This is a genomic window from Gluconacetobacter sacchari (assembly GCF_014174255.1).
Taxonomy (GTDB): domain Bacteria; phylum Pseudomonadota; class Alphaproteobacteria; order Acetobacterales; family Acetobacteraceae; genus Gluconacetobacter; species Gluconacetobacter sacchari.
On sequence record NZ_JABEQJ010000027.1, the window covers coordinates 1 to 57,671 of the forward strand.

The 57,671-nt window shown below is 67.4% G+C and carries 46 protein-coding genes, 1 tRNA gene and 4 pseudogenes (1 of these 51 running past the window's edge); 32 read left to right on the plus strand and 19 right to left on the minus strand.

Translation table 11 applies throughout. The features are described from left to right. The 5 genes and pseudogenes from HLH48_RS17230 to HLH48_RS17250 form a co-directional block, all read left to right on the plus strand. Positions 1-391, plus strand: a 391-nt coding sequence (locus HLH48_RS17230) for an integrase core domain-containing protein (protein ID WP_182998723.1), incomplete at its 5' end; no start/stop codon positions are given. A 37-nt stretch (positions 392-428) separates the two neighbouring features. Then, positions 429-707, plus strand: a pseudogene (locus tag HLH48_RS17235) (transposase); the annotation flags it as partial. Between the two features lie 256 nt (positions 708-963). Beyond that, a complete protein-coding gene (locus HLH48_RS17240) occupies positions 964-2,043 on the plus strand; it encodes an IS110 family RNA-guided transposase (protein ID WP_182998724.1) in 1,080 nt (359 codons plus the stop codon). A gap of 16 nt (positions 2,044-2,059) precedes the next feature. Continuing rightward, a pseudogene (locus HLH48_RS17245) lies at positions 2,060-2,403 on the plus strand (transposase); the annotation flags it as partial. Positions 2,404-2,561: 158 nt separating this feature from the next. After that, entirely contained in the window at positions 2,562-2,756 is a 195-nt protein-coding gene (locus HLH48_RS17250; protein ID WP_246387434.1) for a hypothetical protein, read from the plus strand. A gap of 138 nt (positions 2,757-2,894) precedes the next feature. Here HLH48_RS17250 and HLH48_RS17255 read toward each other — a convergent pair. Continuing rightward, a tRNA-Gly gene (locus HLH48_RS17255) sits at positions 2,895-2,969 on the minus strand. 193 nt (positions 2,970-3,162) lie between these two features. On the opposite strand from HLH48_RS17255, the gene HLH48_RS17260 reads away from it, so the two are divergent. The 3 genes from HLH48_RS17260 to HLH48_RS17270 all read left to right on the plus strand — a co-directional run bounded on the left by HLH48_RS17260 (position 3,163) and on the right by HLH48_RS17270 (position 5,127). Beyond that, positions 3,163-4,170, plus strand: a complete 1,008-nt coding sequence (locus tag HLH48_RS17260; protein ID WP_182998725.1) for a tetratricopeptide repeat protein — start codon at positions 3,163-3,165, stop codon at positions 4,168-4,170. Positions 4,171-4,240: 70 nt separating this feature from the next. Next, positions 4,241-4,900 carry an LON peptidase substrate-binding domain-containing protein gene (locus HLH48_RS17265; RefSeq protein ID WP_182998764.1) on the plus strand — a complete coding sequence of 220 codons (660 nt, stop codon included), beginning with the start codon at positions 4,241-4,243 and terminating at the stop codon, positions 4,898-4,900. A gap of 35 nt (positions 4,901-4,935) precedes the next feature. Continuing rightward, on the plus strand, positions 4,936-5,127 hold the full coding sequence (locus HLH48_RS17270; RefSeq protein ID WP_182998726.1) for a Trm112 family protein: 192 nt from the start codon (positions 4,936-4,938) through the stop codon (positions 5,125-5,127). A 42-nt stretch (positions 5,128-5,169) separates the two neighbouring features. Here the strand turns inward: HLH48_RS17270 and panC are convergent, their stop codons facing one another. Next, positions 5,170-6,069, minus strand: a complete 900-nt coding sequence (panC, locus tag HLH48_RS17275; RefSeq protein ID WP_246387435.1) for a pantoate--beta-alanine ligase — start codon at positions 6,067-6,069, stop codon at positions 5,170-5,172. A 170-nt stretch (positions 6,070-6,239) separates the two neighbouring features. On the opposite strand from panC, the gene HLH48_RS17280 reads away from it, so the two are divergent. Beyond that, positions 6,240-6,395 carry a hypothetical protein gene (locus HLH48_RS17280; RefSeq protein WP_220795181.1) on the plus strand — a complete coding sequence of 52 codons (156 nt, stop codon included), beginning with the start codon at positions 6,240-6,242 and terminating at the stop codon, positions 6,393-6,395. Between the two features lie 7 nt (positions 6,396-6,402). Here HLH48_RS17280 and HLH48_RS17285 read toward each other — a convergent pair whose 3' ends face one another. From HLH48_RS17285 to HLH48_RS17295, 3 genes are all read right to left on the minus strand, one after another. Beyond that, positions 6,403-7,314 (minus strand): transglutaminase family protein, encoded by a 912-nt coding sequence (locus tag HLH48_RS17285; RefSeq protein WP_182998727.1) that lies wholly within the window; start codon positions 7,312-7,314, stop codon positions 6,403-6,405. Next, positions 7,311-9,803 carry a circularly permuted type 2 ATP-grasp protein gene (locus HLH48_RS17290; protein WP_246387436.1) on the minus strand — a complete coding sequence of 831 codons (2,493 nt, stop codon included), beginning with the start codon at positions 9,801-9,803 and terminating at the stop codon, positions 7,311-7,313. Before HLH48_RS17290 ends, HLH48_RS17285 begins: the two co-directional genes overlap by 4 nt. Before the next feature lie 79 nt (positions 9,804-9,882). Beyond that, positions 9,883-10,953: a zinc-binding metallopeptidase family protein gene (locus HLH48_RS17295; RefSeq protein ID WP_182998729.1), complete on the minus strand. Its 1,071-nt coding sequence runs from the start codon at positions 10,951-10,953 to the stop codon at positions 9,883-9,885. Positions 10,954-11,167: 214 nt separating this feature from the next. Between HLH48_RS17295 and HLH48_RS17300 the strand changes: the two genes are divergently transcribed. From HLH48_RS17300 to HLH48_RS17335, 8 genes are all read left to right on the plus strand, one after another. Further along, positions 11,168-12,613, plus strand: coding sequence for a TolC family outer membrane protein (locus HLH48_RS17300; RefSeq protein WP_246387437.1), 1,446 nt, complete (start codon positions 11,168-11,170; stop codon positions 12,611-12,613). A gap of 603 nt (positions 12,614-13,216) precedes the next feature. Continuing rightward, complete coding sequence (locus tag HLH48_RS17305; protein WP_182998768.1) at positions 13,217-15,364, plus strand: peptidase domain-containing ABC transporter; 2,148 nt, start codon at positions 13,217-13,219, stop codon at positions 15,362-15,364. 3 nt (positions 15,365-15,367) lie between these two features. Then, positions 15,368-16,798, plus strand: a complete 1,431-nt coding sequence (locus HLH48_RS17310; protein WP_182998730.1) for an HlyD family type I secretion periplasmic adaptor subunit — start codon at positions 15,368-15,370, stop codon at positions 16,796-16,798. Beyond that, positions 16,795-18,147: a tetratricopeptide repeat protein gene (locus tag HLH48_RS17315; RefSeq protein WP_182998731.1), complete on the plus strand. Its 1,353-nt coding sequence runs from the start codon at positions 16,795-16,797 to the stop codon at positions 18,145-18,147. Before HLH48_RS17310 ends, HLH48_RS17315 begins: the two co-directional genes overlap by 4 nt. Further along, complete coding sequence (locus HLH48_RS17320) at positions 18,128-18,661, plus strand: hypothetical protein (protein WP_182998732.1); 534 nt, start codon at positions 18,128-18,130, stop codon at positions 18,659-18,661. Before HLH48_RS17315 ends, HLH48_RS17320 begins: the two co-directional genes overlap by 20 nt. A 340-nt stretch (positions 18,662-19,001) precedes the next feature. Continuing rightward, positions 19,002-22,856 carry a glycoside hydrolase family 15 protein gene (locus tag HLH48_RS17325; RefSeq protein ID WP_182998733.1) on the plus strand — a complete coding sequence of 1,285 codons (3,855 nt, stop codon included), beginning with the start codon at positions 19,002-19,004 and terminating at the stop codon, positions 22,854-22,856. A 406-nt stretch (positions 22,857-23,262) separates the two neighbouring features. Beyond that, on the plus strand, positions 23,263-23,463 hold the full coding sequence (locus HLH48_RS17330) for a type II toxin-antitoxin system CcdA family antitoxin (RefSeq protein ID WP_182998769.1): 201 nt from the start codon (positions 23,263-23,265) through the stop codon (positions 23,461-23,463). After that, entirely contained in the window at positions 23,464-23,769 is a 306-nt protein-coding gene (locus HLH48_RS17335) for a CcdB family protein (RefSeq protein WP_182998734.1), read from the plus strand. It abuts the gene before it with no gap. An 11-nt stretch (positions 23,770-23,780) separates the two neighbouring features. Here HLH48_RS17335 and HLH48_RS17340 read toward each other — a convergent pair. Further along, a pseudogene (locus HLH48_RS17340) lies at positions 23,781-23,978 on the minus strand (IS5/IS1182 family transposase); the annotation flags it as partial. 53 nt (positions 23,979-24,031) lie between these two features. Further along, the gene (locus HLH48_RS17345) at positions 24,032-24,619 is read right to left on the minus strand and encodes a glutathione S-transferase N-terminal domain-containing protein (protein ID WP_182998735.1); all 588 of its coding nucleotides are present in this window, start codon (positions 24,617-24,619) and stop codon (positions 24,032-24,034) included. Positions 24,620-24,753: 134 nt separating this feature from the next. Between HLH48_RS17345 and HLH48_RS17350 the strand changes: the two genes are divergently transcribed. After that, positions 24,754-25,116: a winged helix-turn-helix transcriptional regulator gene (locus HLH48_RS17350; RefSeq protein WP_182998736.1), complete on the plus strand. Its 363-nt coding sequence runs from the start codon at positions 24,754-24,756 to the stop codon at positions 25,114-25,116. A gap of 37 nt (positions 25,117-25,153) precedes the next feature. Here the strand turns inward: HLH48_RS17350 and HLH48_RS17355 are convergent, their stop codons facing one another. Beyond that, positions 25,154-28,591 (minus strand): transglutaminase family protein, encoded by a 3,438-nt coding sequence (locus HLH48_RS17355; RefSeq protein WP_182998737.1) that lies wholly within the window; start codon positions 28,589-28,591, stop codon positions 25,154-25,156. 253 nt (positions 28,592-28,844) lie between these two features. Between HLH48_RS17355 and HLH48_RS17360 the strand changes: the two genes are divergently transcribed. The 6 genes from HLH48_RS17360 to HLH48_RS17385 all read left to right on the plus strand — a co-directional run bounded on the left by HLH48_RS17360 (position 28,845) and on the right by HLH48_RS17385 (position 36,081). Next, positions 28,845-30,353 (plus strand): circularly permuted type 2 ATP-grasp protein, encoded by a 1,509-nt coding sequence (locus tag HLH48_RS17360; RefSeq protein WP_182998738.1) that lies wholly within the window; start codon positions 28,845-28,847, stop codon positions 30,351-30,353. After that, positions 30,335-31,402, plus strand: a complete 1,068-nt coding sequence (locus HLH48_RS17365) for an alpha-E domain-containing protein (RefSeq protein ID WP_182998739.1) — start codon at positions 30,335-30,337, stop codon at positions 31,400-31,402. The genes HLH48_RS17360 and HLH48_RS17365 overlap by 19 nt, the downstream gene beginning before the upstream one ends. After that, a complete protein-coding gene (locus HLH48_RS17370; RefSeq protein ID WP_182998740.1) occupies positions 31,399-32,871 on the plus strand; it encodes an aldehyde dehydrogenase family protein in 1,473 nt (490 codons plus the stop codon). The genes HLH48_RS17365 and HLH48_RS17370 overlap by 4 nt, the downstream gene beginning before the upstream one ends. Continuing rightward, entirely contained in the window at positions 32,868-34,175 is a 1,308-nt protein-coding gene (locus HLH48_RS17375) for an NAD(P)/FAD-dependent oxidoreductase (protein WP_343065441.1), read from the plus strand. Before HLH48_RS17370 ends, HLH48_RS17375 begins: the two co-directional genes overlap by 4 nt. 76 nt (positions 34,176-34,251) lie before the next feature. Beyond that, the gene (locus HLH48_RS17380; RefSeq protein ID WP_182998742.1) at positions 34,252-34,695 is read left to right on the plus strand and encodes a MarR family winged helix-turn-helix transcriptional regulator; all 444 of its coding nucleotides are present in this window, start codon (positions 34,252-34,254) and stop codon (positions 34,693-34,695) included. A gap of 147 nt (positions 34,696-34,842) precedes the next feature. After that, positions 34,843-36,081: an MFS transporter gene (locus HLH48_RS17385; protein ID WP_182998743.1), complete on the plus strand. Its 1,239-nt coding sequence runs from the start codon at positions 34,843-34,845 to the stop codon at positions 36,079-36,081. Positions 36,082-36,273: 192 nt separating this feature from the next. On the opposite strand, the gene HLH48_RS17390 is transcribed toward HLH48_RS17385, so the two are convergent. After that, on the minus strand, positions 36,274-36,468 hold the full coding sequence (locus tag HLH48_RS17390; RefSeq protein ID WP_182998744.1) for a hypothetical protein: 195 nt from the start codon (positions 36,466-36,468) through the stop codon (positions 36,274-36,276). A gap of 115 nt (positions 36,469-36,583) precedes the next feature. On the opposite strand from HLH48_RS17390, the gene HLH48_RS17395 reads away from it, so the two are divergent. Beyond that, a complete protein-coding gene (locus tag HLH48_RS17395; protein WP_182998745.1) occupies positions 36,584-38,047 on the plus strand; it encodes a L,D-transpeptidase scaffold domain-containing protein in 1,464 nt (487 codons plus the stop codon). Between the two features lie 30 nt (positions 38,048-38,077). Here the strand turns inward: HLH48_RS17395 and HLH48_RS17400 are convergent, their stop codons facing one another. The 6 genes from HLH48_RS17400 to HLH48_RS17425 all read right to left on the minus strand — a co-directional run bounded on the left by HLH48_RS17400 (position 38,078) and on the right by HLH48_RS17425 (position 46,125). After that, entirely contained in the window at positions 38,078-40,264 is a 2,187-nt protein-coding gene (locus HLH48_RS17400; protein WP_246387438.1) for a TonB-dependent receptor family protein, read from the minus strand. 142 nt (positions 40,265-40,406) lie between these two features. Then, the gene (locus HLH48_RS17405) at positions 40,407-41,195 is read right to left on the minus strand and encodes an ABC transporter ATP-binding protein (RefSeq protein ID WP_182998747.1); all 789 of its coding nucleotides are present in this window, start codon (positions 41,193-41,195) and stop codon (positions 40,407-40,409) included. Continuing rightward, positions 41,189-42,133, minus strand: a complete 945-nt coding sequence (locus HLH48_RS17410; RefSeq protein ID WP_182998748.1) for an ABC transporter permease — start codon at positions 42,131-42,133, stop codon at positions 41,189-41,191. The genes HLH48_RS17405 and HLH48_RS17410 overlap by 7 nt, the downstream gene beginning before the upstream one ends. Next, a complete protein-coding gene (locus tag HLH48_RS17415; protein ID WP_246387439.1) occupies positions 42,126-43,226 on the minus strand; it encodes an ABC transporter substrate-binding protein in 1,101 nt (366 codons plus the stop codon). The genes HLH48_RS17410 and HLH48_RS17415 overlap by 8 nt, the downstream gene beginning before the upstream one ends. Positions 43,227-43,315: 89 nt before the next feature. Next, positions 43,316-43,654, minus strand: coding sequence for an acyl-CoA dehydrogenase family protein (locus HLH48_RS17420; RefSeq protein WP_182998749.1), 339 nt, complete (start codon positions 43,652-43,654; stop codon positions 43,316-43,318). Between the two features lie 188 nt (positions 43,655-43,842). Continuing rightward, positions 43,843-46,125 carry a TonB-dependent receptor gene (locus HLH48_RS17425; protein ID WP_182998750.1) on the minus strand — a complete coding sequence of 761 codons (2,283 nt, stop codon included), beginning with the start codon at positions 46,123-46,125 and terminating at the stop codon, positions 43,843-43,845. Between the two features lie 298 nt (positions 46,126-46,423). On the opposite strand from HLH48_RS17425, the gene HLH48_RS17430 reads away from it, so the two are divergent. The 3 genes from HLH48_RS17430 to HLH48_RS17440 all read left to right on the plus strand — a co-directional run bounded on the left by HLH48_RS17430 (position 46,424) and on the right by HLH48_RS17440 (position 51,054). Next, a complete protein-coding gene (locus HLH48_RS17430; protein WP_182998751.1) occupies positions 46,424-47,140 on the plus strand; it encodes a Bax inhibitor-1/YccA family protein in 717 nt (238 codons plus the stop codon). 158 nt (positions 47,141-47,298) lie between these two features. Beyond that, positions 47,299-48,672 (plus strand): Nramp family divalent metal transporter, encoded by a 1,374-nt coding sequence (locus HLH48_RS17435; protein WP_182998752.1) that lies wholly within the window; start codon positions 47,299-47,301, stop codon positions 48,670-48,672. 234 nt (positions 48,673-48,906) lie between these two features. Further along, complete coding sequence (locus tag HLH48_RS17440) at positions 48,907-51,054, plus strand: TonB-dependent receptor (RefSeq protein WP_264812242.1); 2,148 nt, start codon at positions 48,907-48,909, stop codon at positions 51,052-51,054. 37 nt (positions 51,055-51,091) lie between these two features. Here the strand turns inward: HLH48_RS17440 and HLH48_RS17445 are convergent, their stop codons facing one another. Further along, the gene (locus tag HLH48_RS17445; protein ID WP_182998753.1) at positions 51,092-52,279 is read right to left on the minus strand and encodes an MFS transporter; all 1,188 of its coding nucleotides are present in this window, start codon (positions 52,277-52,279) and stop codon (positions 51,092-51,094) included. Between the two features lie 120 nt (positions 52,280-52,399). Between HLH48_RS17445 and HLH48_RS17450 the strand changes: the two genes are divergently transcribed. The 3 genes and pseudogenes from HLH48_RS17450 to HLH48_RS23325 all read left to right on the plus strand — a co-directional run. Beyond that, positions 52,400-52,849, plus strand: coding sequence for a winged helix-turn-helix transcriptional regulator (locus HLH48_RS17450; RefSeq protein ID WP_182998754.1), 450 nt, complete (start codon positions 52,400-52,402; stop codon positions 52,847-52,849). A gap of 295 nt (positions 52,850-53,144) precedes the next feature. Beyond that, positions 53,145-53,849: a 2OG-Fe(II) oxygenase gene (locus HLH48_RS17455; RefSeq protein WP_182998755.1), complete on the plus strand. Its 705-nt coding sequence runs from the start codon at positions 53,145-53,147 to the stop codon at positions 53,847-53,849. Positions 53,850-53,854: 5 nt separating this feature from the next. Continuing rightward, positions 53,855-53,941: pseudogene (locus tag HLH48_RS23325) on the plus strand (IS5/IS1182 family transposase); the annotation flags it as partial. A 55-nt stretch (positions 53,942-53,996) separates the two neighbouring features. Here HLH48_RS23325 and HLH48_RS17460 read toward each other — a convergent pair. The 3 genes from HLH48_RS17460 to HLH48_RS23335 all read right to left on the minus strand — a co-directional run bounded on the left by HLH48_RS17460 (position 53,997) and on the right by HLH48_RS23335 (position 57,066). Then, a complete protein-coding gene (locus HLH48_RS17460; protein WP_408871465.1) occupies positions 53,997-56,429 on the minus strand; it encodes a TonB-dependent receptor in 2,433 nt (810 codons plus the stop codon). 122 nt (positions 56,430-56,551) lie between these two features. Continuing rightward, positions 56,552-56,908, minus strand: coding sequence for a response regulator (locus HLH48_RS23330; RefSeq protein ID WP_264812498.1), 357 nt, complete (start codon positions 56,906-56,908; stop codon positions 56,552-56,554). Then, positions 56,905-57,066 carry a hypothetical protein gene (locus HLH48_RS23335; protein WP_246387443.1) on the minus strand — a complete coding sequence of 54 codons (162 nt, stop codon included), beginning with the start codon at positions 57,064-57,066 and terminating at the stop codon, positions 56,905-56,907. Before HLH48_RS23335 ends, HLH48_RS23330 begins: the two co-directional genes overlap by 4 nt. A gap of 248 nt (positions 57,067-57,314) precedes the next feature. On the opposite strand from HLH48_RS23335, the gene HLH48_RS17470 reads away from it, so the two are divergent. Beyond that, positions 57,315-57,671, plus strand: partial view of a chemotaxis protein CheB gene (locus HLH48_RS17470; protein WP_182998757.1) — the start only. Its footprint extends 3,282 nt past the window's final position; only the first 357 of its 3,639 coding nucleotides appear in the window; its start codon is at positions 57,315-57,317; its stop codon lies off the right edge, out of view.

Genomic DNA, 57,671 nt, shown 5'->3' on the forward strand with positions numbered 1-57,671 from the left:
CTTCGAGGCGCTGGAGCCGATACGACAGGGGGTGCGCCGCCACTTCGGCGCCTTCGCCGAGAAGGTCGCGACCGGCCTGTCCCTGCGCCACGATCACGGCAGCCAGTATATGTCCGATGTTTTCCAGGACGAGATCCGCTTCCTGGGCATCGAAAGCACGCCGGCGTTCGTCCGCGCTCCCGAGGGAAACCGATGCGCCGAACGCTTCATCCGCACCCTGAAGGAAAACCTGCTTTGGGTCCGGACTTTCGAGACCGTCGAGGAACTCCGACACGCCCTGCTGGAATTCCGAGACCTATACAATGAAACCTGGCTGCTCGAACGGCACGGCTTCATCTCCCCAAATGCCGTGCGTGCCAGGGCTCTTTCCAATGCAGATCTCGCCGCTTAGGCTTCAACCAGATGTCTCAAAAACCGAGGCCGGTACACATCCTGAGCATCGGAAATATCCATATCTGCTGCGGGATCTGGTCATCGACGGGCTCAACCAGGTCTGGTGTTCCGATATCACGTATATCCCCATGAAACGGGGATTTCTCTATCTCGTGGCAATCATGGACTGGTTTACGCGCAAGGTCCTGTCCTGGCGTCTGTCGAACACGATGGACGCGGAGTTCTGTATCGAGGCGCTACAGGATGCCCTCACGCGCTATGGTTCCCCGGAAATTTTCAATACTGACAGTCAGAAGATGGTTGCCAGCTCCCGGACGGTTTGTCTCAAACACTGATCGACCACGGTAGACTGGCGCTGCGAGGTGCCCGGTGCGGTCTGACCCGCACTCTGATCGACCGTTGTGTCTTTCCCTGGGCCTGTCGACCGCCCGGGAGCACCTCGCGGAGAGGCTTTGCCTCGGCCATTGCCTGTGACCCGAGAAGGGCCTGACCTGACTGGTCTCGTGACTGTCCTGTCCATGCAGCGGGCCGCGGCTGAGCCATTGACAGCGATCAGCCGGGAGCACGGTCATGGATGGAAACGAAAAAACGACGCGCGTGGTCGTTGGTGGCGTCGATACCCACAAGGATCTGCATGTTGCGGCCATCGTCGATGAGCAGGATCATGTGCTGGGCACACAGAGTTTTCCCGCGACACGACAGGGTTATCGACAGATGCTGGCATGGATGCGCGCGGCGGGCGATCTTCTGCGTGTCGGGGTTGAATCGACCGGCAGCTACGGCGCCGGGCTGCTGCGCTTTCTGCAAGCCGCCGGGGTCGAGGTACTGGAAGTTACGGCGCCTGATCGGCATGATCGCCGCCGGCGTGGCAAAAGTGACGACCTGGATGCCCAGAGCGCCGCTCACGCCGCTTTTGCAGGCCAGCGGACTGTTACCCCGCGCCGCAGAGACGGCATGGTGGAATCTCTCCGAGTCCTGCGGGCATGTCGGAAAACCGCTGTAAGTGCGCGAAAAATCGCGTTGCAGATGATCCAAAATACGATCGTCGCGGCGCCGGATGCGCTGCGGGAGCAGCTACGTTCCATGACCCGGATGCAGTTGATCCGCACGCTTGCGGCGTCCCGGCCTGACCTCACCGCTTACCGCAATCTCGAAGCCGCTTATCGGATCAGCCTCAAATCCCTCGCACGCCGCTACCTTGAACTGCACGACGAGATCGCCGAGTTGGACCTGATGATCAAGGCGATTGTCGAAGAACTGGCGCCGGAACTTGTCGCCCGCAATTCCATTGGTCACAACGGAGCCGCCCAGCTTCTCCTGACGGCTGGCGACAATCCCGACAGGTTGAAATCCGAAGCAAGCTTCGCTGCCCTTTGCGGTATCACCCCTGTACCCGCCTCGTCGGGGAAAACGATCCGCCATCGACTGAACCGAGGCGGTGACCGGGCAGCCAACAGCGCCCTGCATCTCATCGCCATCGCCCGCCTGCGAACGGACGAAAAGACACGTGCTTATGTCGCCAGGCGTGTCGCGGAAGGTCACTCCAAACTCGAAGTCATCCGCATCCTGAAACGCTACATCGCCCGCGAGGTCTATGGCGTCATCATACGCCGCCATCGCGAGGTCAATGCATCGCGTTTCGCCGCTTGACAAACAGAAGGGCGTCCAGGGGTCACAATTTACGACGCCCCGTTTTACCGGGATCCTGGAAGAACGTCAGATCCGCATCAGTAATGGACGGGGCATGGGCGCTGGCTGGACAACGTGTTCATCGAGCGTCTGTGGCGGTCGCTGAAATACGAATGCGTCTACCTGCACGCGTTCGAGACCGGATCAGAGCTGAGGCCCGGGCTTGGCAAATGGATCGCCCATTATAACGAAAGGCGTCCACATACGGCGCTGGCTGGACGTACGCCCGATGAGGCGTATCATGACGTGCCGACGCCCTCTGGTCCGGGGTTAACTCCGGACCAGAGGGCCAACAGCAGCGCCGTCAGAATGGCGGCATAACAACAACCGGGTATAGCTTGTTCAAACCCCAAAACTGTCCGAACTAACGGGTCCACCTTTTACTGGTTCTGGTCCCATGTCTCGTCACACCGGGGCTGTCAGGATATCGCGCGACAAGCGGGGCTCCGCGCGGTCTGGCACTCATGAAACTCCGCCCTATGCGGATCATCGGGCTCAACGGGATTTGCGTTCTCGTACCGTGTGCGCTGTTTCTGGCCGCCCGCGCGGCTGCATCACGATTCGGTTGGCTGTTCTACGGCATACAGGCGCTCGAACTTCTGGCCGGTTCTATCAATCTTACTCTTCTGGTCCTGAATCTCAGGGATGGTCTGCGCCTTGCTCGACGGCAATAAGCGCAGAGTACCGATGAGGCGGTTGCGCACACCGACAATAACGATTGATACGAACTTGCGGTGGACATCGTGCCTCAAAACGACGAAAGCCGCCTTGCGGCGGCTTCCTCGTATCCGACTGATTTTCCTAGGAAAATCTGGAGCGGGCGATGGGATTCGAACCCACGACCCCAACCTTGGCAAGGTTGTGCTCTACCCCTGAGCTACGCCCGCTCACCGTTTCGGTGAACGGGGGTGTAAGGGAAAGTGGATCGGCTGGCAAGGGGGGAAAATCACCTTCCGTGTTTTTTGTGTCGCCGATGCGTTGCCGCTTGTGAGACAGCAACATGATGACAATGTTAGGGTCAGCACGCGATCGGGCCGAACCCGGCGCTGAAGCACGATAAAACAGGCAGGATCGGTTTTCATGGAGTACATCATCGGGCAGTCCCGCGCAGGTCAGCGCCCGGCAGGCGGCTTGGTCGACGAGGCAGGGGCCCCGGCAACGGCGAGCGCCCCCGCGGCGGTCGGCGCCGGCACGGCGGGAATGATCGTCGACGGCACCCAGGACACGTTCATGCAGGACGTGCTGGAGGCCAGCCGCACCCTGCCGGTGCTGGTCGATTTCTGGGCCACCTGGTGCGGGCCATGCAAGCAGTTGACGCCGGTGCTGGAGAAAGTCGTCCGCTCGGCCGGCGGGCGGGTCAAGCTGGTCAAGATCGATGTCGATGCCAACCGGGCCCTGGCCCAGCAACTGACCCAGGTCGGGCTGCCGCTGCAATCGATTCCGCTGGTGGCCGCCTTCTGGCAGGGGCAGATTCTCGACCTGTTCCAGGGCGCGCAGCCGGAAAGCGAGATCAAGCGGTTCGTCGAAAGCCTGTTGCAGGCCGCCGGCGGCGGGACCATGCCGGCCGCGGACCTGATCGCCGCCGCCCGCGCCGCCCTGGATGCGGGCAGCGCCGAGGAAGCCGCGGGCCTCTATTCCCAGACCATCGAGATCGAGCCCGAGAACCCGGCCGCCTGGGGCGGGCTGGCGCGGGCGCTGATCGTGATGGGCGACGAAGAGGCCGCCGAGGCGGCCCTGGCCGACGTGCCGGCCAAGATCGCCGATCATGCCGAGATCACCGGCGCCCGCGCGGCCCTGGACCTGAAGCGCGAAGGCCGCAAGGCCGCCGAAGACGCCGAGGACCTGCGCGGGCGCCTGGCCGCCAACCCGGCCGATCACGCGGCGCGCTACGAACTGGCGGCGGCGCTGAACGCATCGGGTCACCGGCAGGAAGCCGCCGACGAATTGCTGAGCATCATGCGCCAGGATCGCGGCTGGAACGACGATGCCGCGCGCCTGCAGCTGATCCGGCTGTTCGAAGCCTGGGGCCATGACGATCCGGCGACCTTGCAGGCGCGGCGACGGATGTCCGCGCTGCTGTTTTCGTGAGGTGCCCTTCCATGGCGTGCCGGCATTGACCGGCGACGATGTCCCCCGTGCGGTCCCGCGCCTGCGGGATATGACATTGGCGGATATCCCGGCGGAACTGGGGCTGTTCCCGCTGCGCGAGGTCCTGCTGCTGCCACGGGGAAAACTGCCGCTGAACGTCTTCGAGCCACGCTATATCGCGCTGCTCGAAGATGCGCTGGCCGGCCAGCGGCTGATCGGCATGATCCAGCCGCGCGGCGACGCCATGGAAGATGAAGACGGCCGGGAACTGGCGTCGCCCCTGTATGATATCGGCGCCATCGGCCGCATCACCTCGATGACCGAACGCGCGGACGGAACCTATGCCCTGACCCTGACCGGGCTGGCGCGGTTCCGGCTGCTGCGGGAAACCGGGCTGCATCGCGGCTACCGCCGGGCCCGGATCGACGTGTCGTCCTTCGCCTACGACCTGACGGACAGCGCGGACCTGTTCTTCGATCGCGACAGGATGCTGGCGGCGCTGCGGCATTATTGCCGGTCACGGGGGTTCGGCACGCGCTGGAACGTGATCGACCAGATGGACGACGAGACGCTGCTGATCACCCTGCCGATGATCTGCCCATTCCCTGCCGCCGAAAAGCAGGCGCTGCTGGAATCCGCCTCGCTGAACGACCGGGCGCGGGCCTTGCAGGCCTTGCTGGAACTGGCTGGACACAAGCCCGATGACGAGGCATCTCACGGTCCGGCGTGACGCATCAATCGGCCGCCCGAACAGGAGACCAGACCATGACCGAAACCGCCCAGCCCCCCCTGGACCCGCGCCTGTTGTCGATTCTGGTCTGTCCCGTCACCAAGGGGCCGCTGATCTATGACCGCGAGGCCGGGGAACTGATCAGCCGCCAGGCCGGCCTGGCCTTCCCGATCCGCGACGGCATCCCGATCATGCTGCCCGACGAGGCCCGCGCGCTGGACACATGAAAAAAGGCCGGTTTTCCAAAGGACAATACCCTGTGGCGGGTGTCAGGGCAGCGCCCTGACATCCTCCCCGGCGGGCATGACCGGCACATTGTCGATCAGCCGCACCCCCGCCAGCCACGCCGCCGCCAGCAGCCGCGCCGGCTGGCCGTTCAGGGCCGCCAGCGGCGCCAGGTCGGCCGCGCGCCGCATTTCCAGATATTCGACATCACCGAATCCGGCCGCCAGCAGCCGCGCGCGCGCCGCCGCCAGCACCGGGCCGACCGGCTGCCCCCCGGCGATCGCGCGGGCCGCGTCGTCCAGCGTCGCGGGCAATACGCCGGCCCGCTCGCGGTCGCCCGGGCCCACCAGCCGGCGGTTGCGGGACGACATCGCCAGGCCGTCGGCCTCGCGCCGGGTCGGGCAGGCCTCCACCCGGGTCGGGATGTCCAGGTCGGCGGCCATCCGGCGGACGACATGGACCTGCTGGAAATCCTTCTCGCCGAAGAAGGCCGCGTCGGCCTGGCTTTGCAGGAACAGCTTGCACACCACGGTCGCCACCCCGTCGAAATGGCCGGGGCGGTGGGCGCCGCACAGGCCCTCCGACACGCCGCGCACCGATACGGTGGTGGCGAAGCCGGGCGGGTACATCTGGGCCACCGTCGGCGCGTACAGCACATGCGCCCCGGCATCGGCCAGCAGGCGCGCATCCGCCTCCATGACGCGCGGATAGGTTTCGAGGTCGGCCGGATTGTCGAATTGGGTCGGGTTGACGAAGATCGAGACGATCACGCGATCGGTCGCGCGCAGGGCCGCGCGCACCAGGCTGAGATGCCCGTCATGCAGCGCGCCCATCGTGGGCACCAGCCCCACCGTCAGCCCGCTCCGCCGCCAGCCGCGCACCGCATGGCGCAGGTCGGCGACGGCATGGAGCGTCCGCATGTCCGTGGTCACAGTTTCCAGCATCGCGCCCGCCGCCATCCCGTCGCAAGATATCGTTCCGACCGGTTATATCGGCCCGTTTCCCCGGCAAGGAAAGCCCGACGGCATCTCTTCCGCGTGAGCCGGAGTTCCTGCTATGAATAGCTCCGGTTTTATCCGGTATCCGCCGGGCGGATACGAGGCAGGAGGCCCCTTTGGTCCAGACGATGCGGTTTATTGGCCTGGCGGCCCTCGTTCTATCGGTCGCCGCCTGTGGCGGGGGCAAGCAGAAGCACGCTCCGAAGACCCAGAAGGAAGTCTGGCAGAGCGAGGGCTTCCAATCCGGGCTGAAGGCGTCCGCCAGCCACTGACGCCCGATCAGCGCGCGTCGGGGGCGGGTGGCCCGCCGTCCCATTCCTCGGCGGGCACCAGGTCCACGCCCACCTTCAGCTCGTCATTGCCGCCGCCCAGGATCAGCCCGTGTACCGGGCTGATGTCGGCATAATCGCGCCCCCAGCCCAGCACGACATGCTCGTCGCGCATCACGATTCCATTGGTCGGGTCCAGGCCGATCCAGCCATGAGCCGGGCCCAGCCACGCCGCGACCCAGGCATGGGACTGGTCGGACCCCAGCCGCCGCGCCTGCCCCGGCGGGGGACGGGTGCGGATATAGCCGGACATGTAGCGCGCGGGCACGCCGATCCAGCGCAGCGCGCTGATCATCAGATGCGTGAAATCCTGGCAGACACCCTCGCGCCGCGCCAGCACCTGCTCGATGGGGGTGGACAGGGTGGTCACGCCGGCGCGGAAGCGGAAATCGGTATAGATCCGCATGTTCAGGTCCAGCAGCGCGGCCAGCACCGGGCGACGGGGGGTGAAGGACAGGGCGGCATATTCGCCCGCCGCCGGATGCGCCGCGCACATCGGGCTGTCGAACAGGAACTCCGCGACCTGCCACGCTGCCGCGCCGCCATCGCGGGCGAGGGCGGCCAGATCCTCCCATGACGGGGTGGCATGTTCCGGCGGGGGCGGGGGAAACGCGACCTCGACCTCCGATTCCGCCAGGACCGAGAAGCTGCGATGCGGCGCCTCGTGATACAGCCAGGCGATCAGGTTGCCGAAATAATCGGTGCCGTCCACGCGCCGCACCGGGGGCGGCGTCACGTCCAGCCGCGTCCAGCGCACGGTCTGCCCCGGCAGGTCGCGCGGCGTCACATGCACGATATGGGCCGCCAGGTCGACCGGGCTGCCATAGCTGTAACGGGTCAGGTGGCGAACGTGATAGATCATGATTCGTCCGGTATGGCGTCGCGCTCGACCGTCCGCGACCCGCCGACCGCGCGCGGCGGCATCAGTACGACGAAGAAGCGCCGGGCGATCCGCTGCCCCAGGTCGCGCAACGCGGCATGAATGTCCAGCAGCCGGTCCGGCAGCGCCGCCGCCGCGACATCCTGCTGCGGCGCCGACAGCACGTCATCCACCACCCCGCGCAGGCGCTCCATGACGGTGGACGCCGCCTCGGCCAGGCCGGTGCCCCCGCTGGGGTCCAGGTCGGCCAGCGCGCGGGCGACCATCGCCATCTGGCTGGCCACCCCGCGCGGATTGCCGTCGTCCAGCAGCAGCAGGTCCAGCACCGGCGCCGGCTGGAACACCGCGAAATAGCGCGAGCGATAGGTAATGGCGCAGTCGCTGAGTTCCAGCATCAGCCGCAGCGCGCCCTCCATCCGGCCGCGCTGCGACACGTCCTTCTGGCGCAGGATCAGCGCGATCGCCGTCAGGATAGAACTGGCCCGCTCGATCCGGCGCCCCAGTTCCAGGAATTGCCGGCCGCCGCTGCGGACCATGTTTTCCGCCGTCAGGCCGGAGATCGTCGCGCCATAGCGCAGCAGGTCGTCGGTGACGCGGCCGACCCGCTCCAGCGTGCGCCCGGCATCGCCGGCCACCCGCGCCTCGCGCAACCGGCCGCGCAGGGCGTCGGTGCCCTGGACGATGGTCTCGAACGTCTCGATCGTCATCCGGTCGCGCAACCCCGCCGACACCCGGCCGATTTCGGACAGCAGGCGTTGCGGCAGCCCGGCCTCCAGCGTGATCTCGGCCAGCGCCCGCATCTGGGTGGCGAAGCCGGCGCCGGTCACGCTTTCGCCCTGCAACAGCCCGGCATGGACGGCCAGGCGCAGCACGGTTTCCAGTTCCGCCCGCTCGCGGGGCGAGCCGTCGACCCGGCCGATCCGGCGCGTCAGCACGCGCAGGATGCGCCCGGCATCCTCCAACTGCTCCAGATAGCGGCCCAGCCAGAAGAAATCGTCGGCGGCACGGCTGGGCAGGTCGCCCTGTCCGCGCCGGATGGCCAGCACCGGCATCGGTGGTGCGGCGATGCCGACCAGGTTCCGGCTGTCCTCGACCGTCACCCACACGTCCTTGGTCACGCCATGGGCTCCGCGCGCGCGGTCCATCGCGCTGCCGGGCAACTGGTCGGGGTCGGACAGCAGGCGCGCCAGGCCGCCCGGCATCACCTGCCAGCCGCCCCCGTCGAACAGGGCGAACAGGCGCAGGATGATCGCCCCGGGCTCGATTCCCGCCGGCTGGATCGACGGCATGACCGACGGCGCCAGCGCCTCGACCGCGACGAATCGGTCCGGGGTGCGGCGCAGGGTCGCCAGCATGCTCTCCTTCGCCCGGTCCAGGCGGCAGGCGGGGGCCCGGGCATTGGTGCTGTCGCGCAGCCACCAGCGCCCGCGATCGTCAGACAGCAGGGCATCGACCCCATCCCGCGCCGGCCAGCGCGTCGGGACATCGGGCAACAGCAGGTCCTCGCCGATCAGGCGGCGGCCCAGCGCGGGCATGAAGGCGGCCAGGCCCGGCACCTCGGCCAGGCCGGACGCCGGATGGTTCACCAGGCGCACCGCGCCGCCGCGCGCCGCGTCCAGCAGGCCGGCGATACCGGGCGTGCTGCCGCCCTCCAGTTCCAGCGGGTCCACCGTCCAGCCATCCTGGCGCAGCAACAGCACATCGACCCGGCGCAGGCCGCGCACCGTCTTCAGCCACAGCGCGCCGTCGCGCACCGCCAGGTCGCCGGCCTCGGCCAGCACGCAGCCCAGTTCCCGCGCCAGGATCACATGCTCGGCCCGCAGACTGCCGCGCGGTCCCGGCGTCAGCAGCGCGAGGCCGGGATTGCGGTCCCGCAGGCCGGCCAGGTGATGCAGGCTGTCCTGCCAGGCGTCGAAGAACGGCGACAGCGGCTGGACCTCGCGCCCCGCGAACAGTTCCGGCAGCGTCCGGGTCATCTGCCGCCGGTTTTCCAGCGCCTGGCCGATACCGTTGGCGCGCGCCACCCGGTCGGCGGCCACGCGCCAGGCCCCGTCCGGCCCGCGAATCAGGTCCACGGCATAGAAATTCAGGAACGCGCCCGCCACAGGGCCGCCCATGCGCAGAAAGCCCGGCGCCGGATAGATCAGCGAGGGCGGCAGCACCCCGTCCGCCAGCAGGTCGCGCTGCCCGTACAGGTCGCGCAGCGCCGCTTCCAGCACGCGGGCGCGCTGCACCATTCCTTCCGACAGGCGGGCGAATTCGTGCGCCGTCAGCAGCAGCGGGACCGGATCGCACCGCGCGGCGGCGCCTTCGGTCGGGCCGGTCTGGTCGTGCAGGGCGCGCGCCATCTGCCTGCCGCGTTCCAGCAGTTCACGATGGCCGAGATCGCTGATCGCGCCGAGCAGGCGGCGCCAGTGAGGCCGGACGCCGCCATGACCGTCAACCATCTCGTCAACAGGGATGGGCGCCATGTCCATAATGCATGGTTGTATGGGCGAAGCGGCGCCAACAGTAAACGGTCTTGCGCGGCTTCCGCCCCGGGCCGGCCGGTCAGCCGGCCGCCGCGCCGTGGATCAGGCCATGGACATAGGCCAGCTTTTCCAGCACCGGCGGCGCCAGGACGAACGGATAGAAATCGATCTGGCCCATCGAGCGGTTCAGGCTGTTGATGGCATAGGTCAGCGGCAGCCACGCCTCGGCGATCCGCTGGAACGGGCCGGGCGCATAGGGGTTGAACGTGACCTCGGCTTGCAGGGCCGGATCGTCGGAGACATGGACATCGACCGACAGTCCATAGGCCCGCGCGGTCTCCAGCGTCGAGACGATATGCAGGTAATGCGCCCAGGTCTCGGCGAAATCCTCCCACGGATGGGTGGTCGCATAGTCGCTGACGAAATTATCCTGCCAGTCCGGCGGCGCCCCGACCTCGTAATGGTGCCGCAACGCCGCCTGGTAGTCGGCGCGCTCGTCGCCGAACACGGCGCGGAACTCCTCCAGGCGCCCGCCGTCGCGCACCAGCACGTTCCAGTAGTAATGCCCGACCTCGTGCCGGAAATGGCCCAGCAGGGTACGGTACTGCTCGCCCATCCTCACCCGCATCGCCTCGCGCTGGGCATCGTCGGCCTCGCGCAGGGCGATGGTGATCAGCCCGTCCTGATGGCCGGTCAGCACCGTGCCGCCATCGGGCGGATCGCCCAGGAAATCGAAGGCCAGCCCCTCCGCGGAATCTTCCAGCCGGGTCACGATCGGCAGGCCCAGGCGCAGCAGGGTATAGACCAGCCGGTGCTTCGCCGTCTCCAGCTTGCGCCACTGGTCCAGGTGCCCATCCTCCGTCAGGTCCGGGATCGTCCGGTTCAGCCGGCAGGCCAGGCAGAAGGCATCGCCACCGGCCGGGACCAGCCAGTTGCAGACAGTCTGCCCGGCATTGGCGCAGAACCGATAGGACGATCCGCCCGCCGCCTGCGATAGCGGGCGCCACGTGCCGTCCTCGCCCGCCACCGGCTCCAGCGCGCCGAGGTCGTTTTCCTCGGGCAGGTAGCCCAGCACGTGGCCACATCGCGCGCAGGCCGTGTTCTCGAAGAACACGATCTGATTGCAGGCCTGGCAGGCAAACAGCTTCATGCTTGGGGGTCCCGAAACTTTCACGTGCCGGGACAACGCCGTAACCAGCCGGTTGTTCCGTTTTTTATCGTCGCGGCCTCGGCCGTGTGGACTCCGAACGGCAAACGCTTCAAACTCGCTCTCGATCTTACGTGACAGATGCCCAGGGAGTTCACGCCATCCGTCGTGCCCTCGGCCGGGTGCAACCCGCAATTGGCAGGATTTCGGTAAACTGATGCATGCCGCCACAGCTCGCATGACGCTTGCCGCGATCATGATCGCGCTTCCCCTCGGCCGCGCGGGTGCGCGCCCCCGTGTGGTCGACCGCGCCACCCCGGCCGGCGCGGTACCGCATACGCTGTCCGAGGCGCTGGCGGCCGCCTACCTGACGAATCCCGCGCTGCGGCAGGAACGTGCGATCCTGCGCGCGCAGGACGAGGGCGTGCCGACGGCGCTCGCGGGCTGGCGTCCGCAGATTTCGGGACAGGCCGGCGCGACTTATTACACCGGCCACAGCAATTATCGCGGTACGGGTGATTTCCTCGGCTATTCCCGCGTCTATTCGACACCGGGCTACATGGCGGGCGTCAACATCCAGCAGCCGATTTATTCGGGCGGAAAAACGACGGCATCCACCCACCAGGCCGTCAACAGGGTCATGGCCGAGCGCGCCAACCTGATCGCGGTCGAGCAGAAGGTCTTCCAGGACGTCGTCAATGCCTATATCGGCGTCGTCGAGGATACGCAGTTGCTCAAGATCAACCAGGGTAACGAGCATGTCCTGGCCGACCAGTTGCGGGCGACCGAAGCGCGCTTCCGCGATGGCGAGATCACCCGTACCGACGTGGACCAGGCGCAGGCGGCGCTGGCCGCCGCGACCTCGCAGCGCCAGCAGGCCGAAGGCACGCTGGACGCGGCCCGCGCGACCTATCTGCAACAGGTCGGCGCCCCCGCATCCGCCGACCTGCTGCCGCCGCAGCCGCTGGCCCTGCCCACGATGTCGGAAGCCGAGGTCGAGACGGCGGCTGCGCAGAACAATCCGGACGTTATCAATGCGCTCTTCACGCAATCGGCGCAGAAGGACGCGATCGATGTCGCGGTGTCCGCCCTGATGCCGAAACTGACGGCGGAAGCGGCCTATCAGCGCGGGGTCAACCAGGGGCTGGGCGGCCAGTTCACCGAGAACGCCTATGCCGAACTGACGATGCAGGTCCCGCTCTATCAAGGCGGGGCGGAATATGCCGCGATCCGCCAGGCCCGGCAGCAGGCGCAGGCCGACCGGCAGCGCGTCGATGTCCAGCGCCGGCAGGCGGTCCAGCAGGCATCCGCGGCATGGCGCCAGCTTCTGGCGGCGCGGGCGTCCCTCGCCAGCGACCGCCTGGCCATCACGGCCAGTACGGCGGCGCGCGACGGCGTGCGGCGCCAGGCGCTGGAAGGCGCGAGTACAACGCTGGAGGTTTTGCAACAGCAGCAGGCGCTGCTGCAATCCGAAGTCACCCTGGTTCAGGGTCTGGGCACCCTGGTGAACGCGTCCTATGGCGTGGCGGCGGCCATCGGGCGGCTGACCGCCGCCGACCTGGCCCTGAACGTCCCGCTCTACGACGAGAAAGCCTATTACCGGGCGGTCAAGGACCGCCTGTGGAGCATGAACGACTACGCCCGCGACCAGCCAGGACGCTGAAGCGGCCCCGGCGTGCGCGCACGCCTTATATCGCCCTAAACCTGCCGTCTCTGTTGCGGACAGGCATTGTCCGGGCAGACGCGGCGCGGATCTCCGCCGTCGGAATCCTTCAATTATACTCTGATAAAACGAGATAATTAATCGTTTATTCATTCTGTGATGAATAATGCGTGAAAGGAAATAACGTCGAGCCTTACACGCCGGATTCCGTTTCGGTTTCATGACGGCACGCAATATCGTGATAAAAAGCTTGCTTTCCATCACGGGTTCGTGAAAATGCGATACGCGGTTCGGTCGCGGGCATGAAAGGCTGGCGGCGCAGGCCCCGATCGATCGGGGCCTGCTGGAACGGGAGTCTCCCGTAACGATTGCGGGGCGCTCGCCTCCGTTACGTTGGTTTGTGATTGTCATATTATATTCATGTTTTTCGCAAGGTGTCGCGCGCACGGTGGCGGGTGCCGTACGTGCTCCGCCAAGCCCATGACGCATGATGCGTGACTGAATCATATCCGGCATCGGGCACGTCTGTGCAGGAAGGTTGTTGTGGAAAGCACACAGGACAGCGGGCATTCTGCCCCAGCCCTTGCCCGCGTCTTCGCCGCCATGAACGCGGCGCGATATCATGGCATCGATCTCGACTTGCGTGATTTCGCCAGCGAACCTGATGAAGACGCCCCCTCTCCGGCGACGCTGGCCCGCTGGCTGACCGAGCACGGCGCGGTCGCGCGCGGCATGCGGCTGGCCTGGCCGCAATTGGTCCGATTGCATGACACGCCGCCGATCGTGCTGATGTTTCATGACGGCGCCGCCGCGCTGATGGTGCGCGCCGATCCGGCGCGCGGCGTCGTCTGGCTGCGCGACCCGATGGCGGCGGAGTCCGGTCCGCCGGTTCCCGTCGACGAAACCCATCTGTCGCAACTGTGGACGGGCGATGTGCTGCTCGTCAAACGAGCGCGCGACGTGGCGGAGGCCGACGCGCCGGTCAACGCGGGCTGGATGGTCCGCATGGTCCTGCGCGAGCGGGGATTGCTGCGCGATATCCTGCTTGCTTCCGTTATTCTCAGTGTCCTGGCCATCTTTCCGGCACTCCTGGTGATGCAGGTGATCGACCGCGTGGTGAATTACGCGTCGATGGCGACGCTCTTCTCGATTTCCGCGATCATGGTAATCCTCTCGGCGTACGAAATGCTGCTCTCCTATGCCCGGCGCGAGCTGACGCTGGTGCTGACGACGCGCATCGATACGCGGATTTCCCTGCATGCCTTCAATCGCCTGCTGTCCCTGCCGCTCGATTTCTTCGAACGTGAGCAAGGTGGCCAGGTGATCGGCCGGGTCATGGCCATCTTCAAGGTGCGCGACTTTCTGACCGGCCGGCTTCTCGCCACGTTTCTCGACCTGTTCACGCTGCTGGTCATCCTGCCCGTCCTGTTCTGGCTGAGCGCCACGCTGGCCTGGATCACGCTGGCCGCGGCGACGCTGATCGGGCTGATCGTCCTGGTCTTCATGGCGCCGATGACGCGGCTGTACGGGCGCGTCATCGGCGCGGAGATGGCACGCAATTCGGTGATGCATGAATCGGTGGCGGGCATCCGCACGGTCAAGGCGCTGGCGCTGGAGCGGAGCCGGCGGGCGGAATGGGACGACCGCACGTCGCAGGTCGTACGCTGGCGCCTGGCGGCCGGGCGGCTGGCCAACTGGCCCGCGACGCTGTCCGCGCCGCTCGATCAGTTCCTGAATCGCGGTATCATGCTGGTCGGCGCATGGCTGATCCTGACGGGGCATTCCGGCCTGGCGGCCGGCGGGCTGATGGGTTTCATGATGCTGGGCGGCCGCGTGGCCGCCCCCCTGGCCGGCATGGCACGGTTGCTGGAAAGCCTGAACGAGGTCGCATCCTCGCTGTCCGAGGCCGCGCTGGTCCTGAACCAGCCGACCGAATCCCGGGCCCTGACCGCGGGCATACGACCGCGGATCAAGGGGGCGCTGTCCTTCCACGCGGTGGATTTCACCTATCCCGGCGCGACGGCCAGGGCTCTGGATGGCGTCAGCTTCGCCGTCGGCGCCGGCACGATGCTGGGCGTGGTCGGCCGCAGCGGGTCGGGCAAGTCGACGATCACCCGCCTGTTGCAACGCGTCAGCAGCGGCTATACGGGACAGGTGCGCCTGGACGGGGTGGACCTGCGCGAAATCAATCTCACCCACCTGCGCCGTTCGTGCGGCGTGGTTCTACAGGACAATTTCCTGTTCCGGGGCACGGTGCGGGACAATATCACCGCCGGCCGTCCGGGCCTGACGATGGACGATGTGATGCGCGCCGCCCGCCTGGCCGGCGCGGACGAATTCATCGACCGCATGCCCGGCGGGTACGAGACCTGGATCGAGGAAGGCTCGACCAATCTTTCGGGCGGCCAGCGCCAGCGCCTGGCCATCGCCCGCGCGCTGGTCGCGGACCCGAAGCTGATGATCCTGGACGAGGCCACCTCGGCGCTCGATCCGGAAAGCGAAGCCCTGGTCACCGCGAATCTGCGACGCATCGCACAGGGCCGCACCATGGTCATCGTTTCGCACCGCCTGTCGTCTCTGGTCCATTGCGACCAGATCCTGGTGCTGGATCGCGGCGCGGTGGTCGATATCGGGCCGCACGCGGCGCTGCTGGAACGCTGCACGCTCTATCGCACGCTCTGGCTGCAACAGCATCCCCAGCCCCCCGCCGTCTCCCGCGCCGCGCCGGCCGCGCGGGTGGGGGGGCGCTGAACCATGGAGACGTCCGACACCACCGCCGAAGGCGCCGCGCCGCCATCCCTGCGCGCCGCCGACCATCCGTTTTCGCCCGCCGGCCTGCCGGCGGCGTTGCTGGAATTTCATTCCCCCAGCTCGGCCCTCATCGCATTGCCGCCCGCCATCGGCGCCCGCCATACGACCTGGGTGGTCGCGGCGATGGCGGTCGCCAGCGTCGTCGTCATGGGGGTCTTCCCGCTGGACCGGGTGGTCAGCACCAGCGGCCGGCTGGTGGCGACCGACCCGACGCTGGTCGTGCAGCCGTTCGAAACCTCGATCGTGCGGTCGATCGACGTCCATGAAGGCGACGTCGTCCGCAAGGGTCAGGTTCTGGCGCGGCTGGACCCGACGATCAGCACGGCCGATCTGGAAAACCGCAGCGCGCAGGTCGCCAGTTACGCGGCGGAGGTCTCGCGGCTGACGGCCGAAGCCGAAGGCCGCGACTACATCGCCGATCCGCGCAATCCCGCCTCGGTGCAGGAGGCGGCGGCCTTCCTGCGCCGCCGCCAGGAAATCGCGGCCAGGATCCAGGATTACGACCACCAGATCGCCGGGCAGCAGAGCGCGTTGCAGGGCGCGCTGGCCAATGCGGCCATGTATGCGGCCCGCGCGCGCGTCTCTTCCAGCGTGCTGTCGATGCGTCGCGCCCTCCAGCGCGACCAGGTCGGCAGCCGCCTGTCCACCCTGGGGGCCCAGAACGACCTCATGGAGATCGAGCGCGCCCAGGTCGCCGCCCAGCAGGATGCCGCCGGCGCGCGGAACAAGATCAGCGCCCTGATCGCCCAGCGCGCGGCCGCGATCGATGACTGGAAAGCGACGACGTTCCAGCAGCTTGCCGCGGCCGAGCACCATCTTTTCGATGCGCGCAGCGACCTTGCGAAGGCGCGCCTGCGGGGTAGCCTGGTGGCCCTGCGGGCCGACCGCGACGCGGTGGTCCTGACCATCGCCCGCATGTCGGTGGGCTCGGTCGTGAGCACGGCGGACCGCATGATGACGCTGGTCCCCGCCGGCAGCGGGCTGGAGATGGAGGCCACGTTGCGCGGGGCCGATGCCGGCTTCGTCCGTCCGGGCGACAAGGCGCTGCTCAAATTCGCGACCTTTCCCTATGACCAGTACGGCGGTGCCGATGCGACCGTGCGCACGATCAGCGCCGATTCCTTCTCCCCCGGCAACGACGGCGCGGATGCGCCGGGACCCGGCGCCGCCCCCCGGGCCGATGACGGCCAGCACATGTTCTATCGCGTGCGCCTGCGCATCGACCGCGTGACCCTGCGGGGCGTGCCCGCGTTCTTCACCCCGCGTCCGGGCCTGCCGGCGACGGCGGACATCAAGGTCGGCAAGCGGACGATCCTGCAATATCTGTTCAACCGTATCGCCCCCCTCGCCACCCAGGGCATGCGCGAGCCATGAGCCTGGCCGCCCGCCTCGCCGTCCTCACGCGGCATCTCGCGGCGCGCCTGTCACGCCAGGCGCCCTTCGACCGCGCCGCGGGCCTGCTCGCGGCCGGCCGGCCGGTCGAGGCCATGGCGCGCTTCGGCAGGCTTGCGAAATCCGGCGACATGCGCGCGCAGTTCCATCTTGCCCGTGCCTATCTGGATGGCAATGGCGTGCCGCGCCAACGGGACGAAGGCGCGCGCTGGATGCGCCGAGCCGCCGAGGCCGGCTGGCCCGAGGCCCGTTTCGCGCTCGCCACCCTCTATCTGCGCGGCCTCCCGCCCCAGGACGACGCGCCGGCCCGGCTCTGGCCCCCGCGGCCCGACATGCGCCACCCGCCGGACCACCACAAGGCGCTGCACTGGGCGCGCCTGGCGGCCGAGGCCGGGCTGGCAGACGCGCAGGCCCTGGTCGCGCATGTCTTGACCGAGGGGCCGGAGGACCTGCGCGATCCCGACGCCGCGCTGGCGTGGTATCGCCGCGCCGCGGAGGGCGGCAGCGCGCAGGGTCATCTCGGGCTCGGCCTGGCACTGCTGCGCGCGGCCGGGGGCGCCGACGCCCGGGCCGAAGCCCGCCAGGCGCTCCAGCGGGCCGCCGACAAGGGGCTGGGCAGCGCCTTCCATGTGCTGGGGATGATGAGCGAGCGCGGCGAGGACCGCGCGCCCGACCCGGCGGGCGCGGCCGAACTGTTTCGCCGCGCGGCCGAGAAGGACGTCCCGGCCGCGCAACTGCGCTACGGGTTGGCCTGCCTGAACGGCCACGGCGTGGCACGCGACGTCGTGCGCGCGGAAACCTGGCTGCGCCGCGCGGCCATGGCGGGCGAGCGCGAGGCCGCGGCATTGCTGGGCGACCTGAATGTCGGGCGCAATGGCGCGGCACCGAACCTTGTCGAAGCCGTCGCCTGGTATCGCCGCGCGGCCGAGGCCGGCCACCCGGGCGCCGCCTGCGCGCTGGGGCAGCTTTTCCAGGCCGGCGGGGGCATGGCGTGCGACGATATCGAGGCCGCGCGCTGGCTGGGCCGGGCCGCCGACCAGGGCCATGCGCCGGCGATGTTCGCGCTGGGCATGCTGCACGACCGGCGGGGCGACATGCCGGACACACGCCTTCAGGCGCAGGCGTGGTTTCATCGCGCCGCGACGCGGGGCCATGCGCCGGCGCAGGTCATGCTGGGGCGCTACCTGGCGCATGGCCTGGCGGGGACGGCCGACCGGCCGGCGGCCCGCGACTGGCTGCGGAAAGCCCAGCGGCAGGGCGAAGCGCGGGCCGCGACCGAACTGGCGCGCCTGGATCAACTGGAACGGGGCCATGCCGATGCCCGGGCCTGACGAAGGAAGCCGGGCGATGCGCCGGGCGGGGCTGTCCCTGCTGGCCCTGATGGTGCTGCCATCCTGCTCGGGGCTCGGGACATTCGGGTCGGACAGCTTCCGTTTTCCGGGCGCCGATCCGAACCGGCCCCGCGGCGACGCGGAAAACCTGCGGCGCGTGCGCGGCGACCCCGTCGCGGCCCCGCCCATACTGCCCGAGCCGGGCAATATCTGGCCCGCCGCGCCGGATATGTCCGCCGCCACCGGGGGCGGGGAACCGACGAGCGGCAAGGGGACCGCGCAGGCCGGATTGCTGCCCGGAGAAAGTCTCAGCCTGGGGGAAGAGGCCGCGATCCGCAACGGCGTGCCGATCGCCGGAAACCCGCTCCCGCGGGCAAGGGCGCCCGACACGCCGGGGAACGGCCACGCCGCCGCGGGCGGCGACGCGGTCGTCATTCCCAACGGCGATGGCAGCAGCACGGTGATCTCGGCCGGCGGTGACGTCAGGATCATAAAAGGCACGGAATTACGATGAAGAATCGAAAAACGCCGCTGATGGCATCCTCGGGCGGCAAGCCGATCGCCGGCCTCCCTCCCTGATCCACCCCGATGGAATCCGGCCCGATGGAATCACGATCGTTTCCGATCTCCGGCCAGAAGATGGCGGTCCCCCATGCCGGGCGGCGGCAGGTGCGCGCCCGTTGGTGTGTGATTCGAATAATCGATGATAAATAAATAAGAAATACTGTTTTCGTATCCTATTATGATTCGCTTTTTGGAATTTTCTCCTTACGATCGGCGCTGCCGGACATCGCGCCGGAGGCTGCGTTTCTTCCGATGCAGTCTAAAGGGGATAACATCACGGGAGCAATATCGTGTCTGACAGCACAAAGAATCACTTTACGCCATCGGACTACGTGCTCGATGGCTTCGCCTCCATGGATGGAGAGGGCCTGGTCGATCTTCCGGCGGGTCCCGAGCCCGTGGCCACCGATGCCGCGCCATCGGGGGTCGGCTTCAACTACCTCGCGCCGAGCGCCGGCTATTACAGCTTCGATTTTTCGTACCAGAATACGGCCGACGCCCCGGCCTACCAGCAGTTGACGATCAACGGCCACGACGAGCCGGGCCTGGTCGAATTCGACCAGACTCCGGGCGCCGCGACGGGCGACGCCACCACCACGGTGTACCTGACCCAGGGCCTGAACACGGTCGAATTGAGCAACCAGACCGGCGATACCGTGAACGGCCTGACAGCCGTTCCCCAGTCGGCTCTCCAGGCCAGCCCTTCCTTCACGCTCGGCAGCACGACGATCACGCCGGGGGCGCAGCCGTCCCAGGAGACATCGGCCCAGTCCCTGGCGATGAACAACATGACCGACCTGCAAGCCTTCGTGCAGGGCGAAAGCATGGCGCCGGAGCAGCAATGGACCTTCGGCCCCAGCCTGTCGGAACTTCACGTCGGCAGCAATGACGAACTGAATCAGCTCAACTACAACGCCATCTGGTTCCGCGACGTCACCCCGGGCGACACGGCGCAGACCTATTCGCCCTATTTCAAATCGACCGAGAGCTTCGACCAGAACGGCATCCTGCACGTCAGTTACGGTGCCTATTCGCCGACCGGCCAGGCCCTGCCCGTGCAGATCCAGGCGGCATACGCCACCGTGCCGAACCAGGACCTGATCGTCGAACAACTGTCGCTGACGAACGAGCAGGCCGCCGGCACGCAGCCGCTGGTGTGGGACGTGATGAACGCCACCGGCCTCAATACCGGCGAGCAGGAAAGCGCCACCTGGGATTCGGCGCACAATGCCTGGATCGTGCAGGAAGACCAGGGCAGCGGCAAGGCGCCGCTCTACCTGGCCATCGGCGCTTATCAGCCCGGCAACGCGCAGCACGCCGCCGGTACGGACGGCACCAACGTCCGCGGGGACTACCAGCTTTCGTCCGGCGCCAGCGGCAACCCGTCGCTGAAAGCGCCCGACCAGGGGCTCGTCGGCGGGTTCGACAATGACGGCACGATGCTGGGCAGCGACAGCGGCGCGTCCGGCACCGGCATTTCGGTGGGCCAGTCCTCGGCCGACGTCACGCTCGACCCCGGCCAGACGGTGACGCTGGATTACTACATCACCACCGCCACCAGCATGAGCCAGCTTGACGCCAATCTGGACCTGGCGACCAACCCGGCCGGCACGTCCGACCCGACGACGACGCAGGTCACCGACCAGTCCGGTACGGCGGCGGCCAATTCCTGGATCGCGCAGACCGCCAGCGCCTGGGACCAGACCCTGGATCAGGCCTATGACGTCGCGGGCTCGTCCTCCGCCGTCGCCGTCGGCGGCCAGGCCGCGACCGCCGTCGACGGCCAGACCCTCAACGATGTCGACAGCACCTCCCTGCGCGACGCCTATCGCAGCAGCCTGGTCAACATCCTCCAGGCCCAGAGCCCCGAATACGGCTCCTTCATGGCGTCGACCAACCCGGCCTACCAGTACAAGGTCTGGGTACGCGACAGCGCGGCGACCGCCATGGGCCTCGACGATGCCGGCCTGACCGGCGAGTCCGACAAGTTCTGGCGCTGGATGGCGTCCGTCCAGCAGAACGGCATGAACGGCACCTACAGCGGTGACGCCGCGGGCACGTTCTCGACCAATTACGGCGCATTCGACCAGAACCTGCCGATCGGCTTCGTCGCACCGGAAAACGATGCGCAGGGCCTGTTCCTGGTCGGCTCCTACCGCCATTACGAGCAATTGCTGGCCCAGGGCAACACGGCGGCCGCGCAATCCTTCATCTCCGACCCGACCGTGCGCCAGGCCCTGGTCAACTCGGCCAACTGGATCAGCGAGAACATCGGCGCCAACGGCTTGGGCCCGGCCGATTTCTCGATCTGGGAAGACCAGTACGGGTACCACACCTTCACCCAGGTCACCTATGCCGAAGGGCTGAACGCCGCGTCCCAGATGGCGTCGGCCCTCGGCGAGGGCAACCTGGCCCAGGGCTGGGCCGCCGGCGCGCAGACCATCCAGCAGGCCATCCTGCGCCCCACGACGGCATCCCAGCCGGGCCTGTGGAACGCGCAGGAAGGCCATTTCGTCGAAATGCTGAACCCCGACGGCACGGTCGACAACACCATCGACGCCGACACCAACATCGCGGCCGTGCTGGGCCTGGTGTCGCCGACCAGCACCTATGCGGTCGAGAACGACGCGGCGGTGCAGAATGCGCTGACGCAGGACAATTACGGCCTTTCGCGCTATCAGAACGACACGTTCTACCAGTCGTCGCAATGGAGCCCGGGCGGCACGTTCGAAGCCCATGGGCTGTCGCCGTCCTGGCCGCAGATGTCGTCCTATGCCAGCATCCTGTCACACGACCAGGGCAACCAGGCCTATACCGACAACAGCCTGAACTGGATCGACCAGGCGTACGACAATGGCGGCACGCCGCCGGGCGAATCCTACGACTGGGCGACCGGCCAGCCGATCGAAAGCACCTCGTCCGAGCCCGTCACGGCAAGCTGGTACGTCCAGGACATCCTCAACGACACCAACCAGACCAGCACGCTGATGCCTGCCATCACCGGCGAGGCGCCCCAGGGCCCCGCCCCGGCGATGGTCGATCAGGCGGTGGAGGGTCTCGGCGCGTACACGGTGGGCACGGGCCCCGACGGCCTGCCCCAGGCGCAGGATCTGGTCCTGAGCAACGCGCCGGGCAGCGGCAACAACACGGCGCTGGTCACCAATCGGGCGCCCGCCGGCGCTCCCCAGACCATCGACAACAGCCAGGGCGTGCAGAACCTGATCGTCTTCGGCGGCGCGGGCGACACGCAGGTGCTGACCGGGGCGGCCACCAGCACGATCATCAACAACGCGACCGGCGATACCGGCAGCCTGGACGTCACGGAATCCAGCGGCGCCTCCACGAACATCATGGCCGGCGACATGACCGCCATCCAGGCGGCCGGCACGACGAACCTGACCCTGGGGTCCGAGCCGGACACCACCAGTTCCTACGCCTACATCAGTGGCGGCAGCTACGATTCGGCCGATCAGGTCAACATCGTGGCCCAGGGTGCCGCGGGTAACCTGGACAGCGTGGACAACCAGGGCAACGCGCACACCAGCCTGACCGTCTCGGGGCAGACCGACCTGCTCTATACCGGCCGCGACACCAACCTGAATCTGGGCGGCGCCGGCCAGACGAGCACCATCAACTCGCTGGGCAACGACGCCATCCACATGAACGGCGCCAACGTCACGGTCGCCTCCACCACGGGCGGCTTCGATACTTTCTACGGCGGCACCGGCCAGATGACGATCGATGCCAGCCAGTCCGTCGGCTGGACCGAAGAGACCTATATCGGCAGCCAGCAATCCGGTGGCGCGCTGACCTTCACGGGCGGCAACGCGACCGACTCCATCACCCTGGGCGAGGAAAGCAGCGCCGCCATCACGGCCGGCGCAGGCATGATGAACATCACCGCCAACGATCCGACCGGCGTCTGGGCCAACGTAGCGGCCTCCGCCAGCGCTGACCTGAATTTCGGCGCGGATCTCGGCAACTCGATGGTCTACGGGTTCAATGGCGCCAAGGACACGGCGACGATCCAGGGCGTCACCGGCTCCTCCTTTGCCGGCGGCAACCTGACGCTGGATTTGCAGAACCAGCACACGATCACCTTCTACAACCTCGACTCGACGCAAGGCCTGAGCTTCGCGGCCTGAACGCGCCGATCACGGGTCGATCGGGGAAGGCCGCCTTCGGGCGGCCTTCTTCCCGCGCCGGTTTCCGCCTCACGGCAGTTCACCCCGTCACGGTCCGGCGGCGTCCGCTCCGGGGCATGAAAAAAAGGCCCGACAGCCGCTAGGCGTAAGCGTCCGGACTACGCACGCTCGACTGCGGGTCTCGCGAATGCGCCGGCTCTCTGTATCAGCGACCTAAACATTGATTGACCGGTATAAAAAGTAGAAAAAGATGGGCCGCTTTCGCCCGCATCTCGGTCATACCTTCGCGCAAAAATATGGATATACAAATGCGCATAAACATGTGCTATATTCTGGCTGCCAGTATATTAGGAGCAAAGCTATGGTTCGCGTGCATTCCGGCACTCCATCACGTCGCCCCACAAATGTGACGCTACCCGCTCAGCTGCTCGAAGAAGCCAAGTCGTTAGATCTCAACATATCGCAGGCCTGCGAGCAGGGGCTTAAGTCAGCTATCGCGTCGATCCGTGCTCAGCAATGGCTGGCAGACAATCGCGCTTCCCTCGAAGCTTCACGGCAGTATGTTGAAGAGAACGGGCTTCCCCTGGCGGACTATCGGAACGTCTAAATGGCCCGTTTTGATGTGTATCGTCTGGCCGGACGGGGGGAGGCACGTTTCGTTCTGGATGTACAGGCAGATCTTCTGGACGCCTTGGGTACCCGTGTCGTTGTTCCGCTGCTGCCGCAGAGAACCGCACCAAAGCCTGCAAAGAGGCTAAACCCGGTGTTTATGGTTGACGACTGTCCCTTCGTCATGATGACGCAGTTTATGGCCGCAGTTCCTGACCGTGATCTGAAGAAGATCATTGCTTCATTGTCGCTTTGTCAGAACGAAATTACTCAGGCGCTTGATCTGCTTCTCACAGGTTTCTGAAACGCTACGGTGATCAGAAGGGCCAGCATCAGGCGCGGATGATACTGCGCCTTGCCACCCGTGCGCACCGGCACGGAAAACGCGGTCAGCGGAACCAGCTCAACGGCAGCCAAGACGAAGTGCGCCATATCGTCAGCCGGAAGCCATGACTTCATATCAGGTGGCAGAAGATATGGCTGCGTGCGGTCAAAGGGGATGAAGCGGCTCATCTCATCACCCTATAGACTCATCGCTTCAACGGGTACCCCAACCCGACAGCCTGCTAGGCCAGGCCTTCAGCGACCAGCGCATGCGTGACGGACGGCATTTGTCTCATGCGTGCCGCGTAAGCGGCCAACCGCTCCGGCAGCGCGATTCCCATCATGGCCGCCCATGAGAGCATCACGAACAGATAGGTGTCGGCAATCGTCACCTGCTCTCCCACCAGAAACGCCCTTTCGCCACGCACCCCGTTCAACAGGCCGAAATGGCCTGCCAGTATCGTCCGAGACTTGTCTTTATCCGCCTCAGCGGAATCGGTACGAAAGAGCGCTCTGAAAGCGCCATGAACTTCGGTCGTCATGAACTCCAGGATTTCCAACGCCCGCCAGCGTTCGTGGCCATTTTTCGCCAGAAGTCGCCCTGACATGTCGGCGATGTAGCTCAGGATAACGAGGCTCTCGGTCAAAACCGTCCCGTCGTCGAGTTCCAGCGCGGGCGTGTAGCCTTTGGGATTGAGCGTGTTGAAGTCCCGGCCGTCATCGGTCTTCTTGTCGCGACCGACCTTGACGAGCGTGTACGGGATACCCGCTTCGACGAGAGCGATATGGGACGCCTGGCTGCAACCGCCCGGGGAGGCATAGAGGATCATGAGATGGCTCCATGGCAATGAGACGGTCGGAGCCCGCATCGGGTCCAAACGGTCTCGATTATTGACCAGGACCAGATATGTGACTATCAGCCTCCCGCCAAGAACGCATATTTTTAGGGCCAGGTCATATGAAGATGACTCCTCCACCCCGTGACCGGGCGGATTGCCGCGCGGTCAGCGAAGTCCTGAGCCGCGTCGGTGATAAATGGACGATGCAGGTCGTCGTGGCGCTCCTCGACGGACCGCAGCGTTTCAATGCGCTGAAACGGCAGATCGGCGACATTTCCCAGCAGATGCTGACGCGGACACTCAAGACGCTGGAACGCGACGGCATGGTCGAGCGTACGGTCTGCGCCACGACGCCGCCACAGGTCGAATATGCCCTGAGCGCCCTGGGACGCTCGCTCTCCGAGCCGGTGCGCCAGATGGCGCAGTGGGCGCGCGCGCATCTGCCGATCATTCACGACAACCGCCGGCGCTATGACGAAAGACACTGAATCCCGCGACGACTCCTCGGCCTGATCGCGCCCTGCGTCAGGCCAGCCGCCGCAGGTCCAGCGTGCGCGGCTGTTCCAGGGACCGCCGCACGACCGGCGGCGCCATCTCCCCCACCGTATGGCCGAACGGGAAGAAGCGGATGCGGCGGCGCGCCTCCGCCTCGTTGGCGTTCACCGGCCGGGTTTCGTAATTGCGGCCGCCAGGGTGGGCGACGTGATAGGTCAGGCCGCCGATGCTGCGCCCGGTCCAGGTGTCGTAGACATCGAACACCAGCGGGGTCTGCACGCCCACGGTGGGGTGCAGCGCGCTGGGCGGGTTCCAGGCCTTGAAGCGCACGCCGCCGACATATTCGCCCTGCCGCTCGGTGCGGGTCAGCGGCACGCCCACGCCGTTGCAGGCCAGGATATAGCGTTCGTCCACCCAGCCGGTCACGCGGGCCTGGACCCGCTCGGCGGAACTGTCGACATAGCGCATGGTGCCGCCGGCGGCGGGTTCCTCGGCCAGGGTGTGCCAGGGTTCCAGCGCGTGGCGCAGGTCCAGCGTCATGCCCAGCAGCGGCACGGACCCGATTTCGGGAAAACGGAACGCCATGTGCGGCGCGAACCAGTCGGCCTCCAGCGGCGCGCCCAGCGCGCGCAGTTCGGCGACGGCATCGGTGAAATCCTGCCCGACATAATGCGGCAGCATGAAATCGTCATGCAGCCGCGTGCCCCAGCGCACCAGCCGCCGCTCATAGGGCTGTGTCCAGAAGGCGGCGACGGCCGCGCGCATCAGCAGCATCTGGGCCGCCGCCATCCGGTGATGGGGCGGCATTTCGAAGGCGCGATATTCCACCAGCCCCAGCCGGCCGGTGGCGCTTTCCGGCGCATAGAGCTTGTCGATGCAGAATTCGGTGCGGTGCGTGTTGCCGGTGATGTCGGCCAGCAGGTTGCGGAACAGCCGGTCGGTCAGCCAGGGCGGGGTCGGCCGGTCGGGACGAACCTGGGAAAACGCGATTTCCAGTTCCGCCACGCTGTCGTCGCGGGCCTCGTCCACGCGGGGATGCTGCGAGGACGGGCCGATGAACAACCCGCTGAACAGATAGGACAGCGACGGATGATTGTGCCAGAACCCGACCAGCGATTTCAGCAGGTCCGGCCGGCGCAGGAACGGGCTGTCGGCGGCGCGGGCGGCGCCCATCACCACATGGTTGCCGCCGCCGGTGCCGACATGGCGGCCGTCGAGCATGAATTTCTCGGCGATCAGCCCGACGGCGCGGGCTTCGTCATAAAGCTGCTCGCTGCGGCCGACATGCTCGTCCCAGCTCGCGGCGGGGTGGATATTGACCTCGATCACGCCGGGGTCGGGGGTGATCGAGAAATTCAGCAGCCGCGGGTCGCGCGGCGGCTGGTAGCCTTCCAGCACCACCTTGCGGCCGAAGGCGCGGGCCGTATCCTCGACCGCCGCGCACAGATCCAGCCAGTCCTCGGCCGCGTAGAGCGGCGGCATGAAGACATGCAGAATGCCGCCGCGCGCCTCCACCGCCAGCGCGGTGCGGACCAGCTCGGGCTCCTCGCGCCCGACCGCCACCAGCCGATCGGCGATGGCGCGCTCCAGCCCGATGCGCCCGGCGCCGCCGCCCGGATAGGGCGGCAGGGCCGGCAGGTCCGACAGGGCGGGCAACTCGCCGGCCCCGTCCGCCCCGGGGGATACAGGCACGGGCATGGGCACGCGCCGGTCCGCCCAGCCGGGGTCGGTCCCCCCGGGCGAGGGGCCGGCGCGGCGCGCCAGCGCCGGATGGGGCGGCAGAGAGGGCAGGGGCGCGAACGGGTCGCGCTCCATGTCGTGGTCGATCGCCTCCTCGCTGGCCCATAGCAGGCTTTGCAGCGGCAGGCGGAAGCCCACCGGCGCGTCGCCGGGCACCAGGAACATCAGGTCGCCGCGGAAGAACCACCGCCCCGACTGCCAGCGGCGCACCCCGTCGCGCACCACGGCGCGCAGTGGCAGCACGCTGCCGACCGGCACGTTCAGCCCATGGCCATAGACGCGGGCCAGCCGCTCGCGCTCCAGCGGGTCGCGCAGCTTGGCGTCCTCGACGATCACGTTGGCCGGCAGCCGATGCTCGCGCCACAGATAGTAATGGATGTCCTCATAGGCCGGGTTGACCAGGGCGGGGTCGACCCGCAACCGCTCGGCCAGCGCGCGGCAGAAGGCGGCGGCGTCCTGCTCGGTCGCGTCGTCGCTGTCATCGTCCGAGGCCAGCAGCGATGGGTCGGTCCAGACCGGCACGCCGTCGTGCCGCCAGTGGCACAGCAGCGCCCAGCGCGGCAACTGCTCGCCGGGATAATGCTTGCCCAGCACATGCTGGATCGCCGCCCCTTTCGACCAGAGCGGCGCCAGCCGCCGCAGCAGCCGCCCGGCATAGGCGCGCTTGGTCGGGCCCAGCGCGTCGATATTCCATTCCGCCGCGTCCATGTCGTCGGCGGCGATGAAGGTCGGCTCCCCGCCCATGGTCAGGCCGACCGCGCCGTCCTCCAGCACCGTATCGACCGCGCGGCCGGCGTCGAGGATCGCCCGCCATTGCGCGTCGGTATAGGGGCGGGTGGTGCGCGGCGTCTCCAGCACCCGCGTCACCGCCATCGTGAAGTCGAATTCGGTCTCGCACGTGCCGACCAGGCCGGAAATCGGCGCGGCGGAGGCGGGTTCGGGCGTGGCGGCCAGGGGGATGTGCCCCTCGCCGGTCAACAGGCCGGAGGTCGCGTCCAGCCCCACCCATCCGGCGCCGGGCAGGTACACCTCGGCCCAGGCATGCAGGTCGGTGAAATCCTCGGCCGGCCCCTCGGGCCCGGTCAGCGGCTTCTGGTCCGCCACGAGCTGGATCAGATAGCCCGAGACGAAACGCGCGGCGAAGCCCAGGTTGCGCAGCACCTGCACCAGCAGCCAGGCGCTGTCGCGGCACGAGCCCGTGCCCCGTACCAGCGTTTCCTCGGGCGTCCACACGCCGGGCTCCATCCGCACCACATAGGCGATGCGCCGCTGGACCTGCTGGTTGAGCGCCACCAGCATGTCCACCGTGCGCCGGCTGGTCCGGTCGATGCCCGCCAGCAGCGCGGCCAGCAGCGGCCCCGGTTCCTCGCAGGCGCGATAGGGCGCCAGCTCGCCGGCCAGCACGGGGTCATAGGCGAAGGGCCAGAGTTCGGCCTCGGGCTCGAGGAAGAAATCGAACGGGTTGATCGTGGCCATGTCGGCCACCAGGTCCACCGTGACCTCGAAACGGGTCACGCGTTCGGGAAAGACCACCCGCGCCTGGTAATTGCCCGACGGGTCCTGCATCCAGTTGATGAAATGGGGCTTGGGCTCGATCCGCAGCGCGTAGGACACGATCGGCGTGCGGGCATGGGGGGCCGGGCGAAGCCGGATGGTCTGCGGACCGAGCGAGACCGGACGATCATAGCGATAGCCGGTACGATGCGTCAGTGCGACGTGCAGGGTCATGCGTCGACCTTCAGCCAGAGTGATATTCCGTGCCGGCAACGGTAGCCCAGCATGGTCCGCCGCGAACAGGGGGGGCACGCGGAATTTCACGCCGCCCCGCCCCCGAATAATCGCAATGCGGCGATGATGCCGATTGGCCCTTGGCGACGGCGCGAATTCTTGCTTGGCTGTAACGGAAACACGGACCAGCAGGTGGGGTGGACATGAATCCTTCGCGCCTGATCTCCCGTCCGGCACGGGAGGACACGGGACAATGAGCGATCCTGGAAACGATCCCGGAAGCGATCTTGGAGGCGCCCTGGGGCAGCCGCGCGGACAGCAGGGGCCGGGCCTGTTCGTGACTTACGACACGCCGGACTTTTACTGCGAATTGATGAACCGGCGCGACCCGCCGCCCGACAGCCTGACCCGGATCCGCGACCGGCTGGCGCATTTCGGCCTGACGGAACTGCGCCAGAGGGCCCGCGTCGCCGAGGCCGACCTGTATAATCTGGGCATCACCTTCACCGTCTATACCGACCGCGACGCGATCGACCGCATCCTGCCCGTGGACCTGATCCCCCGCGTGCTGACCGCCGGCGAATGGAACCATGTCGAACGCGGGGTACGGCAGCGGGTCGCCGCGATCAATCATTTCCTGTGGGACATCTACCACGAGCGGCACATCCTCACGGACGGCATCGTCCCCGCCGCGCTGGTGCTGGGCAATGCCAACTACCGGCCGGAGATGGAGGGGCTGGACGTTCCCGGCCGGGTCTACGTCCATATCAACGGCACCGACCTGGTGCGCGACGGCGCCGGGAATTTCCTGGTCCTGGAAGATAACGCGCGCACGCCCTCGGGCGTGTCCTACGTCATCGAGAACCGGCACATGATGCTGCGCAGCATGCCCGACCTCGCCGCCGGCCTGGACCTGATGCCGGTCGACGAATACGGGCCGCGCCTGCGCCGCGCGCTGACCGAGACGGCGCCGGGCGGCATCCGCGACGCGCAGGTGGTGCTGCTGTCGCCCGGCATCTACAATTCGGCCTATTTCGAGCACGTGTTCCTGGCGCGCGAAATGGGCGTGCCGCTGGTCGAGGGCCGCGACCTGATGGTCGAGAACGGGCGCGTCTTCATGCGCACCGTGGCCGGCCCGCGCCCGGTCCATTCGATCTATCGCCGCCTGAACGACGATTTTCTCGACCCGCGGGTCTTCAACCCCGACAGCATGCTGGGGGTGCCCGGGCTGGTCGAGGCCTATCGCCGGGGCAACGTCACCATCGCCAACGCGATCGGCACCGGCGTCGCCGACGACAAGGCCGTCTACGCCTACATGCCCCGCATCATCCGCTATTACCTGAACGAGGAACCGATCCTCTCGAACGTCGAGACCCATATCTGCGGCGAGCCGGAGGGCCTGGCCTACACGCTGGCCAACCTGGAGCGGCTGGTGGTCAAGCCAGTCGGCGAATCCGGCGGCTACGGGCTCATCATCGGCCCGCACGCGACGAAGGCGGAGCTGGAGTCCTTCCGCGCCGGCCTGCTGGCCGATCCGGCCAACTATATCAGCCAGCCGGTCATCGACCTGTCGGTCAGCCCCACGCTGTGCGAGGCCGGGGTCGAGGCCCGGCATGTCGATCTGCGGCCCTTCGCGGTCACGGGTGAATCGACATGGGTGCTGCCCGGCGGCCTGTCGCGGGTGGCACTGCGCAAGGGGTCCCTGGTGGTCAATTCCTCGCAGGGCGGCGGTTCGAAGGATACATGGGTGCTGGCATCATGAACCCTGTCATGGCCGATCTTCCGCCGGGCGGCATCGGCATGCCCAACCTGCTGTCGCGCTACGCCGAATGTACCATCTGGCTGGCGCGCTACATGGAGCGGATCGAGAACCTGGCCCGCCTGGTCGACGTCACCGAGACGTTCGTGCGCGCCCGCAGCACCACCAGCGGCTGGATGTCGATCGTGCAGATCAACGCCGACGACGAACGATTCATCGAGCGGCACGGCACCGCGTCCGAGGAAAACGTCGTCGGCTTCTACGTCATCGACCGCGAGAACCCGAATTCCATCGTCTCGATCGCGCATGCGGCGCGCGAGAACGCGCGCGCGCTCCGCCCGCTGATCTCGACCGAGATGTGGATGCATCTCAACATGTTCACCAACGCGGTCAGCGCGCTGGGCCCGGCCGATATCCGCGCGTCCAACCTGTCCGCCCTGTGCGCGCGGCTGAAGCAGGATTGCCAGACCCATCACGGCATCACCGAGGGCACGTTCTATCGCGACCAGGCATGGCTGTTCTACCTGATCGGCCGCAGCCTGGAACGCGCGGACCAGATCACCCGGCTGATCGACATCAAATATCACACGCTGCTGCCCAGCGTCGCCGGGGTGGGGTCGGAGGTCGATATCGGCCAGTGGGCGGCGGTGCTGCGCTCCGCCGCCGCCTATCACGCCTTCCGCCGCACGGTGGCGGGGGACATGACGCCGTCCCATGTCGTCGGCTTCCTGCTGAAGAATGACGGCTTCCCCCGGTCGCTGTCCACCAGCCTGAGCCAGTTGTACTGGGCGGTGGGCCACCTGCGCACCGATTACGGGCTCAAGAACGGCTACGCCGCCGCCGAGCGGGTCGAGGAACTGCGCGCCACCCTGGCCGAGCAGACGGTCAAGGACATCATCCTGCGCGGCCTGCACGAATTCCTCGACTGGGTGCAGCGCGAGCTGCATCTGGTCCACGAGGACATCGCCCGCGCCTTCTGGCCGGCCGCCATGCCGGCCCCTCCGCATCGCGCGCCCGACGCGGGTACCAGCCAGGACCAGTCCCAGTCATGACACCGCCATCCGATCCCGCCAGCCCGCCCCACGCGACCGCGTTCTACATCGACGGCGCCTGGGTTGCGCCGCTGGCCGGGCCCCCGGCGCCGCGCCTGCTCGACGTCATCGATCCCGCCACCGAAATGCCCTGCGCCGCCATCGCGCTGGGCAGCGCGGGCGATGTCGACCGGGCGGTGGCGGCGGCGCGGCGGGCCTTCGCCACCTGGTCGGTCTCGACCCGCGCCGAACGGCTGGACCTGTTCGCGCGGATCCTGGCGGTCTATCGCCGGCGCATGGACGACATGGCCGCCGCGATCTCGCGGGAAATGGGCGCCCCCCTGCCCATGGCGCGCGACGCGCAGGCCTGGGCCGGCATGGCGCACCTGGAGCAGACGGCCCTGGCGCTGCGCGACTTCCCCTTCGACCGCCCGGTCGACGGCATGCTCATCACGCGTGAGCCGGTGGGCGTGGTCGGGCTGATCACGCCGTGGAACTGGCCGATGAACCAGATCGCCTGCAAGGTCGGCCCGGCGCTGGCCGCCGGCTGTACCATGGTGCTGAAACCCAGCGAGATCGCGCCGCTCAGCGCCCTGCTGTTCGCCGAGATCCTGCACGAGGCCGGGGTGCCTCCCGGCGTGTTCAACCTGGTCAATGGCGACGGCCCGACGGTGGGCGAGGCCATCGCCCGCCACCCGGATATCGAGATGGTGTCCTTCACCGGCTCGACCCGCGCCGGCACCATCGTCGCCCGGCTGGCGGCCGATACCGTCAAGCGCGTGCATCAGGAACTGGGCGGCAAGTCGCCCAACATCATCCTGCCCGACGCCGATTTCGCCGATGCGGTGCGGCGCGGCGTGGCCGGCTGCTTCGGCAATTCGGGCCAGTCCTGCGACGCGCCGACCCGCCTGCTGGTACCGCGCGGGCGAATGGACGAGGCCATGGCCCTCGCGGCGCGGGCCACGGCGGATTTCGTGGTCGGCCCGCCCGACGGCGCGGACACGCGGCTGGGCCCGGTGGTCAGCCAGACGCAGTTCGACAGGATCCAGCGCCTGATCCGCATCGGCATCGACGAGGGCGCGACCCTGGCCGCCGGCGGGCCGGGTCGGCCGGACGGCCTGCCGGTCGGCTATTACGTGCGCCCCACCGTGTTCGGCCACGTCACCCCCGACATGACCATCGCGCGTGAGGAAATCTTCGGCCCCGTGCTGTCGATCATCGCCTATGACGATGTGGAGCAGGCGATCGCGATCGCCAACGACACGCCATACGGGCTGGCGGCCTATGTCCAGGGCCGCGACCTGGCCCAGGCCCGCGCGGTGGCGCGGCGCCTGCGGGCGGGCAACGTGAACGTCAACGGCGCGCCCTGGACCGTGGCCGCCCCCTTCGGCGGCTACAAGCAGTCGGGCAACGGGCGCGAATGCGGCGAATATGGCCTGTCCGACTTCCTGGAGATCAAGGCCATCCTGGGGTACGGAACCGACGCGTGAGCGCGCGGGCGCTGCCGGCCAGCCTGTATGCCGACACCGCCCGGCCGGCGGTGCCCACGCCGGAACTGCGGGGCGAGACCCGGGTCGGCACCGTTCTGATCGGCGGCGGCTTCACCGCCCTGTCGGCGGCGCTGCACCTGGCCGAAGCCGGCCACGCCGTCGCGGTGCTGGAGGCCGCCGAGCCGGGCTGGGGGGCCTCGGGCCGCAATGGCGGGCAGGTCAATCCGGGCCTGAAGGCGCTGCCCTCCGAGGTCGCGCGCCATTTCGGCCCCGAACGCGGCGCGCGGCTGGCCGCGGCGGCCTGGAACGCGCCAGACCTGGTGTTCGACCTCATCGCCCGCCACGGCATCGACTGCGCCGCCGCGCGCGGCGGCACGCTGCGGGCCGCCACCGCCGCTTCCCAGCTCCCAGCCCTGCGCCGACTGGCCGAGGAATGCGCCGCGCGCGGCGGCGACGTCGCGTGGCTGGACGCGGCGCAGATCGCGGCGCGCACCGGCACGTCCCGCTATCGCGCCGCCCTGCTGGACCGGCGGGGCGGACAGGTGAATCCGCTGGCCCTGGCGCGCGGCCTGGCCCGGGCCGCCATCGCCCACGGCGCCGCGATCCATGGCGGCAGCCGCGCCCTGTCGGTCCGCCGCGCGGGCGCGGGCTGGCGGGTGGGCACGCAACGGGGCGCGGTGCTGGCCGACCGCGTGGTCTTCGCCACCAACGGCTATGCCGACCGGCTGTGGGACCGGCTGCGCCGGACCGTGGTGCCGGTCAGCAGCGCCATCATCGCCACCGCCCCCCTCCCGGCCGAGGCCCGCGCCCGCATCCTGGCCGGCCGCGAGGTGCTGTACGAACTGGGCGCGATCACGACCTATTACCGGATCGACGATGCCGGCCGGCTGCTGATCGGCGGCCGCTCCTCGCTGGGCGACCGCGCCGGGCCGCACGCCTTTCCCGGCCTGCGCCGGCAGGCGCTCGCCCTGTGGCCCTTCCTGCGCGGCGTGGCCTGGACCCACGGCTGGAACGGCCACGTGGCGGTCACGCCCGACCACTACCCCCACTGGCACGAGCCGATGCCCGGCATCATCGCCTGCCTGGGCTATAATGGGCGCGGCGTCGCCATGGCGACGCTGCTGGGCCGCGAGGTCGCGCGCCGCGCCCTGGGCGCGGGGACCGAGGACATCCTGCTGCCGCCCGGCCCGATCCGCCCGATCCCCTGCCACGCCGCATGGCCGCTGGGCGTCACGGCCGGCATCCTGCACGGCCGGCTGGCCGACGCGCTGGCGCGGCGATGGCCGCCCGGCCCCGGCGCGTGACCCGGCGGCATTTATACAGCCTATCTGTTCATGCAGGCTTTACAGTCTGGCTGCCTATCTGCTAGAAAGATCACGCATGAACACCGCATCCGCTTCCCCGCATGCCCTGGTCCTGGCGCAGGATGTCCGCGCCCTGCTCGGCCAATTGCGGCGCCGCCTGCGCGAGCAGGGCACGGTAGGGGACCTGACGCCGTCGCAGGCCTCCGTTCTGCTGCGTCTCGAACGGGACGGGCCGGCGACGGCCTCCGCCCTCGCCCGGGCAGAGGGCATGCGGCCGCAATCCATGGCCAGCATCGTCGCGGCGCTGGACGCCGCCGGCCTCATCGGCGGCGCGCCCGATCCCGCCGACGGCCGCCAGACGCTGCTCTCGCTGACGGAGGATTGCCGCGCGCTGGTCGCGCAAGGCCGCGCCGCCCGGCAGGACTGGCTGGCCCGCGCGATCGACCGTCACCTCTCCCGGCAGGAGCAGGCGGCGCTGGAGGCGGCGCTCGGCCTGCTCCGCCGCCTCGTCGAGGCCTGACGCCCGCCGACATCCGCTTCATGGCAAGGACCGTTCGTTCATGGTGCCCACCCCCTCGGATCCACAGACAGCGCTGCCCGTCCCGGTCTCGCGGATGCTGGCGCGGCGTGCCGGCCGCGCCGGTGGCGGCAACGCGCCAGGGCGTCCATGAGCCTTCCGGTCGCCGGAACGTTCCGGTCCCTGCGCAGCTTCAATTACCGGGTCTGGATCGGGGGCACCTTCATCTCCAATATCGGCACCTGGATGCAGCGCACCGCGCAGGACTGGCTGGTGCTCACCCAGTTGACCCGTCACGACGCGTCCGCCGTCGGGCTGGTCATGGCGCTGCAATTCGGGCCGCAATTGCTGCTGCTGCCATGGACCGGCTTCGCGGCCGACCATTACAACCAGCGCCGGCTCCTCATCGCCACCCAGGCGGCGATGGGCGCGCTTGCCCTGGCGCTGGGGGTCCTCACCATCTGCGGGGTCGTCCGGCTATGGCATGTCTATGTCTTCGCCTTCCTGTTCGGCAGCGCGGCGGCCTTCGACGCCCCGGTGCGCCAGACCTTCGTCGCCGAACTGGTCGGCGACGCGGACCTGCATAACGCGGTCGCCCTCAATTCCACCTCGTTCAACGCGGCGCGGATGATCGGACCGGCCGTCGCGGGCCTGGTCATCGCGGCGATCGGCACCGGATGGGCCTTCCTGATGAACGGGCTTTCGTTCGCGGCGGTGCTGGCCTCGCTGGCCTGCCTGCGGAAGGCGGATTTGCGCCCGGCCGCCCGGGCGCGTCGCGGCAGGGGCGGATTCGTCGAAGGCATCCGATATGTCGCGAAGCGGCCGGACCTGAAGGCGATCCTGGCCATGCTGTTCCTGGTCGGAACCTTCGGGCTCAATTTTCCGATCTTCATCTCGACCATGGCGGTCGGCGTCTTCCATGGCGACGCCCGCCTCTACGGCCTGTTGTCCTCGGCCATGGCGATCGGCACCGTGGCGGGGGCCCTGCTCGGCGCCCGGCGCGAGCGGCCGCGCTTCGCGCTCCTGCTCAGCGGCACGGCCGTTTTCGGTGTCGGCTGCACGCTGGCGGCACTTGCGCCGAACGACTGGTTTTTCGCCGCCACCCTCGTCATCCTCGGCATCGCGACCCTGACCGTCACCAACACGACGAACAGCCTGATGCAGCTTTCGACCGCGCCCGCCATGCGCGGGCGGGTAATGGCGCTGCGGGTCGGCGTCGCCCTGGGCTGCACGCCGATCGGCGCGCCGATCGTCGGCTGGGTGGCCAATCACTGGGGGCCGCGCTGGGCGCTTGGCGTGGGCGCGCTCTCGGGCTTCGCCGCCGCCCTCGTCGCCGTGCGCAGCATCGCGCGCGACCGGCACCATCCTCCCGCGCGCGCCGAACCGTAAATCCGGCAGGCCGATCCGACAAAGGTCGGTTAATCAAGGCGGGGAAGGGGGCAACGCCATGGTTGCCTGCATCAAAAGAGGGGATCGTCGCCGCGCATGGCCATGGTCGCGTGCGCGGCGGCGGCCTCGACATCCAGCCCTCCGAAGAGGGCTGGATTCACAGAAGAAACAATCTGGAAGAAAAAACCGGTCCTAGCCGCGCGCGGGCGGAACAGGCGGCGGCGGCGGCGGAGGAGGCGGCGGGGGCGCTTCGACCGGCGCGGGCGGCGGCGGCGGCGGCTTGTCGTCGGCGCAGGCGGCCAGCAGCACCATCGGCAGCGCCACGGCAACCAAGGCCGCGGAGCGCAGGAACTTATAACGGAACAATGTTTCAGAAACCGTAAACATCTGTTACCCCTCTGACTAGATTTTCAGTCGAGACAATGTAGTTAAGAGCACCTCTTGACAAAAAGTCAAACTACTATTTGCGTGAGCCGCAAAAGAGTTGAGGAGGCATCGGTTCGTGCGAGCGCCATGGCAAGCGGTCAGGTTGGGGTGCCCGAAGCCGGCGCCCGTCACAGCGGTTCAAGCACCCCTCCGCGCCCCCTTCGCGGGCGCTCTCGCCGCCCTGGCCCTGGCGGGCGCGCTCGCGGCCTGCGACACGATGCCGGAACGGCCGCGGACCGGCCTCGGCAGCCTGGCCGACAATACCCCCCAGGTCGTGATCGCCGGCGAAACGCTGAATGGCGGCCTGTTGCGGCGCTTCTACGCGCGCCATGATTTCGCGCCGGTATGGACCAGCCGGCGGAAGCAGGCGGATTCGCTCATGGCGGCCGTGCTGCATGCCGACGACCAGGGGCTGGACCCCGACCTGTTTCACGCCCGCCTGTTGCGGCACGCCGCGACATTATCGCCATTCGACCGTGAATTATTACTGTCGGACGCCTTTCTTTCCTACGCGGCGGCTCTGGCGGGCGGCGCCGTGCCCGTCGCGCGCCGCAACGAGGACGAGACCCTGGCGCCGGAGCCGGTCGATGTCGTGGCCGCGCTCGACAAGGCGATCGACAGTCCCGATCCGGCGGCGGCCATCGCCGCGCTGGCGCCCGCGACGCCGGCCTACCGGGCGCTGCGCCAGGCCTTGCGGCAATGCCGGCCGGCGCCCGCGCGCGGTGAGGCGGGCACGGCGAACTGCCGGCGCACGATCGCGGTCAATCTCGAACGCCAGCGCTGGCTGCCGCGAAAGCCGCCGCCCGAGCGTGTGCAGGTCAACGTCGCGGACGAGCGGCTGGTCTATTACCGTGACGACCGGCCGGTCTTTTCCACGCGGGTCATCGTCGGGCAGGACGCGCAGGTCAACCAGAGCCCGGAGTTTCGCGCGACGATCGACGCCAGCTTCTTCAACCCCCCCTGGGTGATCCCGCGCGACATCGCCGCGAAGGAGATCCTGCCGAAGGTCCGCCGCGACCCCACATATCTGGCGCGCAACCGGATGGTCATGCGCGCCGACGGCGAGATCGAGCAGCAACCCGGCCCCGATGCCGGGCTGGGCCTGCTGATGTTCGACATGCCCAACCGCTTCGACGTCTACCTGCACGACACGCCGGACCAGTCGCTCTTCCGGCGTGAAAACCGCCGCATCAGCCATGGATGCATCCGGGTCCAGAACCCGCGCGCCTTCGCGGCGCTGCTGATGCGCCAGTCGCGCGACGCCATCGATCAGGGCATCGCGCAGGGCGGCACCACGCGCCACGACCTGCCCGTGCCGGTGCCGGTCTTCGTGATCTACCAGACCGCCTCCGTGGATCCGGACGGCACCCTGCGGTTCCATCCGGATTTCTACGATCGCGACGCCGGAATCTGGAAACAGTTGAACAGCCGGCCGCGCGAGCGCCATGCCGTGACCCAGGCCGACGATCGCCCGCTCTCGCCGGAATCCCTCCAGGTCGCGCTGGGGGCGGCGCCATCGTCGGCCGAACGCGCGGAATGACGGCCGATGACGGCGCGGTAAGGCCCGGCTTCAGTTGAAGCCGACATCGACACCGGCGAAGATGCCGAACCCGTCTCCGACCAGTTCGGCGGCGGCATCGCCGTTCGTCGAGGTATAGACCGGCACGACACCCATCGCGTAATGCTTGTTGGCCAGGTTGTGGAACTGGAGATAGACCCGGCGGTCCTTCTTCGGCCACAGATAGCCGAGCGTATAGCTGTAGATATGATAAGGCGCGGTTCGCGCGCCATTGTCGTACGACGCGACGATCGAAGACGCCGCCTCGACGTCGAACGTGGTATAGAAGCCGTTCCTGAAATCCGCGTGCAGTTCGCCCTGGTAATAATGCTGCGGCACGCCGGGCAGGCGGTTATGGCCGAAGACCGGGTCATGATTGTAATGGAAATCCGACCATGTATAGGCCTGCATGTAGGTAATGGTGTTGCCGTTCCATCGGAACAGCGTGCCGTCGATGCCCGCTTCGACACCCTGGTGGGTGGTGCGCGAGGCATTGGTGAAGACCGCGCTGTTATAGAGCTGCGACGTCGGCGTGACCGCCGAGAGCAGCTCGTTATGCACCGCCGAATGGTAGTAGGACACGGTCCAGTGCTGGCCCCGGACCGTCCCCTCCGTGCCGATCTCGAAGGTCGTCGCGGTCTGCGGCTCCAGCTTCTGCCAGCCCTCGGTCTGCCCCGTCGCCAGGCCGGAGGTGTAATGCGTGCCCGACAGGAACTGCCAGTCCTGCGCGGACTGCACGCTGCGGCTCACATTGCCGTACAGGCGGATCTCCGGCGTGAACTGGTAGCGAAATCCCCCGCGCGGCGCGAAATTCAGCGGCGCCGTGCTGAAATGGTTCCGCACCGGATAGACCACCGATCCGGACCGGGGGTCGTAGCTCAGCCCGCCACCGGCCGTCAGCCAGAAGTTCCTGAATATTTCGGTGTTGTTGCTGACATGGAACACCGTGCTGCTGCCGCCGAGCCGCTGCTTGTCGATGAGCGTGCCGATCGGCACGCCGGGATAGGCGGCCTGGCGGCGCACCTGGTTCAGGAAGTCGCTGCCCGGCAGGTCGCCGGTCGCGTAGAGGCCGGCGGTCGTCTCGGACGTGCGGCCCAGGACCGTGTCGTTCCGCGTGTAGTTCACCACGCCGCTCAGATAGAAATTATTGTAGATCGACGAGGTATTGCCCAACTGGTGGTCCATCGGCGCGTCGATATAGGTGGCGCCGATCATGATGCGCGAGGCCTCGTCGATGCGGATGGTGGTCCGGTTGCCGTAATATTTCGTTCCAGGCTCGATCGTGTAGGTTCCCCATGTGCTATAGGGATATTGGGCCTGTTTCGGATTCTCCCTGACCTGCGCGCGCGTCAGGTAATAGGGATTGCCCTCGTAGGTCTGGCGGTAGCGGAAGAAGAAGCGCGTATCGACCGAATCGTTGAAACGGTAGCCATAGTTGAAATTGACGCCGAACGCCGTCGCCTTCGTCTGGTCCTGGAAGCCGGAACGGTAGGAGTTCGTGACGCTGAGATAATAATCCGACCTGCCGATGACCTTGCCGGAGGAAAGCTGCTCCTTCACATAACCGAAGCTGCCCGCTTCGACGCGCGCCTGATAGGTCTTCGCGTCATAGCCGGTGAAACTATGGAAATCGATCAGCCCGCCAAGCTGGAGCGAGCCGCGGTCCAGCCCGTTGCCGCCGCGCAGCACCTCGGTATAGTCGATGCCCAGCGGCTCCATCAGTTCGTTGAACGAGCCGATGGGCGTGGTCGCCGGCAGGTCGTCGAACAGCACGATGACGCCGGCGCGCGTGGCGTTCGCGCCGACCTGGAGGCCCGACCCGCGGATCGACAGGCGCAGATCGTCCGATCCGGCCGGCGCCTGCGCGTACACGCCGGGCTGATAGCTCAGCAGGTCGGCCGAGGTCGCGTTGCGCTGCTTCAGCACCATCTTCGAATCGATGATGTTGGTCCCACCGGGAATCGAAAGAAGCCGCGCCCCCGCCCGGCGGATCGGGGCCAGGCGCGCGGCCTTCACATCCACCTTTTCCGTGTCCGACGTGCTGGCGCCGCCCATATACATGCCGCCCATGCCGTCATCCGCGCCCGTCGCGGCGGGCGCGGCGGGCATGGCCATGCCCGCCGACTGGGCCCGGGCGCTATCGGGGCTTTCGAACGACACCGACCCCAGCAGCAGCGTGGCCAGTGATTTCGTCATCATATTTTTCATCGATCCGTAACGTTTCCCGTCGTGAGAAGGCATGATCCGTCCTGTCCGAAACGTCCGTGTTGCATGCGACAGTCCTGATGGGCGCGTCAGGGCCGACATCGGCCCGCATGCCCGGCCGCGCGCGATCCGGCGCTCATCGCGCGAATTCCTCGCCATGCCCGAGCGCGATCAGGATCTCCCGGCGCCGGGCGATGAAGGCCGGGTCGTCGCGCAGGCGCGGAAAGGGCAATCCATTGTCGATATCGCGGATGATGCGGGCCGGGCGGGGCGAAAACACCAGCACCCGGGTGGCCAGCAGCAGCGCTTCCTCCACGTCGTGCGTCACCAGGACGGTGGTGAAGGCATGTCGCCGCGCCAGCGCCAGCAATTCCTCCTGCATCGTCATGCGCGTCAGCGAGTCCAGCTTGCCGAAGGGCTCGTCGAGCAGCAGCACGCGCGGATGATTGACCAGCGCCCGCGCGAAGGACGCGCGCTGCGCCATGCCGCCGGAGAGTTCATGCGGATACGCCCCGGCGAAATCGCCCAGCCCGACCAGGCGCAGCGCCCGGCCCACGCGCTCCAGCCCGTCGCGGATGCCGCGTGCCTGGAGCCCGTAGGCGACATTGGCCTCCACCGTGCGCCACGGCAGCAGCAGCGGGTCCTGGAACATCAGCAGCCGGCTGGGGTCCGGCCCGGCGACGCGGACATGATCGACCCCGATCCGCCCGGCGCCGGGCGCGTCCAGCCCGGCGACCAGCCGCAGCAGGGTCGATTTGCCGCATCCGCTCGGCCCCAGCAGGGCAACGGTCTCGCCGGCCGCAACATCGAAGCTCACGTCGTCGAGAACCGGCAGCCGCCGTGCCGCGTCGCCAAAGGCGTGCGACACGGCCCGCACCTGCACCGACGCGCCGGCGGCGGGCGTGGCCATCGCGGCGCTCACCATTGCACCGTCTCCCGGTTCCAGCGCAGCGCGCGCCGCCGCGCGGCGAACAGCGCCATCGTCAGGCCCGAGAACAGGACCGACATCACCGCCAGCGCCGCGTAGAGGTTGGCATAGGCCGCCCAGCCCTGCGCCCATTGCAGGTACCAGCCCAGCCCCGCCTTGGCGCCCAGCATCTCCGCCACGATCAGGACGATGAACGACGCCCCCAGCCCCATGAACAGGCCGACGAACAGATGCGGCAGGGTCGCCGGGATCACGATCGTGCGGATCAGGAAACCGTTCGACGCGCCCAGCGTGCGTCCCACGTCATACAGGCGGGAATCGACCAGCGTCACGCCCGATGCCGTCAGCACGGCGACGGGAAACGCCGTGGCCAGCGCGATCAGGAAGATGCTGGCGCTCGCGATCGTCGGGAAGACGAACAGGGCGACCGGCAGCCACGCGATGGACGGCAACGGCCCCAGCAGCCGGATGACCGGGTGCCCCCAGTAGCGCGCCTCCGGCGACCACCCCATCGCCAGCCCGGCCAGGAACCCCGTCACGGCCCCGAGCGCGAAACCGGGAACCAGGATCAGCAGCGAACTGAAGACGCTCTGCGCCAGCCGCGCGGAATCGACGCGATAGACATCCAGCACCGCCTGCGGCGACGGAAAGAACGGCAGCGGCAGCCACCCGGTCTTGGCGGTCACGATCTCCCACGCCGCGACCGCCACGCCCAGCGCGGCGACGCGCCGTCCCTGATGCGCCACCGGCGCGAACCAGGCGAACCGCCCGGCCAGCGCGGCCAGCCCGCACAGGACCGCGACCGCCGCCGCCAGTTCGACCAGCGGCCGGCCGGCGGGCACGCGCCCGTGGTCGGCCAGCAGGCCGGTGACGGCGGCGGCGGCGGCCCACGCCGCCACGCCGGCGGCAAACGCGCGGCGCGGCGCGTCAGACATGCGCCGCCTCCCTGCGCGTCACGTCGTCGACGATGTCCCGCGCGAACGCCCGCGGATCGAGATCGCGGCTCATCACGCCGATGGTCTTGAGCTGCGCGGCATAGAACGCCACCTCGGCCGCCAGGTCGTGCCCCAGCGGATGCATGTGGTGCGTCTGCATCCGCAGCACGGCGGCGATCTCCCCGACCGGCGCCTTGACCGCGCCATAGCGCGCGAAGGCCCGCGCCACCCGCATCGGGTCGGCGGCGCAGATCTCCGCCGCCTGCACCATGGCGTCGACCAGCGCCAGCACGGCCGGCCGGTCGCGCCGCAGCAGCGTGTTGCTCGCCGCCACCACGCAGCACACCCGCCCCTGCCACGGCGCGGACAGGTTGGACAGGATCTCGACCAGGTCCCCGCCCGAGCGCATCTGCGCCAGATACATCAGCGGATCGGAATCGGCATAAGCCTGGATCTCGCCCTTCATCAGCGCGGCTTCCAGCAGCGGCGCCGGATAGACCCGCCACGCCACGTCCCGCAGCGGATCGACGCCGTTCTCCTTCAGCAGCAGCGCGAAGGTGTTGTAGGCAAAGCCGGTGGCATCCGCGATGCCGATGGTCCTGCCGCGCAGGCTGGCGACATCATCGCTCACCCCGGCGCGGCGCGAGCCGACCATGCGCATGCAGCCGCCATGCGTTCCCGCGACCAGTTTCAGGTCGAACCCCTGTTCCAGCGGCCGCATGAACTGCATGATCATGCCGGCGCCCAGGTCGACCTTTCCGGTCGCCACCGCTTCCAGCAGCGTCGGCGTATCGCTCCAGTTGGTGAATTCGACCTTCAGCCCGCGATCGCGATACAGCCCGATCTGCTCGGCCAGGATCAGCGGCGCGACGCAGGGCGCATTGACCGGCAGCGACAGCTTCACGATACGCAGCCCGTCCGCGGTGCGCGGCAGCGGCCGCGGGCCGGACCGGCGCGCGGCCAGCACCGTGCCGCCCGCCAGCGTCGCCAGCGCGCCCAGCACCAGGCCGCGGCGCCCCCGGCGCGCACCCGCCCCGGGTGGCGGCGGTTCGGCAATGTCGTCGAACGGAGCGCGATCCGATGGATGGGGCATGACGCGGCTCAACTCCAGGGATGTGGCGGCGGCCCGTGGCCCACGGGCCGCAATCGCCGGCAATTCGTGTCAGCCCGCATCGCGGGCGGTCAGGGCGTCAGGACCCGTTGCCCGGCGCTGCGGCGAACCAGTTCGCCATGCGGCGCGTGAATGCGGCCGCACAATGCGTCCCGATGACATCGCTCCAGCGGATTGCGCGCGCTCAGCCCCGCATTGCCCGCCAGGGACAGCAGGTGCAGGGTCAGGTCCGCCGCGCCGTCGATCACCCGGGCCTTGACGACCGCCGCCGCGCGATCCGCCGCGTCGGCCCGGCCGGCAACGATGGCGCCCAGCGATGCCGCCCGTGCCAGGATATCGTCGTTTGCCCCACGCGGCGCGACGACACGGGAAGGAGGGATCGAAGACATCAGGCCACCCGTCACAGACATCCGCGCGACCGCACGAAATCACGCATTTTTAAATAACATATTTGCGGTGTTAAATTTTCATATCACGAAAATTCCTAACGTACAGGCATTACATATTCAAGTATGTAATTTTAATTTTGTACAATATTCCGGGTCATGACGGTAAATTCAATCATGAATAATAGTGAAATATGGGCGGGCGAAACCGGTCAGAACCGGGCCTTCAGGCTGCCGACCCACGTCCGCATCATGAACGGGTGATAGAGGTAATATCGCGCATTGTTCACGTTATCGACGCCGACATCCAGCGTCAGGCGCTGCGTCAGCCCGTACCGCACATGCAGGTCGGCCACCAGGAAACCGTCGAACGCCCCGAACACGTGCCCCACCCGGTCGGTATTGTCGATCGTCGACGCCACCCGGCCCTGGTAGCGCAGCGATCCCGTCAGATCGAGGCGCGCCGTCGCGTGCCAGGTCAGTTGCAGCGTATCGCGCCATGCCGGCACATAGGGCACATGCTTGCCCGCCGCCATGGTGCCGGTCGCGCTGACGAAGCCGGGGTCGGACAGGATGCGGGAATCGACATAGGTGACGCTGTTGCTCAGATCGATGTCCCGGCCGAGCAGGTTCTGCTTCTGCACGACGCATTCCACGCCACGGTTGCGGATGGCCGTGACGTTCTGGTTGGTCGTCACATACACGGCGTCCAGCATCGTCATCTGCGAGATCAGCGCGTCATGGGTGTTTTCCTGGAACAGCGACAGGCGGACCACGCTGTCCGCCGTCCGCCGCTCGATGGACGCCTCGCCCGACAGCACCCGCTCGGGCGCCAGGTCGGCATTGGGCAGCGCGTAGGTGATCCCGGTGGACACGATCTGATAGAGTTCGGAGACGGTGGGAAAGCGCCAGGCCTCGCCGAACGACAGTTTCGCCTCCCAGAGCGGATCGATCCGCCAGGCCAGCGTCGCCTTGGGCGAGACATGCGCGGCATGCACGCGCGGCCGCGCCTGCCCGACCGTGCCGGCCAGGTTATAGCCGCCGAAGGCCTGCCAGAATTCCATGCGTCCGCCGGCCGTCAGCGTCCAGCCGGGCAGGACATGCCAGGCATCCTGGGCCCATGCCGCCTCGGTCTGCGTCGTGCCCCGCCCCAGCGTCTTGAACGTGCCGTTGCCATGGGTCGCCGAGGCCTGCCAGTCATTGGTGTCATAGGTCGGGTTTTCCAGCATATACCGGTCCCAGTGGCCGCCGAAGCTGACTTCGTGGGCCGCATCCGGCCGCCAGGTCGCCCGCCCGTCCGCCGTCTTCCACCCGCTGCCGGCCATGCTGGCGATCGCCCCGCCCGGCGTGAGCGCCGTCCCGGCCAGGACCCCGGCCGGATTGCGCTGCCAGTCGTGCAGATAATCATAGGCGGTGAAGACGCCCTCGCCATCCCAGGTGCCCCGCGTGTCCGTCCGCAGTGCGACCATGTTCGACAGATGGGCGGCGCCGAGCGTGTAGATCCCGTTAGCGAAGCCGCCGATCCCGCCATAGGTCGCCGCGCCGGCGGCGGTACGCAGATAGGTCTGCGCGCGTGACCGCCCGTCATCCGTCCAATAGCCGACCATGTAGGTCGCGCGCAGCCAGTCCGTGATGTCGTAGGCGAGGCGGCCGGTGACGGTGTTCATCGTCACATGCTGCAATCCGCTCGCCCCGGCCACGTTCGCAACGGCGCCGGTCTTGCTCAGGGCGGGTATCGCGCCCCGGGGCATCGCCGCCGTGGTCACGAAGAACAGCGGCTGGGTCAGGCTTTCTTCCCGGTTCGCGCTGACGAACCACGACAGGCGGCCGATCCGGTCGCCCAGCGTCACCGCCGTGGTCGCGGTGCCATAGGTTCCATGCGTCCTGTAGCCGGCATAGGTCTGCGCGCCGCCGCCCTGGCGGATCGTCGCCTCGAAATGATCGGGCATCCGCGTGGTGATCAGGATGACGCCGCCCATCGCATTGCCGGGATAGGCGGCGGCGAACGGCCCGTACAGAACGTCGATCCGCTCGATCTGCTCGGGCGCCACCATGCCCCAGCGCGGGCCGCCACTGGTATTGTTGTTCGAGATCAGCGCGCTGATCGGCGCGTCGTCGACATAGACCAGGCTGCGCGCGCTGGAATTGACGCCCCAGGTCCGGGTCTCGACCGTGGCCTGCGTATCGCCGGCATTGCGCTTGCGCAGCATGATGCTGGGCAGGTATTTCAGCGCGTCCTCGGTATCGACCATGTTGACGGTGCTGTCGATCTTCTGGCGGGAGATCCCCGCCCGGGTCTGCGGCAGAGCCAGCCGGCGCGCGATCGCCGGCCCCGCCGCGCGGATCACCGCGATGCGCTCGGCGGCCGATGCCGGGACGTCCGGCGGCGCGGCGTGACCGGCGCGCGGCGGCAGGCAGGCAAGGGCGACCAGCCCCGCGCGGGTCGCTCGCCCGCCAACGGCGCTTCGTGCTCCAGATCCACGCGGTCTACCCATAAACACGATCTCATGACGATGGTTCTGACGGTCACGTCAAAATCCAACCATGCCCCGCCCTATTTTACAAGCTGGCGACAGAAATTGGAAACCATCCCAATAAAATACTCATGATGAATCGTGAATTCAGGAGCCGCCAATCCCGACCCGCGTCGGCACCCGCGCATTCTCCCATCTGCCCGCCCCATGGTTTCCCCCGCGTGCCCGGCTTGCGGTTGCCCCGGGGGGCACTCATGTCTTTCCCGCCGGGCGCCTCACGCCTCACGGCCAGGACGCGCGGAAAAAGCAGGAGGAGACCATGGCCATCAACGCCTATCCGGGGCCGCCATTCGGCCAAGCCGGGCTCACGGCATCCTTCGATGCGGGCCTGCGGCGCTATATGCTGTCGGTCTATAACTACATGGCGGCCGGGCTCGCGGTCACCGGCCTTGTCGCCTATTGCGCCGTGGCAACCGGCGTCTACCAGCGGCTCGCGGCCACGCCGGGGATCTGGCTGGTGATGCTGGCCCCCCTGGCGGCGGTGCTGTTCCTGAGCGTCCGCATCGAAAAGATGCGCCTGGGAACCGCGCAGGCGGTCTTCTGGGGCTTCGCCGCGATCATGGGCCTGTCGCTGGCGGGGATATTCCTGCTCTATACCGGCACCAGCATCGCGCGGGTCTTCTTCATCACCGCCGGAACCTTCGCGGCCATGAGCGTGTACGGCTACACGACGAAACGGGACCTGTCGGCCATCGGGTCGTTCCTGATGATGGGCCTGATCGGCCTGATCCTGGCGAGCGTCGTCAATCTGTTCCTGGCCTCAAGCCCGCTCCAGTTCGTGATCTCGGCGGCCGGCGTGCTGGTGTTCACCGGCCTGACGGCATTCGACACGCAGCGGATCAGACAGGTCTACACGACCGTCGGCGCGGCCGGGACCCTCGCGAAGGCGGCGCTGATGGGGGCGCTGACCCTGTATCTCGATTTCATCAACCTGTTCGTCATGCTGCTGAACCTCACCGGGTCCCGGCGCGCGTAACCGGCGGCACGGCTTTTCGACCCCCATAGGCGGGCCCCATAGGCGGGCCCGACAGGCGGCCGCGCCCCGCAACGCCGGCCAGGCTCCCGACGAAATGACCTGCCCTCATGAGATATAGCATATTGCATATCGATCGGCAGGCGCTCTAGCATGCGTTCATGCCGTCCGATCCGTCCATCGCCGCGTCGTCCGCCGTCCCGAAACGGAACGCCTGGCGCGTTGCCCGAACGACGGAGGCCGAAGCCGAAAGCCTGCCGGAGGTCTTCGCCAGCGTCCGCCTGCCGGGCGCCGGCGCGTCCTGGTTCCGGCGCTTCCTGGCCTTCGCGGGGCCGGGCTACATGGTCTCGGTCGGCTATATGGACCCGGGCAACTGGGCGACCGACCTCCAGGGCGGCGCGCAGTTCGGCTACACTCTCCTTGCCGTCATCATGCTGTCGAACCTGATGGCGATCCTGCTCCAGGCACTGTCGGCACGGCTGGGCATCGCGACCGGTCGCGATCTTGCCCAGGCCTGCCGCGACCATTTTCCTCCGGTCGTCAACATCGTGCTATGGCTGGCCTGCGAACTGGCCATCATCGCCTGTGACCTGGCCGAGGTCATCGGTACAGCCGTGGCGCTTCAACTGCTCTTCGGCATTCCTCTGCTGGCGGGCACCGTGATCTCGGTGCTCGATGCCTTCATCGTCCTGTTCCTGATGAACCGGGGCTTCCGCTACCTGGAGGCCTTCATCATCGGGCTTTTGAGCATCATCGCCGTCTGCTTCGCCGTTCAGGTCGTGGCGGCCGCCCCGCCGCTGGCGGGTATCTTGAAGGGTTTTCTCCCTTCGCCCGAGATCGTGACCAACAGCAGGATGCTGTACATTGCCATCGGCATCATCGGGGCGACGGTCATGCCTCACAACCTCTACCTGCACTCGTCGATCGTACAGACCCGCGCCTTCGAACGCACGTCGGCCGGACGGCGCGAGGCGATCCGCTGGGCGACATGGGACAGCACCATCGCCCTGATGCTGGCCCTGTTCATCAACGCCGCCATTCTCATCGTGGCAGCGGCGGCCTTTCACACCACCGGGCATCAGGATGTGGCGGAGATCGAGGATGCCTATCGCCTGCTGTCCCCGATCCTGGGACTGGGCATCGCCTCCACATTATTTGCTGTGGCGCTCCTTGCCGCCGGCACCAACTCGACGATCACCGGAACGCTGGCCGGCCAGATCATCATGGAAGGCTTTTTGCGGCTTCGCATCCCACACTGGGCGCGACGTCTGCTGACCCGTGGTCTGGCAATCGTTCCGGTTGTCGTGGTGACCGCGATCTACGGCGGCAGTGGCGTCGGGCAATTGCTGCTGTTCAGTCAGGTGATCCTGTCGATGCAATTGCCTTTCGCCGTCATCCCGCTGGCCCTGTTCGTCTCCGACCGCCGGAAAATGGGCGAATTCGTCATTTCCCGGAAGCTTGCCGCTCTCTCATGGATCGTGGCGGCCGTCATTCTGGTTCTCAACTTCAAGCTGCTCTTCGACACGATTTTCTGAGTTTAATCGCCCTCGGGGCACCCTTCGCAGGAGAAACGCACCGTTATGCACACCTTAAAATATAGCATATGCTATCTTTATCAGCATAGTCGTTTCCGGAAGACTCATACGCGTCAGTGTCGTGTCTTCCGAACGAGGATGCGCAACATGCTCTGCACCTGCGTGGCCGTTGGGCTCGGGTGTTTCGGCGTGGATGGGGCACGCGCTGATGACGCCGCTCAACCACGGGATGCTGTGACCGACAGGCCTGTTGCGGCATTGGCGAACCGCGATTCCGGGCAGCAGCCCGACAGGAAAGCCGCGAAGACGGCTCGGAGCGAAGCCGCAGCAAGCGCCCCGGAGCACATCAATGTCATTGGACGGCTGAACCAGGAACGCGCGCGCATCTTCCCAGGTCTGGGCGCGGTCGATTACCGAATAGATCAGCACCAGATCAACGTGACGCCTGGTGGCCAGAACGCGGCCTTCAACCAGATCCTCCTGCGCGTACCCGGTGTCGTGCTCGATAGCTACGGCGAGGTCCATGTGCGTGGCGAGCACGGGGGCCTGACCTACCGCGTCAACGGCGTGCTGCTGCCCGAAGGGCTGAACGGCTTCGGGCAGGAACTGGACACGCGCATCATCCAGTCGGTGGATCTGCTGACCGGCACCCTGCCGGCGCAGTTCGGCTTCCGCACGGCCGGGGTGGTCGACGTGACCACCAAGACCGGCGACAGCCTCAAGCACAATCAGGTCTCGCTCTATGGCGGCAGCTACAACACGTTCGTGCCTTCTGTGCAGCTTGGCGGCCAGCATGGAAGGCTGGACTATTTCACCACCCTGTCGTTCACCCGCAACAATATCGGCATTGAAAATCCAAGCAACACATTCCGGGCCATTCATGACGTAACCGAGCAGGAGAAAGCCTTCTCCTATCTCTCCTACCATATCGACGATGTAAGCCGGGTGACGCTGCTGACCAGCGCCTCCTACGCTGATTTCGAGATCCCCAACTCGTTCAAGACGTTCGATGCGAACAGCCCGGACTATACGACCATCTATGATGTGGCGGGGGTCAATCCGCACGACCCGTCAATGAACTGGGCGAAGCTGAATGACAGCCAGACGGAGCAGAATTACTACGCGGTGCTGTCCTATCAGCGCACAACGGACAAGCTGAATTTCCAGGCGTCCCCGTATTTCCGTTATGGCCGGATCGACTATTCGCCGGATCGCGATCGTGACCTGATCTATCAGGGTGTTTCCGAGCATGAAGTCAACGACTTCACGACCGGCGGCATGCAGTTCGATCTGTCGTACGAGGTGGCGCCCCGCCATACCTTGCGGGCCGGCCTGCTGGGGCAGTACACGTCCGAGCGGCTGGATACCAACACGCTGGCCTTTCGCGTCGATGAGCAAGGAAACCAGAGTTCGAATGTGCCGGTGCGCCTGATCGACAATACGGGCAATTGGTCGGTCGAGGCGGGGGCCTATATCCAGGACGAATACAAGATCACCCATAACCTGACATTCAATTACGGCATCCGCTACGACCGGTTCGCCTCTTCCTTCGACAACGAGGGACAGTTGAGCCCACGTGCGAACATGGTCTGGAAGCCGACACGCACCACAACGCTTCATATCGGCTATTCGCGCTATTTCGCGCCGCCTTCACCCCAATACGTCTATCCGTCCACACTGGCCCGATTTGCAGGCACGACCAATGCCGCCGCCAACATGATCGACGAGGCGACGAAGGTCGAGAAATCCAACTACGTGGATGGGGGCATTCTCCAGCGCATCACGCCCGAATTTCAGATCACGCTCGATGCCTACGCCAAATGGGCGCATGATCTCACCGATCTCGGCCAGTTCGGTCGTGCCGTGATCCTCGCCCCCTTCAGCTACAGGCGCGGAAAAGTCTATGGCGCCGAGTTCGGGAGTTCGTGGAAACATGGACCGTGGTCGGTGTTCGGCAACTTCTCGTTCGTCAAGACGGCGGCCCGCAACATCAATTCCGCCCAGTACCAGTTTGAGACGGATGAACTGGCCTATATCCAGACTCACGCCATCCAGCTTGATCATCAGGGCGAATATACGGCGACCGCGGGTGCGTCATGGACCAGCAGACACGATATGGCCTACGTGGATTTCGTCTATGGTTATGGCCTGCGCCGCGGCTTTGCGAACCTTGAGAAAGAGCCGGAATACGATGTCTTCAACATCGGCTACCAGCATACCTTCACGAAAGTGCCTTTTGGACACGACATCAAGGTGCGGGCTGATGTCGTCAACCTGTTTGACAAGAGGTATCAGTTGAGGGACGGCAGCGGCGTCGGCATCTACCAGGCGCAGTACGGCCAGCGGCGCGGAACGTTCTTTGCTCTCGTCTCGGAATTCTGAGGCCCCCGCCGGGCACGAGAACATGGCGCGCCCGGCCCTATCGTTCCAGACATGCCAGCGTCAGGCCCGCAAGGCCAAGCCCCGCCCCGAGCAGGCAGACGCCGGTCCAGCCGCCATCGGCATAGGCCAGGGTCGCGGCGAAGGCGCCGAAGGCGCTGCCAAGCGAATAGAGAACCATATAGGCGCCGACCAGCCGCGTCCGCGCCTCCGACGACGTGGCAAGGATCAGGCTCTGGCTGGTGACGTGGATCGCCTGAATGGCGAAATCCAGCAACAGGACGCCGGCGATGAGAAACCAGAGCGAGCAGGGCAGGGCGGCTATCAGGCTCCACGCCACCAGGGCCAGAACGAAGCACAGGACGGTGGTCCGCCGCGCGTGTCCCCGATCGGCCCAGATTCCGGCCCGTCCGGCTCCCAGCGCGCCCGCCACGCCGGCCAGCCCGAACAGCCCGATTTCGGTATGCGAAAGCGAGAACGGGGCCGCGCCGAGCGGCAGCACAAACGGCGTCCAGAGCACGTTGAACATCGCGAAGATCAGGAACGCCAGCACGCCCCGCCGCCGCAGGACGGGGTCGGTGCGGTACAGCGCGAGGGTCGAGAACACCAGGGCCGGATAGGAAAGCCGGATGGCATCGCGCCGTCCGGGCGGCAGGAGAGGGGCCAGCGTCAGGGCCATGATCGCGGTCAGGCTGGCGGACGCCAGATAGACGGCCCGCCAGCCGATCATGTCCGTCACCGCGCCGGCGACGATCCGCGCGCACAGAATGCCGATGACCACCCCGCCAGTCACCTGCCCGACAACGCGCCCCCGCTCGGCGGGCCGCGCCCAGCCGGCCGCGCAGGCCACGAGCGTCTGGACGATAACGGACGAAAGACCGACCAGGAAAAGACTGGCAAGCAGCCACAACCAGGCCGATGACAGCCCGGCGCCCACCAGCGCGCCGGCGGCGACGAGACCCTGAACCAGGACAAGCCGCCCGGGCGCGACCAGATCGCCCAGCGGCACGATCCCGATCAGGCCGAGCCCGTATCCGACCTGCGTTGCCGCGACGCAGGTGCCGGCAACGGCCGGCGCGACACCCAGGTCGCAGGCGATCTCGTCGAGCATGGGCGCGGCATAATAGACATTCGCGACGCTCAGCCCGCAGGCCGTCGCCAGCAGGAAAATGAGCGGCCCGGTCAGCGGACGCGGCCGGTTATGATCGGCGGAAGCAGGAGACGGCATCGTCCGTACCTCGTGTGTGGTTCGATAATAGAACCTATTGCACCCCAACCAGTCCAGTTCTATTTTAGAACCAGACGGAAAGCCGGGAAAATAGAAGAAAATGGAAAGAGAGGATAAGCGATGGTGAAGCGGGTCAGTCTCGGCGATGCGGCCTGCCCGGTGGCCCGGTCGCTGGATGGGATCGGCGACTGGTGGTCGCTGCTGATCGTGCGTGACGCGTTCGACGGCGTCAGCCGCTTCGGAGAATTCCAGAAAAGCCTTGGGATATCGAAAGGCATCCTCGCCAGCCGCCTGCACGGCCTCGTCGCCCTGGGCGTACTCGCCATGACGCCGGCAGCCGACGGCAGCGCCTGGCAGGACTACGTGCTGACGCCAAAGGGCGAGGCGCTGTTTCCGGTGATCGTGGCGCTCCGACAATGGGGCGAGGCATTCTGCTACAGACCGGGCGAGCCGCATTCGGCGCTGGTGGAGCGGAGCGGCGGCAAGCCTCTCGCGCCGCTGGTCGTCCGCTCGGCGGGCGGCAAGGCCCTGCGGGCGCGGGACACCGTCGTCCGAAAACTGTCATGCTGAAATCCGCCGGCGCGCGCGTCCAGGATGCAGGCATCGCCACGCGCATCCGCAAGACGCGCCACGACGCCCGTACCGTCCGGAAGAATCCGAATATATCCGATTATAATCGCAAGAGTCGGAGTGGCGGCTGATCGCCACCCCCCTACGGTCGCAAGGGGCCCGACGGCCCCCATGGCCGAACAGGCTCCAGGCCAACGGCCGATCGACCGGAGATCACCATGCCCGTCCCGACATTTCCCCCGCTCCCCATCCCCCGCGCGGCAGGCGCGAGATCGCTGGAACGGGCCCGGGGCGCATGATCGCGGAACGCGTCGCCGCCCGGGACTGGCCGGAGATATCCGGCCGTCTGGATGAAGACGGCTGGGCGACGATCCCCGGCCTGCTGAACAGGGCGGAATGCCGGTCCCTTGCGGCCCTGTACGCCGAGGAGGCAGGATTCCGCAGCCATGTCGTCATGGCGCGGCATGGTTTCGGACGTGGAGAATACCGATATTTCTCCTATCCCCTGCCCCCCATGGTCGCGGCCTTGCGCGAGGCCATCTATCCGCGTCTCGTCCCCACCGCGAACCGCTGGATGGACCGCATGGGGCTGCCGGCCCACTTCCCCCCGGATCACCGGACCTTCCTCGCCCGCTGTCACGCGGCGGGGCAGGCGCGCCCCACACCGCTGCTGCTGCGATACGGACCAGGCGACCATAACCGCCTGCATCAGGATCTGTACGGGCACCATGTCTTTCCGATCCAGCTCGCCATCCTGCTGTCATGCCCCGAGACGGATTTCACGGGCGGCGAATTCGTCCTGACGGAACAGCGCCCCCGCATGCAGACCCGCGCCGAAATCGTGCCCCTCGGACAGGGCGACGGCGTGCTGTTCGCCGTCAGCCAGAGGCCAGGAACAGGCTCGCGCGGCAGCTGCCGCGTGACGATGCGCCACGGCGTCAGCCGCGTCCGGACCGGGCTCCGTCACACGCTGGGGCTCATCTTCCACGATGCCGCCTGACCTGCTCCACGCCGAAAAGCGGCACGCGTGCCGGTTATGACGGCGCCAGGCCCAGGCGCGGCTCGAAGGCGCATATGGCCGAGGACACGCCCGCGCGTCACGCGGGGAAGAAGAGATGACACAGCAGCCGCCGTGTTTTCTCCTCCCTCAAAACCCGGTCGACGCGGTAAACAGCGCCGCGAACCCGCCGCCGATATAATAGACCGGCGCGCTGCCGCCGATCACCGTGCCATGGCGGCCGGTGGTGTCGGCGGCATTCAGGGTCGGGCTGGCGACGCCCGACAGGAAATGCGCGTCGGTGATATTGACGAAGTTCATCCGCAAGGTCGGGGCGTGCAGCCGCGAGACATCCGAAAAGCGATAGCCGAAGGCCAGGTCCCCGGTCGCATGGTCCGACAGCCGCTCGTCATTCATGAAGCTCGCATACTGGTGGCCGACATATTTCACCGTCGCGACGCCGAACAGATGCCCGTCATCATAGCTCAACCCGGCGGCGGCCTGCAAAGTGGGGCTGCGCACGGCGGTCTTGCCGCGCGTCGGCAGCACGTCGCCATCGGCCGCGATATCGTTGTCGATCGTCGCATGCAGATATTCGCCCGATACATAGGGGCTGAAATGATGCCACGGCCGGGTGCCGATCTCCACATCCACCCCGCGCGAGGTCTGGCCGCCGGCATTGATCGTGGACTGGACCAGCGAATTGTTGACGCTGATCTCGGTCGCCACCTGCCGGTTGGTGAAATTATAGTTGAACAGCGTCAGGCTGCCGACGATCCATCGCCCGTCATAACGATAGCCGAGTTCTTCCGAAATCGAATATTCCGGCCGCGTGTCCGACACCCCCCGCTGGTACGCCAGGCCGGAGGTCGGGTCGTATTCGTTATAGAACGCGCTGCTGGCCGGCGCGCGGAAATTGGTGGTGGCATTCAGGAAGATCTGATGGCGCCGGTCCACCCGCCAGCGCAGGCCGAACCGGGGCAGCGGCTCGAAATAATTCCCGTCCGCGCGATATTGCGGCCCCGGCATGGCGTTCACGCCGTCGCGCGTCAGCATCACCGCCTTGAACCCGGCATCGATCGTCAGCCGGTCATGCAGCAGCGCGATATGGTCGCCCAGGAACAGCGCATTGGCCTGCGAGATGGTGTGCTGGTTGCCGGCCAGAAACTGGCTGCCATCCGCCAGCAGAATCGTGTCGCTGTTCCGCACCGCCCAGATATCGGCCGCATGGCCGTTGCCGCCGACGGGCGTGAAACTGTCCTGCTCGGTGTCGTCGGTATAATCGTACCAGTAGCCCAGGACGAAATCGTTCCATTTCCAGCGATAATGCAGCGCGCTGTTGAAGCCGGAGCGATAGCTGCGCTGGGTATAGTTGGCGCGCACCACCGCCACCCCATCCACCGCGCCGGGCAGCGTCAGGTCCTGGCCCACGGGCCGCGTGCCGTCATACAGCCCGCTTTCCGGCAGGGTCGACCCGGCCGGGAAATTGCCGTAGGCGAACTGGGCATAGGGCGTGACATCCAGCGACAGGCGCCCGGTCAGGCGCAGATGCACCGGCGCGCCCACATAAAGCGTCCGCTCCGGGTCCCGCCACAGGCGCCAGTAGTCGGTGCCGCCCTGCGCGTCGGTCACGTCATAGCGCGCGGCCAGGTTGTTGGCGCCGCCGATGCCATCCTGCTTCCACGATGCCAGCGTGGGCTGCGGGTAATGGCTGGTGTCCGTCTGGTTCCACGATCCCAGGATGGCGGCATGGCTGCCCGCGCCCCAGTCTTTCACGAACTTGAAATCGACATGCTGGCGCGTGTCGCGCCCCGGCCCGCGCCAGTTGTCGGTCGCGCCATGGGAGTACGAGACGAAGCCGCGCACGCCGCTCCTGCCGATCGCGCCGGTATCGAGCCGCACGAACGCGCGGTTGGTGTCGTACGACCCATAGGACACGCCGGCATAGCCGCCGGCCTTGCGCGCGGGGTCGCGGAAAGCCAGGCTCATCAGCCCCCCGGCGGCATTCAGCACCGGGCTGTCCAGGTCCGCCGCCCCCTGGGCGAGCGACACGCTGTCATAATTCTCGCTGTCGGCGAATTGCGACGGATAGCCCGAATAATAGGCGACATCGTTCAGCGGCATCCCCTCCAGCACATAGCCCAGCGCGTCATTGCCCAGGCCCCGCACGCTGATGTCGGTGGCGGGCGAGAAGCCGAACGGATCGGAGGTCGAGACATTGGCCCCGGGCAGGACCGAGACAAGCTGGAAGGCCGTGGCGGTGGGCGGCTGGCGGCTGATATAGTCCTGGTCCACCGTGCTGACCGACCTGTCGCCCTGCCCGGCACGGATCAGCCCGCCGCCCGGATGACGGCCCGGCACCTGGTCGGCATCCCCGATCACCCGGATCGTTTCCGTCTTCGGCGCCGGCGGGGCAGGGTGCCGCGCCGGCCCGGCGGCCTCCGGCGTCCCGGCCGGCGCCGGGGCCGCCTGCGCCCACGCGGCGCCCGAATGCACGGCGAGCGCGCACAGCGAAACGCCGACCAGCAGCCAGTTGCATCGCGCACGGCCCGCCACCGATCCGGCGGCCTGCGCCAGGCCCATCCCCGCATGCTTCATCACGCCAACCACCAGCCTCCCAGGCGGCACCCGCGCGCCGCAAAACCCTCTCTATAGGAGGTGTGATTCGACCGGCGCAATGCAACGCGCCAGCACGGGCGCCTCCTTCAGCCCGCCGCCATCGCCCGGTCGATCGCGGCGAGCAGGTCGGTATCGTCGAACGGCTTCTCCATGACGATCGCCGACCGATGCAGGACCCGATCGCGCAGCGGGTCGCCGCTGATGAAGATATGCGGCACGAATCCCCCGCGCAGAATCTCCTGTACCGCCGCGACACCGCTGCCCTCGCGCAAATGTGCATCGATAATCATCAGGTCCGGGCGTTCCCGCGCCGCCGCGCGCACCGCGCCGGATTGCGTGGATTCAATTTCGCCGACACGATGGCCGAGCCCTTCCAGCAGTTCCGTCAGCAGCATGGCGATCAACGTCTCGTCTTCCACCAGCAGGATACGCAAGCTCTTCACCGCACGGCATCCCGCGCGCACCGGCCGTCGCGGCGCGCATGGCCGGTCCGCGACCCGGCCGGCAACATCATGTCGTACACGGCGGGGTTGCGAAGCATCGGGCGCACGATGCGGCTGGAACAGGCCGGACGATCGGCCGGCGAACAGGGGGGACTCATGATCTCGCTCCACTATGAAGACTGTCCGGATGCCGCTCACCATCCGGCGACGCGCGCCCGTTGCGCCAGGCCCGATGGAACGGGCCTCGGCCAGAGTTCCATCGGATGCCGAAAATATCGCGATCGATCACGATTCGATTTTTTCGGCGGTCGCCTCACTGGTGCCGGTTTCGCATGCTAGGCTGCGATCGTGCGTGCCGAATGGCAGACCAGTGGGGGCAGTCGAAGGGAGAATGGATGTGATACCCTTGGACAAACCCGAAAAATCCGAATTCACGGTCGTCGGGCTCGGCGCGTCGTCCGGTGGACTGGATGCGTGCCGAAAGTTCCTCGCCGCCCTGCATGATGGCAAGGACCTGGCTCTGATTCTGATCCAGCACCTGGACCCGACGCATGAAAGCCTCATGGCATCGCTGCTATCCGGTCACACCAATCTAGCGGTGCGCCAGGCGGAAGACAACATGATCATCGCGCCGGGCCATCTCTATCTCATTCCGCCCGGGGTCTATCTCTCGGTGGCCGACGGCGCGCTCCATCTGTCCGAACCGCTGGCCCAGCACGGCGCGCGCCTGCCGTTCGATTTCCTGCTGCGGTCCCTGGCCCGC

What these genes read in the sequence shown, in the direction of transcription:
- HLH48_RS17415 (WP_246387439.1), bottom strand. Translation starts at nt 43,226, where the DNA reads ATGCCCCATCCATCGGATCGCGCTCCGTTCGACGACATTGCCGAACCG.
- HLH48_RS17380 (WP_182998742.1), top strand. Translation starts at nt 34,252, where the DNA reads ATGAACACCGCATCCGCTTCCCCGCATGCCCTGGTCCTGGCGCAGGAT.
- HLH48_RS17365 (WP_182998739.1), top strand. Translation starts at nt 30,335, where the DNA reads ATGGGTGCTGGCATCATGAACCCTGTCATGGCCGATCTTCCGCCGGGC.
- HLH48_RS17420 (WP_182998749.1), bottom strand. Translation starts at nt 43,654, where the DNA reads ATGTCTGTGACGGGTGGCCTGATGTCTTCGATCCCTCCTTCCCGTGTC.
- HLH48_RS17400 (WP_246387438.1), bottom strand. Translation starts at nt 40,264, where the DNA reads ATGATGACGAAATCACTGGCCACGCTGCTGCTGGGGTCGGTGTCGTTC.
- HLH48_RS17320 (WP_182998732.1), top strand. Translation starts at nt 18,128, where the DNA reads ATGCCGATGCCCGGGCCTGACGAAGGAAGCCGGGCGATGCGCCGGGCG.
- HLH48_RS17430 (WP_182998751.1), top strand. Translation starts at nt 46,424, where the DNA reads ATGGCCATCAACGCCTATCCGGGGCCGCCATTCGGCCAAGCCGGGCTC.
- HLH48_RS17460 (WP_408871465.1), bottom strand. Translation starts at nt 56,429, where the DNA reads ATGGGCCTGGCGCAGGCCGCCGGATCGGTGGCGGGCCGTGCGCGATGC.
- HLH48_RS17435 (WP_182998752.1), top strand. Translation starts at nt 47,299, where the DNA reads ATGCCGTCCGATCCGTCCATCGCCGCGTCGTCCGCCGTCCCGAAACGG.
- HLH48_RS17425 (WP_182998750.1), bottom strand. Translation starts at nt 46,125, where the DNA reads ATGGGTAGACCGCGTGGATCTGGAGCACGAAGCGCCGTTGGCGGGCGA.
- panC (WP_246387435.1), bottom strand. Translation starts at nt 6,069, where the DNA reads ATGCTGGAAACTGTGACCACGGACATGCGGACGCTCCATGCCGTCGCC.
- HLH48_RS17300 (WP_246387437.1), top strand. Translation starts at nt 11,168, where the DNA reads ATGCATGCCGCCACAGCTCGCATGACGCTTGCCGCGATCATGATCGCG.
- HLH48_RS17370 (WP_182998740.1), top strand. Translation starts at nt 31,399, where the DNA reads ATGACACCGCCATCCGATCCCGCCAGCCCGCCCCACGCGACCGCGTTC.
- HLH48_RS17290 (WP_246387436.1), bottom strand. Translation starts at nt 9,803, where the DNA reads ATGGCGCCCATCCCTGTTGACGAGATGGTTGACGGTCATGGCGGCGTC.
- HLH48_RS17360 (WP_182998738.1), top strand. Translation starts at nt 28,845, where the DNA reads ATGAGCGATCCTGGAAACGATCCCGGAAGCGATCTTGGAGGCGCCCTG.
- HLH48_RS17295 (WP_182998729.1), bottom strand. Translation starts at nt 10,953, where the DNA reads ATGAAGCTGTTTGCCTGCCAGGCCTGCAATCAGATCGTGTTCTTCGAG.
- HLH48_RS17315 (WP_182998731.1), top strand. Translation starts at nt 16,795, where the DNA reads ATGAGCCTGGCCGCCCGCCTCGCCGTCCTCACGCGGCATCTCGCGGCG.
- HLH48_RS17285 (WP_182998727.1), bottom strand. Translation starts at nt 7,314, where the DNA reads ATGATCTATCACGTTCGCCACCTGACCCGTTACAGCTATGGCAGCCCG.
- HLH48_RS17240 (WP_182998724.1), top strand. Translation starts at nt 964, where the DNA reads ATGGATGGAAACGAAAAAACGACGCGCGTGGTCGTTGGTGGCGTCGAT.
- HLH48_RS17345 (WP_182998735.1), bottom strand. Translation starts at nt 24,619, where the DNA reads ATGATCCTCTATGCCTCCCCGGGCGGTTGCAGCCAGGCGTCCCATATC.
- HLH48_RS17445 (WP_182998753.1), bottom strand. Translation starts at nt 52,279, where the DNA reads ATGCCGTCTCCTGCTTCCGCCGATCATAACCGGCCGCGTCCGCTGACC.
- HLH48_RS17260 (WP_182998725.1), top strand. Translation starts at nt 3,163, where the DNA reads ATGGAGTACATCATCGGGCAGTCCCGCGCAGGTCAGCGCCCGGCAGGC.
- HLH48_RS17450 (WP_182998754.1), top strand. Translation starts at nt 52,400, where the DNA reads ATGGTGAAGCGGGTCAGTCTCGGCGATGCGGCCTGCCCGGTGGCCCGG.
- HLH48_RS17305 (WP_182998768.1), top strand. Translation starts at nt 13,217, where the DNA reads ATGAACGCGGCGCGATATCATGGCATCGATCTCGACTTGCGTGATTTC.
- HLH48_RS17335 (WP_182998734.1), top strand. Translation starts at nt 23,464, where the DNA reads ATGGCCCGTTTTGATGTGTATCGTCTGGCCGGACGGGGGGAGGCACGT.
- HLH48_RS23335 (WP_246387443.1), bottom strand. Translation starts at nt 57,066, where the DNA reads ATGAGTCCCCCCTGTTCGCCGGCCGATCGTCCGGCCTGTTCCAGCCGC.
- HLH48_RS17310 (WP_182998730.1), top strand. Translation starts at nt 15,368, where the DNA reads ATGGAGACGTCCGACACCACCGCCGAAGGCGCCGCGCCGCCATCCCTG.
- HLH48_RS17385 (WP_182998743.1), top strand. Translation starts at nt 34,843, where the DNA reads ATGAGCCTTCCGGTCGCCGGAACGTTCCGGTCCCTGCGCAGCTTCAAT.
- HLH48_RS17410 (WP_182998748.1), bottom strand. Translation starts at nt 42,133, where the DNA reads ATGTCTGACGCGCCGCGCCGCGCGTTTGCCGCCGGCGTGGCGGCGTGG.
- HLH48_RS17405 (WP_182998747.1), bottom strand. Translation starts at nt 41,195, where the DNA reads ATGGTGAGCGCCGCGATGGCCACGCCCGCCGCCGGCGCGTCGGTGCAG.
- HLH48_RS17250 (WP_246387434.1), top strand. Translation starts at nt 2,562, where the DNA reads ATGCGGATCATCGGGCTCAACGGGATTTGCGTTCTCGTACCGTGTGCG.
- HLH48_RS17390 (WP_182998744.1), bottom strand. Translation starts at nt 36,468, where the DNA reads ATGTTTACGGTTTCTGAAACATTGTTCCGTTATAAGTTCCTGCGCTCC.
- HLH48_RS17455 (WP_182998755.1), top strand. Translation starts at nt 53,145, where the DNA reads ATGATCGCGGAACGCGTCGCCGCCCGGGACTGGCCGGAGATATCCGGC.
- HLH48_RS17265 (WP_182998764.1), top strand. Translation starts at nt 4,241, where the DNA reads ATGACATTGGCGGATATCCCGGCGGAACTGGGGCTGTTCCCGCTGCGC.
- HLH48_RS17355 (WP_182998737.1), bottom strand. Translation starts at nt 28,591, where the DNA reads ATGACCCTGCACGTCGCACTGACGCATCGTACCGGCTATCGCTATGAT.
- HLH48_RS17350 (WP_182998736.1), top strand. Translation starts at nt 24,754, where the DNA reads ATGACTCCTCCACCCCGTGACCGGGCGGATTGCCGCGCGGTCAGCGAA.
- HLH48_RS17270 (WP_182998726.1), top strand. Translation starts at nt 4,936, where the DNA reads ATGACCGAAACCGCCCAGCCCCCCCTGGACCCGCGCCTGTTGTCGATT.